At 29.1% G+C, this 57,671-nt stretch carries 55 protein-coding genes (2 of these 55 running past the window's edge); 47 read left to right on the top strand and 8 right to left on the bottom strand.

The genetic code is table 4. The features are described from left to right. Positions 1-85: the 3' portion of a TatD family hydrolase gene (locus STIUS_RS03640; protein WP_162650022.1), read on the top strand. The gene continues 716 nt to the left of window position 1, outside the view; 85 of the gene's 801 nt are visible here — the last part of the coding sequence; its start codon lies beyond the left edge, outside the window; it ends in the stop codon at positions 83-85. Positions 86-173: 88 nt separating this feature from the next. On the opposite strand, the gene STIUS_RS03635 is transcribed toward STIUS_RS03640, so the two are convergent. The 5 genes from STIUS_RS03635 to STIUS_RS03615 form a co-directional block, all read right to left on the bottom strand. Next, entirely contained in the window at positions 174-1,235 is a 1,062-nt protein-coding gene (locus STIUS_RS03635) for a rod shape-determining protein (RefSeq protein ID WP_162650021.1), read from the bottom strand. 17 nt (positions 1,236-1,252) lie between these two features. Then, a complete protein-coding gene (locus STIUS_RS03630) occupies positions 1,253-2,299 on the bottom strand; it encodes a rod shape-determining protein (RefSeq protein WP_162650020.1) in 1,047 nt (348 codons plus the stop codon). 253 nt (positions 2,300-2,552) lie between these two features. Then, positions 2,553-3,614 (bottom strand): rod shape-determining protein, encoded by a 1,062-nt coding sequence (locus tag STIUS_RS03625; protein ID WP_162650019.1) that lies wholly within the window; start codon positions 3,612-3,614, stop codon positions 2,553-2,555. 18 nt (positions 3,615-3,632) lie between these two features. After that, positions 3,633-4,682 (bottom strand): rod shape-determining protein, encoded by a 1,050-nt coding sequence (locus STIUS_RS03620; RefSeq protein WP_162650018.1) that lies wholly within the window; start codon positions 4,680-4,682, stop codon positions 3,633-3,635. 196 nt (positions 4,683-4,878) lie between these two features. After that, a complete protein-coding gene (locus STIUS_RS03615; protein ID WP_162650017.1) occupies positions 4,879-5,934 on the bottom strand; it encodes a rod shape-determining protein in 1,056 nt (351 codons plus the stop codon). A gap of 81 nt (positions 5,935-6,015) precedes the next feature. On the opposite strand from STIUS_RS03615, the gene rnmV reads away from it, so the two are divergent. From rnmV to STIUS_RS03590, 5 genes are all read left to right on the top strand, one after another. Next, entirely contained in the window at positions 6,016-6,501 is a 486-nt protein-coding gene (rnmV, locus tag STIUS_RS03610) for a ribonuclease M5 (protein ID WP_162650016.1), read from the top strand. A 115-nt stretch (positions 6,502-6,616) separates the two neighbouring features. Continuing rightward, a complete protein-coding gene (locus tag STIUS_RS03605) occupies positions 6,617-7,579 on the top strand; it encodes a hypothetical protein (protein ID WP_162650015.1) in 963 nt (320 codons plus the stop codon). After that, complete coding sequence (locus STIUS_RS03600) at positions 7,563-8,996, top strand: SGNH/GDSL hydrolase family protein (RefSeq protein ID WP_162650014.1); 1,434 nt, start codon at positions 7,563-7,565, stop codon at positions 8,994-8,996. The genes STIUS_RS03605 and STIUS_RS03600 overlap by 17 nt, the downstream gene beginning before the upstream one ends. A 55-nt stretch (positions 8,997-9,051) precedes the next feature. Beyond that, complete coding sequence (rsmA, locus tag STIUS_RS03595; RefSeq protein WP_162650051.1) at positions 9,052-9,837, top strand: 16S rRNA (adenine(1518)-N(6)/adenine(1519)-N(6))-dimethyltransferase RsmA; 786 nt, start codon at positions 9,052-9,054, stop codon at positions 9,835-9,837. Between the two features lie 80 nt (positions 9,838-9,917). Further along, positions 9,918-11,177, top strand: coding sequence for a hypothetical protein (locus STIUS_RS03590; protein WP_162650013.1), 1,260 nt, complete (start codon positions 9,918-9,920; stop codon positions 11,175-11,177). 464 nt (positions 11,178-11,641) lie between these two features. Here the strand turns inward: STIUS_RS03590 and STIUS_RS03585 are convergent, their stop codons facing one another. Beyond that, complete coding sequence (locus tag STIUS_RS03585; RefSeq protein ID WP_162650012.1) at positions 11,642-13,174, bottom strand: ABC-F family ATP-binding cassette domain-containing protein; 1,533 nt, start codon at positions 13,172-13,174, stop codon at positions 11,642-11,644. Positions 13,175-13,267: 93 nt separating this feature from the next. Between STIUS_RS03585 and STIUS_RS03580 the strand changes: the two genes are divergently transcribed. From STIUS_RS03580 to mnmG, 7 genes are read left to right on the top strand one after another with little or no spacing between them, the layout of a single operon-like run. Further along, positions 13,268-14,299: a ribose-phosphate pyrophosphokinase gene (locus STIUS_RS03580; RefSeq protein WP_162650050.1), complete on the top strand. Its 1,032-nt coding sequence runs from the start codon at positions 13,268-13,270 to the stop codon at positions 14,297-14,299. A gap of 1 nt (position 14,300) precedes the next feature. Then, a complete protein-coding gene (pth, locus tag STIUS_RS03575) occupies positions 14,301-14,873 on the top strand; it encodes an aminoacyl-tRNA hydrolase (protein ID WP_162650011.1) in 573 nt (190 codons plus the stop codon). Between the two features lie 8 nt (positions 14,874-14,881). Further along, a complete protein-coding gene (locus STIUS_RS03570) occupies positions 14,882-15,412 on the top strand; it encodes a phosphoribosyltransferase (protein ID WP_162650010.1) in 531 nt (176 codons plus the stop codon). After that, positions 15,402-16,925: a methionine--tRNA ligase gene (gene metG / locus STIUS_RS03565; protein ID WP_162650009.1), complete on the top strand. Its 1,524-nt coding sequence runs from the start codon at positions 15,402-15,404 to the stop codon at positions 16,923-16,925. The genes STIUS_RS03570 and metG overlap by 11 nt, the downstream gene beginning before the upstream one ends. A gap of 15 nt (positions 16,926-16,940) precedes the next feature. Beyond that, complete coding sequence (locus STIUS_RS03560; protein ID WP_162650008.1) at positions 16,941-17,426, top strand: hypothetical protein; 486 nt, start codon at positions 16,941-16,943, stop codon at positions 17,424-17,426. 37 nt (positions 17,427-17,463) lie between these two features. Further along, positions 17,464-17,943, top strand: a complete 480-nt coding sequence (locus tag STIUS_RS03555) for a hypothetical protein (RefSeq protein WP_162650007.1) — start codon at positions 17,464-17,466, stop codon at positions 17,941-17,943. Between the two features lie 57 nt (positions 17,944-18,000). Then, positions 18,001-19,893, top strand: coding sequence for a tRNA uridine-5-carboxymethylaminomethyl(34) synthesis enzyme MnmG (mnmG, locus tag STIUS_RS03550; RefSeq protein ID WP_162650006.1), 1,893 nt, complete (start codon positions 18,001-18,003; stop codon positions 19,891-19,893). Here mnmG and STIUS_RS03545 read toward each other — a convergent pair. After that, positions 19,886-20,203, bottom strand: coding sequence for a helix-turn-helix domain-containing protein (locus STIUS_RS03545; protein WP_162650005.1), 318 nt, complete (start codon positions 20,201-20,203; stop codon positions 19,886-19,888). The genes mnmG and STIUS_RS03545 overlap by 8 nt on opposite strands. 118 nt (positions 20,204-20,321) lie before the next feature. Between STIUS_RS03545 and STIUS_RS03540 the strand changes: the two genes are divergently transcribed. The 17 genes from STIUS_RS03540 (at position 20,322) to STIUS_RS03460 (ending at position 39,092) form a co-directional block, all read left to right on the top strand. Next, entirely contained in the window at positions 20,322-20,933 is a 612-nt protein-coding gene (locus STIUS_RS03540) for an FMN-dependent NADH-azoreductase (protein WP_162650004.1), read from the top strand. Positions 20,934-21,128: 195 nt separating this feature from the next. Then, entirely contained in the window at positions 21,129-22,559 is a 1,431-nt protein-coding gene (locus STIUS_RS03535) for a hypothetical protein (protein WP_162650003.1), read from the top strand. Between the two features lie 10 nt (positions 22,560-22,569). Then, positions 22,570-23,988 (top strand): hypothetical protein, encoded by a 1,419-nt coding sequence (locus STIUS_RS03530; RefSeq protein ID WP_162650002.1) that lies wholly within the window; start codon positions 22,570-22,572, stop codon positions 23,986-23,988. Between the two features lie 176 nt (positions 23,989-24,164). Further along, positions 24,165-25,721, top strand: coding sequence for a hypothetical protein (locus tag STIUS_RS03525; protein ID WP_162650001.1), 1,557 nt, complete (start codon positions 24,165-24,167; stop codon positions 25,719-25,721). Then, entirely contained in the window at positions 25,711-27,288 is a 1,578-nt protein-coding gene (locus STIUS_RS03520; protein WP_162650000.1) for an ABC transporter ATP-binding protein, read from the top strand. Before STIUS_RS03525 ends, STIUS_RS03520 begins: the two co-directional genes overlap by 11 nt. Next, on the top strand, positions 27,281-29,056 hold the full coding sequence (locus STIUS_RS03515) for an ABC transporter permease (protein WP_162649999.1): 1,776 nt from the start codon (positions 27,281-27,283) through the stop codon (positions 29,054-29,056). The genes STIUS_RS03520 and STIUS_RS03515 overlap by 8 nt, the downstream gene beginning before the upstream one ends. Continuing rightward, positions 29,046-29,960 (top strand): ABC transporter permease, encoded by a 915-nt coding sequence (locus STIUS_RS03510; RefSeq protein ID WP_162649998.1) that lies wholly within the window; start codon positions 29,046-29,048, stop codon positions 29,958-29,960. The genes STIUS_RS03515 and STIUS_RS03510 overlap by 11 nt, the downstream gene beginning before the upstream one ends. A gap of 94 nt (positions 29,961-30,054) precedes the next feature. Beyond that, the gene (gene rsmG, locus STIUS_RS03505) at positions 30,055-30,771 is read left to right on the top strand and encodes a 16S rRNA (guanine(527)-N(7))-methyltransferase RsmG (protein WP_162649997.1); all 717 of its coding nucleotides are present in this window, start codon (positions 30,055-30,057) and stop codon (positions 30,769-30,771) included. Positions 30,772-30,812: 41 nt separating this feature from the next. Beyond that, positions 30,813-31,580, top strand: a complete 768-nt coding sequence (locus STIUS_RS03500; RefSeq protein ID WP_162649996.1) for a ParA family protein — start codon at positions 30,813-30,815, stop codon at positions 31,578-31,580. Beyond that, positions 31,573-32,457 (top strand): ParB/RepB/Spo0J family partition protein, encoded by an 885-nt coding sequence (locus STIUS_RS03495; RefSeq protein WP_162649995.1) that lies wholly within the window; start codon positions 31,573-31,575, stop codon positions 32,455-32,457. Before STIUS_RS03500 ends, STIUS_RS03495 begins: the two co-directional genes overlap by 8 nt. 48 nt (positions 32,458-32,505) lie before the next feature. Then, positions 32,506-33,603: a redox-regulated ATPase YchF gene (gene ychF / locus STIUS_RS03490; protein ID WP_162649994.1), complete on the top strand. Its 1,098-nt coding sequence runs from the start codon at positions 32,506-32,508 to the stop codon at positions 33,601-33,603. Between the two features lie 59 nt (positions 33,604-33,662). After that, positions 33,663-35,093, top strand: coding sequence for a glutamate--tRNA ligase (gltX, locus tag STIUS_RS03485; protein ID WP_162649993.1), 1,431 nt, complete (start codon positions 33,663-33,665; stop codon positions 35,091-35,093). A gap of 1 nt (position 35,094) precedes the next feature. After that, entirely contained in the window at positions 35,095-36,276 is a 1,182-nt protein-coding gene (locus STIUS_RS03480; protein ID WP_162649992.1) for an HD domain-containing protein, read from the top strand. Positions 36,277-36,316: 40 nt separating this feature from the next. Next, a complete protein-coding gene (gene rpoE / locus STIUS_RS03475; protein WP_162649991.1) occupies positions 36,317-36,703 on the top strand; it encodes a DNA-directed RNA polymerase subunit delta in 387 nt (128 codons plus the stop codon). 211 nt (positions 36,704-36,914) lie between these two features. Then, positions 36,915-37,706: a hypothetical protein gene (locus STIUS_RS03470; RefSeq protein ID WP_162649990.1), complete on the top strand. Its 792-nt coding sequence runs from the start codon at positions 36,915-36,917 to the stop codon at positions 37,704-37,706. Between the two features lie 294 nt (positions 37,707-38,000). Continuing rightward, positions 38,001-38,891 (top strand): class II fructose-1,6-bisphosphate aldolase, encoded by an 891-nt coding sequence (gene fba / locus STIUS_RS03465; RefSeq protein WP_162649989.1) that lies wholly within the window; start codon positions 38,001-38,003, stop codon positions 38,889-38,891. A gap of 21 nt (positions 38,892-38,912) precedes the next feature. Further along, a complete protein-coding gene (locus STIUS_RS03460) occupies positions 38,913-39,092 on the top strand; it encodes a helix-turn-helix domain-containing protein (RefSeq protein WP_162649988.1) in 180 nt (59 codons plus the stop codon). Positions 39,093-39,158: 66 nt separating this feature from the next. On the opposite strand, the gene rpmE is transcribed toward STIUS_RS03460, so the two are convergent. After that, on the bottom strand, positions 39,159-39,650 hold the full coding sequence (gene rpmE / locus STIUS_RS03785) for a 50S ribosomal protein L31 (RefSeq protein ID WP_162649987.1): 492 nt from the start codon (positions 39,648-39,650) through the stop codon (positions 39,159-39,161). Between the two features lie 106 nt (positions 39,651-39,756). Between rpmE and STIUS_RS03450 the strand changes: the two genes are divergently transcribed. The 17 genes from STIUS_RS03450 to fusA all read left to right on the top strand — a co-directional run. After that, the gene (locus STIUS_RS03450) at positions 39,757-41,598 is read left to right on the top strand and encodes a hypothetical protein (RefSeq protein ID WP_162649986.1); all 1,842 of its coding nucleotides are present in this window, start codon (positions 39,757-39,759) and stop codon (positions 41,596-41,598) included. Between the two features lie 14 nt (positions 41,599-41,612). Continuing rightward, the gene (locus STIUS_RS03445) at positions 41,613-42,551 is read left to right on the top strand and encodes a bifunctional oligoribonuclease/PAP phosphatase NrnA (RefSeq protein ID WP_162649985.1); all 939 of its coding nucleotides are present in this window, start codon (positions 41,613-41,615) and stop codon (positions 42,549-42,551) included. A gap of 4 nt (positions 42,552-42,555) precedes the next feature. Further along, positions 42,556-43,197, top strand: coding sequence for a thymidine kinase (locus STIUS_RS03440; RefSeq protein ID WP_162649984.1), 642 nt, complete (start codon positions 42,556-42,558; stop codon positions 43,195-43,197). A gap of 9 nt (positions 43,198-43,206) precedes the next feature. After that, positions 43,207-44,289 carry a peptide chain release factor 1 gene (prfA, locus tag STIUS_RS03435; protein ID WP_162649983.1) on the top strand — a complete coding sequence of 361 codons (1,083 nt, stop codon included), beginning with the start codon at positions 43,207-43,209 and terminating at the stop codon, positions 44,287-44,289. After that, entirely contained in the window at positions 44,282-45,034 is a 753-nt protein-coding gene (gene prmC, locus STIUS_RS03430) for a peptide chain release factor N(5)-glutamine methyltransferase (protein WP_162649982.1), read from the top strand. Before prfA ends, prmC begins: the two co-directional genes overlap by 8 nt. Positions 45,035-45,060: 26 nt before the next feature. Beyond that, positions 45,061-46,503, top strand: a complete 1,443-nt coding sequence (locus tag STIUS_RS03425) for a hypothetical protein (protein WP_162649981.1) — start codon at positions 45,061-45,063, stop codon at positions 46,501-46,503. Then, entirely contained in the window at positions 46,503-46,997 is a 495-nt protein-coding gene (locus STIUS_RS03420) for a Sua5/YciO/YrdC/YwlC family protein (protein ID WP_162649980.1), read from the top strand. Before STIUS_RS03425 ends, STIUS_RS03420 begins: the two co-directional genes overlap by 1 nt. Before the next feature lie 33 nt (positions 46,998-47,030). Then, positions 47,031-48,608: a hypothetical protein gene (locus STIUS_RS03415; RefSeq protein WP_162649979.1), complete on the top strand. Its 1,578-nt coding sequence runs from the start codon at positions 47,031-47,033 to the stop codon at positions 48,606-48,608. Between the two features lie 11 nt (positions 48,609-48,619). Continuing rightward, on the top strand, positions 48,620-48,811 hold the full coding sequence (locus tag STIUS_RS03410; RefSeq protein ID WP_162649978.1) for a hypothetical protein: 192 nt from the start codon (positions 48,620-48,622) through the stop codon (positions 48,809-48,811). Positions 48,812-48,892: 81 nt separating this feature from the next. Beyond that, a complete protein-coding gene (locus STIUS_RS03405) occupies positions 48,893-49,705 on the top strand; it encodes a Cof-type HAD-IIB family hydrolase (protein ID WP_162649977.1) in 813 nt (270 codons plus the stop codon). A gap of 92 nt (positions 49,706-49,797) precedes the next feature. Beyond that, the gene (locus STIUS_RS03400) at positions 49,798-51,411 is read left to right on the top strand and encodes a Vmc-like lipoprotein signal peptide domain-containing protein (protein ID WP_162649976.1); all 1,614 of its coding nucleotides are present in this window, start codon (positions 49,798-49,800) and stop codon (positions 51,409-51,411) included. 8 nt (positions 51,412-51,419) lie between these two features. Beyond that, the gene (phnC, locus tag STIUS_RS03395) at positions 51,420-52,205 is read left to right on the top strand and encodes a phosphonate ABC transporter ATP-binding protein (RefSeq protein ID WP_162649975.1); all 786 of its coding nucleotides are present in this window, start codon (positions 51,420-51,422) and stop codon (positions 52,203-52,205) included. After that, positions 52,205-54,634 (top strand): ABC transporter permease, encoded by a 2,430-nt coding sequence (locus STIUS_RS03390; protein WP_162649974.1) that lies wholly within the window; start codon positions 52,205-52,207, stop codon positions 54,632-54,634. The genes phnC and STIUS_RS03390 overlap by 1 nt, the downstream gene beginning before the upstream one ends. A gap of 81 nt (positions 54,635-54,715) precedes the next feature. After that, positions 54,716-56,014, top strand: a complete 1,299-nt coding sequence (gene trmFO, locus STIUS_RS03385; RefSeq protein ID WP_238988689.1) for a methylenetetrahydrofolate--tRNA-(uracil(54)-C(5))-methyltransferase (FADH(2)-oxidizing) TrmFO — start codon at positions 54,716-54,718, stop codon at positions 56,012-56,014. 75 nt (positions 56,015-56,089) lie between these two features. Further along, positions 56,090-56,500: a 30S ribosomal protein S12 gene (gene rpsL / locus STIUS_RS03380; RefSeq protein ID WP_162649973.1), complete on the top strand. Its 411-nt coding sequence runs from the start codon at positions 56,090-56,092 to the stop codon at positions 56,498-56,500. A 13-nt stretch (positions 56,501-56,513) separates the two neighbouring features. Beyond that, positions 56,514-56,981 (top strand): 30S ribosomal protein S7, encoded by a 468-nt coding sequence (gene rpsG, locus STIUS_RS03375; RefSeq protein ID WP_162649972.1) that lies wholly within the window; start codon positions 56,514-56,516, stop codon positions 56,979-56,981. Between the two features lie 15 nt (positions 56,982-56,996). Beyond that, a protein-coding gene (gene fusA / locus STIUS_RS03370; protein WP_162649971.1) for an elongation factor G crosses the window boundary here: on the top strand, positions 56,997-57,671 show its 5' portion. Its footprint extends 1,404 nt past the window's final position; 675 of the gene's 2,079 nt are visible here — the first part of the coding sequence; it begins with the start codon at positions 56,997-56,999; its stop codon lies beyond the right edge, outside the window.

Here is a 57,671-nt window from a genome sequence, read left to right as displayed (position 1 = left end):
GATGGCTGAGTTAAAGAAAATAAGTACTGAGGAAATGGCTGAAGTGACTTATAGTAATGCTAAAAACTTGTTTGGGTTAGTCTAATATTTAATATTAAAAAAGAAGCAAATTGCTTCTTTTTTTGTGAAATTTAGATAAAAAAAACCTACTCGAAAGTAAGTTTAATTATTTACTAAAGGTATTTTGATGAGTTGTGTTTTGCTTTAGCAAATTCACCATTTTTACCGTAGTATCCTGATTCCAATCTTTGAAGAATATTTTTCTCATAGATTTTTGCTCCCTCAGCAACACCTGTTAGGGCGTTAGCTGAGATTACAACTGGAACTGAGAATATTTGGTTAAAGTATTCTTGAACACCTTTAATAAGTGCTCCACCACCACAAATTGTGAATCCATTTTTAACAATGTCTCCAGCTAATTCAGGAGGTGTATTTTCCATTAATTCAATAATTAAGTCAGTAATTTTTGAGAACGCGTTAATTAAAACATTTCTAATTTCTTCTGATTCAACAACTGCTTCTTTAGGTAATCCTGAGATAATATCTCTACCGAAGATTGACATTGATGATTCAGCTTTATGTTTAGCTAATGAACCAATATCTTTTTTAACATTTTCAGCTGTTTTATCACCGATTGTAATGTTGTATTCTGAACGAATGTATTTTTTGATTTCATCATCGAAGTAGTTACCTGCAACTTTGATTGATCTTGATAAGATGATGTCACCTGAAGCAATAATAGCAATATCTGTTGTACCACCACCAATGTCAAGAACAACGTGTCCTTTTGGTAATTCAATGTTAATACCTGCACCAATAGCTGCCATTTTTACTTCTTCTTCAACGAATACTAATTCAGCACCCATATCGTAAGCAACTTGTTTTAGAGCATCACGTTCTAATTCAGTAACTTCTGAAGGACAAGCTAATAAGATGATTGAATTTTTTCAGTCACCAACCATTTTCAATTTCTCGAAAATGTTTTGTAACATTTCTTGAGCCGCTTCTAAGTCAGTAATAACTCCGTCTTTAATTGGAACAACCATTCTAATGTTATCGTGTGTTTTTCCAATCATATCGTAAGCATCTTGTCCAAGAGCAACTAATGAGTTTGATATGTTATCGTAAGCCATGATTGAAGGTTCATTGTAAACAATTCCTTGTTTAGCAACATACGCTAATATGTTTGATGTACCTAAATCTAGCGCGATATATGTGCGATCTTCTCTGTTCATATTTTATTCCCTTTATCCTATAAGTTTTCTAAAGCATCTTGGTGAGTTCTTTCAGCTTTTAAGATTTCAAAAATTTCATTTTCGAATTTTTTTGTACCGTTAATAACGGCTAAAAGAGGTTGTTCACCAATTCTTGTTGGTAATTGTAATGTATCTGCGAAGTATTTGTCCATACCTTTAATTAAGGCACCACCACCACAAAGTGTGATTCCATTTCTGTAGATATCCCCAGCTAATTCAGGTGGAGTTTCTTCTAATACTTGAACTGTTAAGTCAATAATTCTTGAAACTGGTACTTTTAATAAATCACGAATTTCTTCAGGAGTAATTTCGATTTCTCTTGGTAATCCTGAAACAACGTCTCTACCGTATACTTTCATTTTTCTTTCGTCAGCAAATTTAGCTAATGATCCAATTGTTACTTTAATTGATTCAGCTGATTTTGCTCCAATTTCTAATCCGTATTGTGAACGAATGAATTTTTGACATTCATCGTTTAGGTAGTTACCTGCAACTTTGATTGATTTTGAAAGAACAATATCTCCTGATGCCATAACAGCAATATCAGTAGTTCCACCACCCATATCAACAATTAGGTTACCTGTTGGAGCATAAATATTTACACCTCCACCTAAAGCAGCCATTTTTACTTCTTCTTCTACGAATACTCTGTCAGCACCTAAGTTACCAGCAATTTTTTGTAGAGCAGCTTTTTCTAATTCAGTAATAACTGAAGGACAAGCTAATAATACGATTGAGTGTTTTAAAGATTTCTCTAAACGTAATTTTTTGAAGATGTATTTTAATTGTGCTTCTGTAGCACGAATATCTGTAATAACACCGTCAACCATTGGTCTAACTACTCTGATTGATTTGTTTCCTTTACCAATCATTTTGTAAGCTTCTGTACCAACGGCAATAATTTTGTTTTCTTTAATTTTATATGCAACAATTGAAGGTTCGTTGTAAACAACTCCTTGTCCTGAAACATAAACTAAAGTATTGGCTGTACCTAAATCCATTGAAACGAATGTTGGTTTAGCATTTGATTTTTTTAACGCCATGCGTATATTCTCCTTACGAATTTGATATCTTAAAGATATCTAATATATTTTAGTGTGTTTTTGATCAATACCTTCAAAAGTTATATTGCCTTTAAAAGTATAGTCTTAAATATTATACATTTTTTAGTTATTAATTGCAAATTTTAAAAGTCTATTTAGCATAGATTTATTTATTATTAAATCTAGTAGTTAAATAAATTATACATGTCAATTTGGCAAATAAAAAACTGAAATTAATCAGTTTTTTATTTTTTTAAATATATTTTGATGAGTTGTGTTTTGCTTTAGCAAATTCACCATTTTTACCGTAGTATCCTGATTCTAATCTTTTAAGAATCATTTTTTCAAATATTTTGGCTCCTTCAACAACACCTGTTAGGGCGTTAGCTGAAATTACAACTGGAACTGAGAATATTTGGTTAAAGTATTCTTGAATACCGTTAATAAGTGCACCACCACCACAAATTGTGAATCCATTTTTAACAATGTCTCCAGCTAATTCAGGAGGTGTATTTTCCATTAATTCAATAATTAAGTCAGTGATTTTTGAGAAAGAGTTTATTAGAACATTTCTAATTTCTTCTGATTCAACAACTGCTTCTTTAGGCAATCCTGAAATTATATCTCTACCAAAAACAGACATTGATGAATCACCTTTATTTTTTGCTAAAGATCCTAAATCTTTTTTAACATTTTCAGCTGTTTTATCACCGATTGTAATGTTGTATTCTGAACGAATATATTTTTTGATTTCTTCATCGAAGTAGTTACCTGCAACTTTGATTGATCTTGATAAGATAATGTCTCCTGAAGCAATAATAGCAATATCTGTTGTTCCACCACCAATGTCAAGAACAACGTATCCTTTTGGTAATTCAATGTTAATACCTGCACCAATAGCTGCCATTTTTACTTCTTCTTCAACGAATACTAATTCAGCACCCATATCGTAAGCAACTTGCTTTAGAGCATCACGTTCTAATTCAGTAACTTCTGAAGGACAAGCTAATAAGATGATTGAATTTTTTCAGTCACCAACCATTTTCAATTTTTCGAAAATGTTTTGTAACATTTCTTGAGCTGCGTCTAAGTCAGTAATAACTCCGTCTTTAATTGGAACAACCATTCTGATGTTATCGTGTGTTTTTCCAATCATATCGTAAGCATCTTGTCCAAGAGCAACTAATGAGTTTGATATGTTATCGTAAGCCATGATTGAAGGTTCATTGTAAACAATTCCTTGTTTAGAAACATATGCTAATATGTTTGATGTACCTAAATCTAGCGCGATATATGTGCGATCTTCTCTGTTCATATTTTATTTCCTTTTATCCTATAAGTTTTCTAAAGCATCTTGGTGAGTTCTTTCAGCTTTTAAGATTTCAAAAATTTCATTTTCAAATTTTTTTGTACCGTTAATAACAGCTAGAAGAGGTTGTTCACCAATTCTTGTTGGTAATTGTAATGTATCTGCGAAGTATTTGTCCATACCTTTAATTAATGCACCACCACCACAAAGTGTGATTCCATTTCTGTAGATATCCCCAGCTAATTCAGGTGGAGTATCTTCTAATACTTGAACTGTTAAGTCAATAATTCTTGAAACTGGTACTTTTAATAAGTCACGAATTTCTTCAGGAGTAATTTCGATTTCTCTTGGTAATCCTGAAACAACGTCTCTACCGTATACTTTCATTTTTCTTTCGTCAGAAAATTTAGATAGAGATCCAATTGTTATTTTAATTGACTCAGCTGATTTAGTACCAATTTCTAATCCATATTGTGAACGAATGAATTTTTGACATTCATCGTTTAGGTAGTTACCTGCAACTTTGATTGATTTTGAAAGAACAATATCTCCTGATGCCATAACAGCAATATCAGTAGTTCCACCACCCATATCAACAATTAGGTTACCCGTTGGAGCATAAATATTTACTCCTCCACCTAAAGCAGCCATTTTTACTTCTTCTTCTACGAATACTCTGTCAGCACCAAGATTTGTAGCAATTTTTTTAAGAGCTGTTTTTTCTAATTCAGTAATAACTGAAGGACAAGCTAATAGCACAATTGAATGTTTTAATGACTTCTCTAAACGTAATTTTTTAAATATATATTTTAATTGTGACTCTGTAGCGCGGATATCTGTAATAACTCCGTCAACCATTGGTTTTACAATACGAATTGATTTGTTACCTTTACCGATCATTTTATAAGCTTCGGCTCCGATTGCAATAATTTTATTTTCTTTAATTTTATAAGCAATGATTGAAGGTTCGTTATAAACAACTCCTTGCCCTGAAACATAAACTAATGTATTAGATGTTCCTAAGTCCATTGAAATAAAAGTGGGTTTGTTATTTGCCTTATTAATAATTGACATATGTGTAATCTCCATTTTTAAATGATTATTTATAAAAATAATTAATAATTAATATTTTAATAAACAACAATGTTAATGAGGTAATCGTTAAACATGTAGTTATTAATATTATACATACATAAAAATTTATTAATATATTTTAAAAACTATTAATATTTCCATTTTTTACAAAAAAATATGGCTCAACCATATTTTTCTAAATTTTGTATTCTCTTTCTTTTCTACTTTGCGCAACTGCTACTCACTTCATCATGTTTTTTTCATACTCACGAGCTCCATCAATAACTGTCATAAGTGGATCGTGTGCTAAATGAACATTGAATTGGAAAATTGATTTTAAATAATCTTCAAATCCCTTAATAAGTGCTCCACCACCACAAACGGTAATACCATTTACTATAATGTCACTTGATAATTCAGGAGGTGTGTTTTCCATAATATCAACAATTAAATCAATGATTCTTGAAAAAGGTCCTAGGAGACAGTTTTTAATTTCCTGTTGAGACACAACAACTTCACGAGGTAAACCAGAAATAATATCACGTCCATATACACGGTAGTTTCTTCCACTCTCTACTTTTGAAAGTGTACCAACTTCTTTTTTTATTCTTTCGGCTGTTCTTGGACCAATAACTACATTATATTCTGAACGGATGTATTTTTTAATTTCATCGTTTAGAACATTACCAGCAATTTTAATTGATCTTGAAATAACAATTTCACCAGAAGCTATAACAGCAATATCAGTAGTTCCACCACCAATATCAATTACTAAGTTTCCAAATGGAGATCAAATATTAACTCCAGCCCCAACAGCTGAAAGTTTAACCTCTTCTTCTATTAAAATATCGGAAGCGCCTAATTCTGAAACAACTTCACGCAAAGCATTTCTTTCTAATTCAGTAACTGAACTTGGACATGCAAGTACAACCAACGAATCTTTCAAATCTTTTTTTGTGATTCGTGCAAAGATAACTCTAATTAAATCTTTTGCAGCATCAAGATCTGCAATAACTCCATCAACCAATGGTGTAACAATTCTAATATTACTATTTGTTTTACCAACCATATCATATGCTTCCATACCTACAGCGATTATTTCATCATGTAATATGTTATAAGCCATTGTTGATGGCTCGTTATAAATAATTCCTTGACCGCCTAAATACGCAACTACGTTTGCAGTACCTAAATCCAAAGCAACGAACGTTTTGTTTGCAGCTGCGTCCTCTCATTTTTTGTATGAGGTCATATATATTCTTTCTCCCTTGATAATCTTTTTAACTAAACTAAATTATAATATAATTAAGTATATAAAAGCAAATGGTATCTCATGATTATTATAGTAGAAGGTAAAACAGACATAGAAAAATTGAAATCAGTATATGGAAATAATATAAATGTCATCTCTACTAATGGAATGGGTATTAATCTTGCTATATTGAATCAATTAAAAGAACTGTCTAAAAATAACAAAATAGTAATTTTCACAGATCCAGACGGACCAGGATTAAAGATCCGCGAAAAAATAAGTGACTTTTTGGATAATAAATGTTTTCATGCGTTTATTGATAAAAAAAATATCAAAGGAAACAAAATTGGTGTTGCTGAAGCTAATAAAGAAGATATAAAAAAAGCCTTAGATAACTTAATAGAATTCAACAATGAGAATCAAACTATTACTTGAGATGAATATATAGAAAATGAGTTTTTTTTAAAAGAAAATAGAATAAAAATTTGTAAAAAATATGGGTGGCCTCAAGAAATAAGTTCTAAAAAATTATTCAAATGAATGAACCTTTATGGAGTAAAAAATTAACTAAAACAAATAAAAATGATTACAAAATATGGAGGACATATTTTTACTTTTTTTGCAAGAGTTATTTTTTTTTTTTTTTGTTTTATAGTGTAGAATTATCAAAATAGAGGATTATATGTTCAAAAAGTTAAGTAACAAAAAGAGACGAATAATCGGTTTTTCAGTAATGGGGGCCACTGTCGCATTTGGATTAACAACTACATTAATGATTGCTCCTGGTATGGGAATGGAATCTTTAATGTTCATTAAAAGCGTAGAACGTGAATTAAAACAAATTACCCCTAAAGGTAAATTTGTTTTGGACAGTACAAGTCCAACTTATCCGCTTGTTAAAAATGTAATTAAAAAATCATTCATAGCAGATGCTGTTTCAACAATAGATTTTAGAGATCCAAGTCAGCTAGCATTAAAAGGTGTTTATGAAGAATATGCTGCATATTGATTTGAAGATCATTTTGGAGAAAATGTTGACATCGATTTATATGACATTGGAAATAGTTTAATCGAATTTGATAAAAGTGTTGCTGGCAAATTCCACAGTACAGGTTTTGTAAATACAGGTCCTGCTTGAATTTTCACTCAAGGAGGGCTTAGTGAAATTTATGGTAGTGATGTTTATAATCTTGGACTAAATCAACAAACTATATTAGATCAAAACTTATATACAGCATACATACATGATAATGGATCTTTGGGTAATATAAACGGTGTAGAAGTAGAATATAGCATTGGTGCACACATTGTTAATAATAAGGTTTGGTTTTTAAATAAACAAATTGAATCAATAAGATCAGCACTAACATTGCATGTTATTGGTGGAGCAATGGGTATAAATGTTTTTAAAGATGATAATAATCAACTGTCTCTAAATGATGATATTTTTAACAAGTATGTAATTGTTGATGATTTATACCATCCAAACTTTACAGCAACTTTACAATTATTACGAGTTGCAATTGTATTATTTGCGCTTAATTTTGCAGTCATTCCAGCAGGAGTAACTGTTACAGTGTTAACTTTAAAAGGTACAAAAAAACCTAAAAATACTGAAGAGGTTGAAAATGAAGAAATTAATTAGTATATTAACGTCATCAGTTTTAGTTATGAGCACTTCAATTTTACTTGTTTCTTGTATAGCGCAAGGGGCAAAACCTAGTCCACTTACAATAGGTAATGAAATTAAGAAAGTTGATGGAGCAGCTAATTATAAAAATGGAACAAATCACCCAAATAAAGATTCTAAATTCACAAATTACTTTATCATTGGAGATAGTTTAAGCGATGTTGATGGTCTTTCAAAAATGTTAAATGAGAAAACTAAATTTGATATTTCTGGATTAAATGTGGATTTTTCATCTTTATCACCATTAATGCCAGTTCCAAATAAGGTTTTAAATATAAAGACAGATATTAATCTTTCTTTAGGAAATGATGAAATAGGAGATGAAGGTTATGGTTTTAAATCTAAAGACGGCAAATGACATAGTTCTTTCTCTAATGGTGAAACAGCAGGTTATTTATTAAATGAGAAATTGGGTTTTGGAGAAATGGAATCGTCAAATCCATTTTCTAAAGGGACAATTAAAAAAAATAATAGAAATTATTCAATTGGTGGTGCAACTGCATCTAATGCTTTAAATACAACTTCATCTTTAATTTTAGATGACGTTACTGTTGATAAACAAGCTAGAGCTTTGATATCTCAACATCACGTTGAGCAAACAAATAATGATTTGGTTTTCTTTGAAATAGGTGGTAATGACTTGTTTGCTTTAGGCGGTTTAGATCCAAATGACACTAAGACACAAAATAAAGTTATTGAAGAATCTATGCAAAAAATAAGGTTAACATTATTCACACTGCTTAATAATGGTATTGAAAATATTATAGTAGGTACTCCTCCTGATGTTAGTACAGTTCCAAGATATGGAAATGCAAATGATAAAACACTAAAATATTTAGCTAAGACATCAGCCAGATATCATTCAGAGATGTTAAAAGTTATTGAAGAAGTACAAAAATATTATCCTAATCAAATTCAAATATATGATATTTATGAAGAATTTGAAGGATTAAAAGATAGACATGAAATTGAGTACAACAAGGATAAGTCTAAAGAAGAATTCGTGACTACAAACAAAGATAAAGCTTTCACAGATTCAATGAAATTTAAAGGTAATGGTGAGATTGAACTTACAGCTAAAACAATAGTAACAACAACAAAAATTAAATTATTAACTTTTGATTCTGAAAAAGGTGGCTTGATAATTACAAAACCAAGTGTACCAGAGCTGCTGGCTTTCGGTCTTGCTAAGACAATTGATGTTTCTCTTTCAGCAAATATGGCAATGATTCCTTTTAGAAATCAAGACGGAGTAGAAAAACCGATTGATATTGATTCATATTTCTTTACTGACATTGTTCATCCAACTAGATTAGTTCATAAGTTAGTATCTGAAGATCTATTTGAATTATCAAAAAAATTTGAAAATTAAAATCAAATCCATTATATGGATTTTTTTATTGTCTAAATACAATAGAATAGTATTAATGCAAGCAAAAAAACATTTTGGACAAAATTTTATAACTGACAAGAATCTTATAAACAAAATAATAAATTGTTTAGATGAAGATTCTGATTTAATTATTGAAATTGGACCAGGTATGGGAGCACTTACTGGGGAGCTAGTAAATAAATTTAAAAAAGTTATAGCTATTGAAATAGATAAAGATTTAGAACCAATATTACGAGAAAAATTTAATGTACCTAATTTTGAATTAGTAATAGGAGATGTTTTAGAAAAAGATTTTAAATCATTAATAGATTTTTCTAAATATAATAAAATACAAATTATATCTAATATTCCTTATTACATTACAAGTCCTATAATGTTTAAAGTATTTGAAGATTCAAAAATATTTTCTAAAGCCGTATTTATGGTACAAAAGGAAGTAGCACAAAGGATTTGTGCTAATGTTGGTGAAAAATCATATAACAATTTATCCATAACTTCTCAGTTTTATTCAAAACCAAAATATGAATTTACTGTTGGAAAACAAATGTTCAAACCAGTGCCTGCGGTTGATAGTGCAATCATTAGTTTGGATTTTAAAGACAGTCATATAAGTGAAATTTCAAATCCAGAAAAGTTTGTTTCATTTGTAAGACAAATCTTTAATAATAGAAGAAAAACAATTTTAAACAACTTATCTTCTACTATTGGAGATAAACCAAAATCACAATCTATATTAAATGAATTGAATATTAAATTAACTCATCGTCCAGAGAATCTTTCATTAGATGATCTAATGAGAATTTATAAAAACTTAAAATAAAAAATAATAAAAATTAACTAACCATTGATTTTTTTTTTTTTTTGTTAATCTATGTTGGATGGTGGGAGTTAAAAATTTAAATGACATTAAAAAATAAAAAAGCAAACAACCTATTGATGCCGTTTTCTGGAGTGTTGATGGGTATCTCAATTATAATGTTGACGATATTATTATTTGATTCACTTGGGGCTTTTCCTAAAAATTGAGACATATATTCTTTGGCTGCAAACGAATCGGAGCTAAACTATCTTTTAGAAGAATTCAACAATATCAATAATCTTAATAGTATAGATGAGATTACACAACTATTAAACTTCATAATATCAGAATATAAGTATAGTTCTGTTGGAGAAGCAATTACACAACTTGATTCAGATATATGAAATAGACTTGAACAACTAGCTGAAGCTAATTCTTCAACTAATTTGGATGATTTAAAAAATAATGTTAGGGAAGTATATGCAGAAATATTATCACTAGATATTATGAGTCACATTAAATACATATGAAAATCGTCAATAGTTTTATATGTTATTTCTATCTTGATGATGATATTAGCAATTACGAACTTTTCGATGATAAAAAAATCAAATAGTTCAATAACTACTTCAAATAATATGTGAATGATAAATGTAGCAGGGTTCTTTATTATATTTTTAATATCAGTTTGTGACACTATATTTGCATTTATGGAAATGATTAATTCAATTTCAATATTTGATGAAAGATCGGATTTTGTATTTTTAATTATGATTATTGCCTTAGCATGAACAATAGTTTGTATGTTAACTCTATGGGTATCATATATAGTTATTTATAAACAAAAATCTATATTAGCTATCACTGAAATAAACAAAAGCATTGATACTGCAAGTGATCAAGCAAAACCAAAATTAACACCATTAGAAGCTAAAATTGAAAAATTAAAAATGAAAATGGAACATAATGAAAACAAGGTTTTTGAGTCAAATGAAATAGATTTTGTGATAGGTAGAAAATTATTGCTTATTGGATCAATAACAAGTATTGTAATAACAAGTTTAGCTATATTAATGATTTCAGCAATTACTTTGCCATTGATTATTATTTATATAATTCCTGGTTTAGTCATGTATCCACTATTGATAGCTACATTAACTCTTTCAATAATGACATTAACACGAGCTAAAAGTAATATAAGATCAAAAATATTATTTTTGGCATCAAGTATTGTGTCTTGCGTAACAGCATTTATTGGTTTCATATTTATGATTATGTTTTATTCATTATTTGGTTTCTTCTTACCTTTTGTAGCAGTTGGCGGAGTCCTTATTCTAGTTGGTTCATTAATAAAAAAATAGTTCTGAGTAACTATTTTTTTATTTTGGTTTAACATCATTCATAGAAATTTTATACAAAATAAAATAATTATTATAAATTAGTTGAGGCAATAATAATTGTTGGAACTATAAGGGTTGTTATTGAGTGTAGTAATAAAATATTGCTCACTACAGTCAACTATTAAATAATCAAGTTGTAAAAAAACTTTGATAAATTTTATCGGCATATGAGACTTAAATTCATTAAAAAAGTTTATAAATAACAGCTAATTTAGTTATTACTAATCTTGAATTAAGTAAAGTAATTAAGCAAAAGATAAAATTGAAATTGTAACTTTATTCACAATAGACTTAACACAATATTTTGATGTTGAAGTTTATACATAAGTCATAAAAATATAGAAAGAAGAAAAACACTTTTACTTCCAAATTAGAATGTGAAGATTCTAAAATAACTTTAAGTATTAAAAAAATAGAACAAAGTTCTATTTTTTATTTTCAAAATCAATAACACTATCTGCTCAATTAGTTGAGAAGTTAATATCATGTGTTGTAAGTAATACAGTTCCTTCAAAAGCTTGTATAGCTTCTAATAAAGATTCTTTGGCAAGAACATCAATATGGTTGGTTGGCTCATCGAGTAATAGAAGTGCACATTTTTCTAAGCTTAATGCTGATAGTCTAACTTTGGCTTGTTCCCCCCCTGAAAGGGTTGTAAGTGATTGAAACATCAGTCCAGTTTTAATACCAAATTGAGAAAGTTTAACTCGAGCCTCTTGCTCAGTGATGTTAGGGAATTTTCTTAATAAATATTGAATTGGAGTTATATCTTCAAACTTTTCGATTTGTTTAAAGTATTGGAAAGTCAAGTGAGGAGCATAAATTATCTCTCCATCAAATGGTTTAATAACTCCAGCAATAGTGTTTAGTAATGTTGTCTTACCAACACCATTCTTTCCAGAAACAATATGTTTTTCGCCTTCGCGAATTACAAAGTTTAGATCTTTAATTAAAGCATGATCGTATCCAAGTGAAAGATTTTTAAAGTCTAAAATAATACTTGACCCTGGTTTTTTATAAGCAAACTTAAAGTTAGGTTTAACTAAATCTTGACGTTTACCCATTACATCCATTTTTTCTAATTGCTTAACACGTGATTGCGCTGATTTAGCAGTAGAGGCACGAGCAGCATTTTTTGCAACATATGTCTTTAATTTATCAATTTGTTTTTGTTGTGATACAAAAGCATTATCATATTGAAGTTTTCTCATTTCTGATTCTTCTAAATATTTATCGTAATTTCCAACATATCTATTTAAACCTAAGTTTTCAATAGCATAAATGATTCCACAAGTTTTGTTAATGAAATCCACATCATGAGAAATTAATACAAATGGCTTTTCAAAGTTTGCTAAATATTTTGCAAGTCATTCAACTTGTGAAATATCTAAGAAGTTAGTAGGTTCGTCAAGCATGAAAAAGTCAAAATCACTTACAAGTAATTTAGCCAACATTATTTTTGCCTTTTGACCACCTGACATTTCTTCTAGTTTAAGGGGAAGTTTATCAATACCAATACCAAGACCATTGATTAAATTTCCAATTCTTTTTTCAACTTGATTAAAACCCTTAATGTCTAATTCATTTTGAATATCCAAAGCTTTAACTAAATCTTCTTCTTTGTATTCAATTGCCATACCCTCATATAACTTATTCATCTTTCCTTCTAAATAGTAAAGATCTGCAAATGCATCTTTTAGATAAGCATCAACAGTAGTACCTGTTGGAACTTCTAAGTGTTGGTCTAGGTATCCAATTTTTGTTTTAGGATGTATTTCAATTGTTCCTTTATCAGGAACCATTTTACCAATTAATAAATTGAACAAAGTAGTTTTACCAGCTCCATTAGCTCCAATTAGAGCTATGTGTTCTTTTCTATTAAATCTGAAAGTAACATTCTCATATAGTTTTTTCCCACCATTAGCGTGAGTCATATCTTTTACATAAATTAATCCCATATAGGTCTCCTTTGTTCATTTAATATTAAGTATATAATAATAAGTAATTATTAGATAATATTAATACATATAGGAATACAAATTATGGCAAAAATAAATAAAGATGAAATAATGATTTTTGGTTTGACTTCAAATCAACCACTTACAGAGAAAATTTGTAAAATTATTGGGGTTAAGCAATCAAAAATGATTACAACTAAATTCTTAGATGGAGAAATGTTAGTTCAATCAATGGATAGTGTAAGAAATAAAGAAGTATATATTATTCAATCAACATCACAACCAGTTAATGAAAATTTGATGGAATTATTGATTGCATGTGATGCCCTTAAAAGAGCAAGTGTTAAAAAAATTAACGTAGTTATACCTTATTTTGGGTACGCAAGGCAAGATAGAAAAGCAAAAGGTAGACAACCAATATCAGCTAAGTTAGTTTCAACATTAATTGAAACAGCTGGGGCACATCGAGTAATAGTTGTTGACCTTCATTCATCACAAACAATGGGTTTTTTTGATATTCCAGTTGATAATTTTTCAACAGCTCAAACATTGGCAAATGAGGTTATTAACACAATAATTACAGATAAATTAGATCCTGAGAAATGTATTTTAGTTTCACCAGATCACGGTGGATTAAAACGTGTACATGACATTGAAAAATATACAGTCGGTATGACAAAAGGAATTGCTGTTGTTGCTAAGAGAAGGCCAGAACCTAATAAAGCAGAAGTGGAATTTGTTTTAGGAGATATAAAAGATAAAGTTTGTTTCATTGTTGATGACATGATTGATACAGGTGGAACAATCTTAAACGCTGCTAAAGCACTTAAAGAATATGGTGCAACCAAAGTTTACATCTTAGCTTGTCATGGTTTATTTAACGGAACAGCTCCTGCAAAAATGGCAGATTTTGTTAAGCGAGGAATTGTTGAAGGTGTAATTGTTACGGATACAATTAAAATTGAAGAAGAAAGATTATTTGAAGGATTAAAAGTTATCTCTGTTGATCAACTGATCGCAGATATGATTATTGCTTCATACAATAGTGAATCACTTTCTGGGGTTTATGCAAGTAAACAAGAACAAATAACTGAACGTATCCAAAATTATTTAAAAAAAGGTTAGTATGGAAAAGTTAATTGTTGGCCTTGGCAATCCTGGTAAGGATTACCAAAATACAAGGCACAATTTCGGTTGAATAATTATTGATTTTTTATTAGAAAAATATGGTTTTGATAAAAAACAAGAAACATTAAAATCTGAACTATACTTTACAAAAATAAACGGAAAAAAAGTTATATTACAAAAACCACTTACCTATATGAATTTAAGTGGTGAAGCAGTTGTTTCTGTTATGAATTTTTATAAAATTAATAAAAATGATTTATTAATAATTCATGATGATAAAGATCTCGATTTTGCAAAACCAAGATTTAAAAATAACGGAAGTGCTGGTGGGCAGAATGGAGTTAAAAACATTATTCAACACCTAGGAACACAGGATTTTAATAGATTACGCGTTGGTATAGGTAAGGTTGACCCCAATTATAAAATTATAGATTGAGTTATGAAAGATATAACTCAAAGTCAAAAAGAAGATTTAAAAAAGGAATTTATAAAATTTTGTGAAGGTATTGATATGTTTATCGAAGGCCAAAGTTTTTTAAAAATTATGAATAAATTCAATCAAAAATCTTAAGGAGATATATGACAGAAAATAAATTATTAACAGTTATAACATGACAAGAAATTAAGGCTGCAATAGTCAAAAAAGCTGACGAATATACAAAAATATATGATGGTGTCCAGTTGACAATTGTTGCTGAATTAGAATCTACATTTATGTTTGTTTCAGATTTTATCCGTGAATTGCCACTTGATGTACAAATCAGATTTGTTTCGTATCCCAAGGATAAAGAGAAAAATTTTGATATTGAATTAGGAAAATATGAAGCTTTAAAAGGAAGACACGTGTTAATCATAAACGACATGCTTTACAAAGGTAAAGGTTTAAAAATGATTTATGACAAAATTAAATTAGAAGAACCACAAGATATACGAGTGTTAACATTATTAGAAAAACCTTCAGCAAAACGTTTAACTACATTTCCTGTTGAATCGTTATTTCAAGTTCACAATGATCATGTTTTAGGATATGGTTTAACTTACAATGGAAGTTACCGTGGACTAAAATCAATTTATAAAGTTGTTGAAGAGAAATCGGGTAATGTCAAATAAAAATTTTTATGTAACAACACCAATTTATTATCCAAGTGGTAATTTACATATTGGTCATGCTTACACAACTGTATTGGCTGATGTAATTGCAAGATATAAAAAGGAAAACGGATACAACGTTTTTTTCTTAACTGGTTCTGATGAACATGGTCAAAAAATTGAAACAAAAGCTAAAGAAGCTAATTTAGATCCTAAAAAATATGTAGATGGAATGATTGTTGGGTTCAAAGAATTATGAAAAAAACTTGATATAAATTTTGATAGATTTATACGTACAACTGATGAAGATCATGTTGAAGGTGTTAAAAAAATATTTACTAAGTTGTTAAAACAAGACGACATATATTTAGGTGAATATGTTGGTAAATATTGTACAAGTTGTGAAGAGTTTTTAACAAAAGAGCAGATGGATGAAAATTTTAGACACTCTGTATGTAAAAACATTGCTAAAGATTTATCAGAAGAAACATATATGTTACGTGTTTCAAAGTATCATAAATTTCTAGTGAAATTATTTGAAACAAATTTCCTGATTCCTGAAAATAGAAAATCAGAAATGTTAAATAATTTCATTAATAATAATCTAGAAGATTTATCAGTAACTAGAGTTACTTTTGATTGGGGTATAAAAATTAACGAAAGTGACAAACACATTATATATGTTTGATTGGATGCTCTTTCAAATTACATCACCGCTTTAGGGTGGGGTAGTGATAATGATAAGCTGCTGAAGCAATTTTGATCAAAAGATAGTGAAGTACTTCAGATTGTTGGTAAAGAAATAACAAGATTTCACTCAATTTATTGACCAGTAATGTTAGAAGGACTTGGATTAAAAATGCCAGATAAACTTCTGTCTCATGGATGGATTCTTGTTAAAAATGAGAAAATGTCTAAGTCTTTAGGAAATGTAGTAGATCCAAATTATATAATTAATACATATGGTTCAGACGCAGTTAGGTTTTACATTTCGTATAACTTACCAACTGAAAATGATGGTTCTTATTCAGATGAATTAATGATTGAATCTTTTAATACAAATCTAGCTAATAATATTGGAAATTTAATTTCACGTGTATCAAATATGATAATTAAATATTCAGATGGATTATTAAATAAAGTTGATATTTCTAAAACTGAATTATTTAAAGAATCACAGGTTACTATTAAAAATTTTGGAATATTGATGGATGAATATAAATACTCAAAAGCTATTGAAACAGTTCTTGGACTAGGTAATCTGGCTAATAAACTAATTGAAGATTCAAAACCATGAGATTTAGACAAACAAGGTAAGAAAAAAGAATTAAATTTACTATTATCACAATTGCAGTATGCTATTGTTACAATTAACTTTTTACTTAAACCAATATTAGTTAAATCATATGAAACTATGATGATTCAAATGGGTGTTGATGGGTCACAATTATCATTGTCGTCATTGGTAAAAAATGAAATTTCATTTTCTAAAATTAAAGAAAAATTGATAATCTTTAAAAGACTGGCTATATAATATTGAGGTATAAGTATGAAAAATCAAAATAAAATCTCTTTTAGTAAAGTAGAACAAAAGTATAAAAAAGATATTTATTCTTTATTCCACCCAAGTGAGGAAATGGTAATTGAAAAGTCAGCATATTCTATGCTTGGTTTAGAAGAAATGGATGAAGATCAATTATTTGAAAGAATGATTAGTTCAAAAACGGAATTAATTTTAAAAGATAATAGTCAATTTGTTGGATTAATTGAAACAATTCCTTATAAAGAGGATGCTTTAGAAATTAGAATTGCAAGTATTATTTATGAAGATGCTAATGTTAAAGAAACTGAAGCTGCAACTCAAAAATATATAATTAAAGCACTAAAAAAACATGGCGCAAAAAGAATGATTTTAGAAGTTAGCAAAGATAACAATCTAATGATTGAACATCTATTAGGTTCTGGATACAAAGTAATATCGACAATAAATAATTCAATTACCTTTGAATTTGATTTTTCGAAATTTAATAAATAAGGAATTTAGTAATTAATTTAATATTTTGAGGAATTATATGCGTAAAGTTAACATTAGAAAAATTGAGCAAAAAGACAAGAAATTTATTTATGAAATATTTAAAATGTCTGAAGACAAAGTTGAAAAAGCATCTTATCAAATGCTAGGATTAGAACTCCTAAATGAAGATGATATTTTTTCAAGGATGGTTCAATCGGATGCAAGAATACTTGAATTAGATGAAAAAAAGCCATTTGCAATTATTGAGTCAGCACCTTATGAGTCAGATGCATTAGAAATTAGAATGGTAGTTTTAAAAAGTAATCAAGATGATGAATTTGTTCCTAAACAGGCTACTGAAAAACTTATTATTGAAGTTTTAAAACAGTATGGTACAAAAAGAGTTATTATGGAAATATCTTTAAAAAGTGATTTAATAATAAATAGTTTAATTAAATCAGGATTCAGAGCTATATTTGTTATCAATGATACAATTACTTTGGAGTTTGACTATAATCATTTCAATAATTTTGAATAGTAACTTAAAAAGACGAGTTTGTTCTCGCTTTTTTATTTCAAGGAGTATTATAAAAACATGTTAAAAGAAATTAAAAAAGTTGATATTGTAGTTATTGGTGCTGGACACGCAGGTGTTGAAGCTGCTCTAGCAAGTGCGAGAATGGGATGTAAGACCATTCTTTTAAACTTATATAAAGATAGGATTGCAGCAATGCCTTGTAATCCTTCAATCGGTGGACCTGCTAAGGGAGTTGTTGTTAGAGAGATTGATGCTATTGGTGGTGAAATGGGTAAAGCTGCAGATGCAACATCTCTACAAATGAAGCTATTAAATTCATCAAGAGGTCCCGGTGTTTGGGCTTTACGTGCTCAATCAGATAAAGTGAAATACTCTAAATACATGCAAAATAAAGTTGAAAATCAAGAAAATTTAGAATTGGTAGTAGGAATTGCTAAAGATTTAATTTTGAAAGACTCAAAAATTGTTGGAGTACTATTAATGGATGGGAGAGTTATTGAATGTAACTCAGCAGTTTTAACCACTGGGACATACTTGTCTTCAATTTTGCACAGAGGGTCGGAAACTGAAAAATCAGGACCAGATGGTGAAATTACAACAAATTATTTAAGTGATACACTACGTAAAAAAGGTATCAAACTTTTAAGATTTAAAACTGGAACACCTCCACGTGTTAGAGCTGACTCAATTGACTTTTCAAAAGCAACTATGGAACCTGGAACAGACGCTAACTTGGCATTTTCCTTTTCAACAAAAACTTACACACCAGTTAAAAATCAAATCCCTTGTCATTTAATATATACAACAAAAGAAACTAAAAGTATTATTGAAGATAATCTAAAAAAATCAGCAATGTATGGGGGAACTATTGATGGAATCGGACCAAGATATTGCCCTTCGTTTGAAGACAAGGTTGTTAGATTTAGTTCTAAAGAGCAACATCAAATTTTCTTGGAACCAGAATCATTATCAATGGATACAATATATGTTCAAGGCTTTTCGACATCAATGCCAATAGATATTCAAGATAAAATGTTAAGAAGTTTACCTGGTTTTGAAAATGTGATAGTTGATAAATGGGCTTATGCAATTGAATATGATTGTATTGATCCAACGCAATTAAAACTTTCACTTGAGTTAAAAGGTATTGATAATTTATTCTTGGCTGGACAAATTAATGGAACAAGTGGATATGAAGAAGCAGCTGGACAAGGATTAATTGCTGGAATTAACGCAGTTAGAAAAATTCAAAATAAGGAACCTTTTATCCCAAAAAGAAGTGAATCTTATATTGGATTAATGATTGATGATTTAGTTAATAAAGGTGTAGTTGAACCATACAGACTTTTAACAAGTAGATCAGAATACAGACTTACTTTAAGAAATGATAATGCTGAATTCAGATTAAAAAAATATGGAAGAGACATTGGGTTAATAAAAGATCAAGAGTGAAATGAATTCTTAAAATTTGAAAAGGAAATTAATGAGGGTATTGAATTATTAAAATCAATTAGATTTACTCCAAAAATGGAAATAGCAGTTGAATTAAATAATTTAGGTCAGTCAAATATTACACAAGGCATTAGTGCTTATCAACTTTTAAAACAGCCAACTGTTGATTCAAAAATTGTTTTTAAATATATTCCCCAATTGAATAATCTATCTCACAATCAATTGCAATACATAGTTATCAACATTAGATTTGAAGGTTATATTAAAAAAGAATTAGAGACAATTCAAAGATTTGAAAAATCAGAATCTAAAATAATACCAGCTGATATTGTTTATAATGATGTGGAAAATCTTGCAACTGAGGCTAGACAATTATTTGAAAAGATTAGACCAACATCTGTTGGGCAAGCATCTAGAATTACAGGTATTAATCCTGCAGATATTCAAATGTTGTTATTTTATCTTAGAAAGAAATATGCGCAAAAAACAACTATTTAACAATAGTTGTTTTTCTTGATAATTCTCCAAAAATTTGCATTTCAATTAGTAATGGTTTCAGTGCCATTCCAAGGGCAGTTAACTCATATTCAACCATTGGTGGAACAACTGGATAAACTGTTCTTGTTATTATTCCTTTCTCCTCTAAAAATCTTAAGTTTGAAGTTAAAACTTTTTGTGAGATATCATTAATTGATTTTTTTAGCTCACTAAATCTTTTCTTTCCATTAATAAGGTCCCTCAATATTAAGAATGTTCATTTTGATTTAATAACATTTAGTGTATATTCAATTGCACATGTATTATCCATATTTCTCCCCATGGTATCTAAAAGTATACTATAGCACATAAATATATGTATTGACTTAATTGGATACATGTTTATTATATAAAAGAACAATAAAAAGTTCAATTATATAGGAGAAAATATGTCAAAAATACTAATTATCAACGCAAGCGTTGTACCAAAAGAAAATTCACGTTCATTTGCAATTACTGAATTATTCTTAGAAAAATATAAATTAAATAACCCTCAGGATGAAATCATTGTTTTAGATTTAAATAATGAAGAAATGGCTAAGCAGTCATTATGAAAAGGAAATATGAATGCATTCTGAACACCGGAACTTTCAGGAAAATATCAAGATCAAATTAAGTCAGTTGATAAATTAGTTATGGTTACACCAATGATTAACTGAAATATATCACCTTTACTAAAAAACTATATAGATAGAATAACACTAGCAAATGTAACATTTTCATATTCAAAGAGTACTCATCCAGAAGGAATTCCTGCTGGGTTATTAACAAATATTAAATCATTTCAGGCAATTACAACTAAAGGTTCACCAACTCATTGGTACTCAGAATTTATCAATATTGGGGAGTACTTAAACGGTTTATTTACACTATTGGGAGCAAAAGTAAAACCTGCGTTAGTATTAGGTGGAATGGATATGCCTCCACTAGTTGGCCAAAAACCTTCTGATGTTGCAAAAGTTTTTGAAAAAGAAATTACTGAAGCAGCAAACAAATTTTAGTAAATAATAAATTATTAAACTATCAAATGTTAATGATTAATTCTCAATGAATTAATCATTTTTTTATTTTTTTATTGATGAATTTGGTAAATAAAAAATATAAAATAAAAGTGTAATAGCAAAAAAATAGGTATTCTTAGTAGTGTAATTTATTAAGAAAAGTAAGGCCTTTTGAAAATTTGATAGGAGAACAAAGTGAAAAAGATAATTAGCTTGTTGTGTGTTTCTGCTATCGTAATATCAACACCATTAACACTTATATCGTGTAATTTTAATGTTGATAGATATTCTAAAATTTATGTAATAACAGATGGTGGGAAGCTACAAGACAGAGCTTTTAATCAATCTGGATTCTTAGGTGGAAATAAATTCATTAATAAAGCATTGGGTAAGAGTGAGGAAATAAATGTTTCATACGCTCAACCAACAACTTTAACAGATGTTCCTTGAATGTATAGTCAGGCTTTTAAACATGGTTCAAAAGCCTTGATATTACCTGGTTTTAAACACGCAAATTTTATTGATAAAGCAAATGAAGCGGCCAAAAAAAATGATGGATCTATTGTTTTTATTGACGGTGCATCTTCAGGTTTGAATAACACAATTGGTCTATCTTATAGATCAGATATTTCTGGTTTATGATCAGGCATAGCATCAATAATGTATTTATTGAAGACTGGAAAACCACCTGTTTTAGCTACGTTTGGTGGTATTCCACATGCATTTGCTGTTGACTCATTTATGGTAGGCTTTTTAGCTTCGGTTGCTGTCTATAATGAAATGCTTAAAGACAAATCAGAAGACTCGAATATAATGAAAATAGCAAAAAAATTTGATCTTAAATCAGAAAATATGATTGAAGCTAAAATAAATAATGCACAAGCAGATGGATATTCAAGTTCTAAACATGGTCAGTGATTTACTGATTCATTTGATCCAGGCAAGGGTTCTGATCTTTCTGAAACTCTGTTAATTAAAAACGGGGCAAACATAATAATGCCAGTTGCTGGCCCACAAACTGCAGACACGTTGAAAGTATTGGAAGAGAATAAATTTAGCGGAAACAAATTTATTGTTGGTGTAGACACTAACCAAGTTGAAATGTACGATACATACTCACAATATTTTATAACATCAGCTGAAAAAGATATAGTTGGTTCTTCTGCTTTAGCATTGGCACATTCAAATGTATTTTTATCTGAAATGATTGAAACCAAAGATAGTTTTGGAATTGATCAAGATAAATATAATGAAATAATTGATGACATGGGAAATAACTTAAGTGTAACAACAAAAACAGATGAAGGTTACAAGAATGTATTTACAGGAATTGATGATGGCTTAATTACACAACAAGAAGACTTTTTATATAAAAATGATTGAAGAGGAATGGACCTTTGATTAGGGGGTTCTATTTCTAAAGACGGAAATAATAAAATCAATTTAAGTCAATTAGAAGTAATAAAAGATGTGTTTAAAAGTGCTTCTTTGGAGGCATCAAAAAATTATTTTGATTATGTATCTATACCCGGAAATGGTGTTCCTTCAAAAACTTTATCCAAGATAAGGATTACGGAATATTCTAACAAAGTATTAGAAATATTGAATTTAGAAAAAAAACTATAAAGGAGGTAATATGAAAAAACTAATAAGCATTATGTCGATTTCAACAATTATTGTAGCATCAGTAACAACACTTGTTTCTTGTTCTAATATGGGCGTTTATTCTGAAATTTATGTGATTACTGATGCTGGAAAAGTTGCTGATAAATCATTTAACCAATCAGGTTATGAAGCAGGTAATAGGTTTATTAATGAAGCCTTATTAATGGAAAATACTAACGTTTCATATGCTCAACCAACAACTATGACTGATGTCCCTTGAATGTATAATCAAGCCTTTAAGCATGGAGCAAAAACATTAATACTACCCGGCTATAAGCATGGAGCCTTTATAAGTGAAGCAGATAAGGCAGCTAAAAAATATGATGGTTCAGTTATATTTATTGATGGATCATCTAACCAAATGGAGAATACAATTGGTCTATCTTATAGATCTGATATTTCAGGTTTATGAGCTGGAATATCTTCAATAATGCATGTTCTTACTACAAAACAAACCCCTGTGTTAGCAACATTCGGTGGTATGCAAAATTCCGCAGCAGTTGATCCTTTTATGGCTGGTTTCTTAGCATCTGTTGGTGTTTATAATGAAATGATTAAAGATAAATCAGAAGATTCAAAGATAATGAAAATAGCAAATTCATTTAATCTTGAGCAAAAAGATTTGGTTGAGGCTCGAATTAATGATGCACAAGCTGAAGGTTATTCCAGTTCGAAACATGGTCAATGATTTACTGATTCATTTGATCCAGGAAAAGGATCAGATTTATCTGAGACTTTATTAATTCAACAAGGAGCAAATGCTATTTTGCCAGTTGCTGGACCCCAAACTGCCGACGTATTAAAAATTTTGTCTGAAAATAATTTAAAAGGTAAATCTTTTGTTGTAGGTGTTGATACCGATCAAGTAGAAATGTATAAAACTTATTCAGAATATTTTATTACTTCTGCTGAAAAAGATATAGTTGGTTCATCATCTTTAGCATTGGCTCATTCTGGCATGTTTGATTTTGAAATGAAGAGTGCAAAGGAAAAAATGAACTTTGAAGCAGAAGAATATAATGATATTTTAAAAAATATGGGAAATAACTTAAGTATCACGACAAAAGTTAATGACACTTTTGAGTTGGTTGAAACAGGATTGACTACATCAGAAGACGACGATTGAAATGGAAGAGATTTTTGAGTAGGAGGTTCTATTTCAGTCTCAAACTTTAATAAAATTAATAATAAACAACTTGCGATTTTAAAGGATGTTTTTGAAGAAGCAGCTACTCAGGCGTCTATTAAATATTTTGCTTATACTTCTCAACCATCAAATAGCGTTGCATCAGAAACTTTATCTATAAAAACAATTAATGAATATACAAAAGATATAATACAACACATGAATGATCAAGAAACTAATTCCGGAGATTTTTTAGCTATGTAAGTAAAAAATCGGAGAAATTAGTTTTTTTCAATATAAAAGTAATAATGGAATTATTTCCAAAAAATATAAAATATTTGGTAAATTTCATTGACATTATATTGTTTAAAAATAATAATAATAATATAGTAATTATCAAAATATTTATATTTGGAAATCAAAATAAAATAGGAGGTTACGTGAAAAAGTTATTAAGTTTTTTAGGCATATCTACAATTGTAACCGCATCTGCAATGACAATAGTGTCTTGTGGATTCAAAGGTGATAGATATTCTGGAATATATGTGGTGACTGACACTGGAAAGATTGCGGATAGATCTTTTAATCAGTCAGGATATGTATCTGGTAATAGATTTGTTAAAGATGCCTTATTAATAGAAAATGCTGAAGTTGGATATATACAACCTACAGTTATGACTGATGCTCCATGAATGTACAGTCAATCTTATAAAAATGGTGCTAAAGCATTAGTGTTACCAGGATTTAAACATCTAAACTATTTAGAATCAGCAGATCAAAGTTCGGAATTAGCTGGTGGAGCAGCTATTATTGTTGATGCTTCTGCTGGTAAAGGTAATGATGGATTTTTTGAAAATACAATTGGTCTATTATATAGGGCTGATATGTCGGGGTTTTGAGCAGGTTTAGCAGGAATAATGCATGTCTTTAAAGTAACAAATGATGTTCCAAAACTTGCAACTTATGGAGGTATGCAAAATGGTACAGCAGGAGATCCATTTATGGCTGGATTCTTGGCTTCAGTAAAAGTCTTTAATGACTCATATGAAGCATATCTAAAAAATCCTGTTACAAGAACGAGTCAAGAAAATAACCAAGCTCTTGGAATAGCAAAAATTGCTGAATCATTTCTTGGTGAAAAATTTGTAGACAAAATTGGAGATAGAAGAGCTGAAATTGTTGAAGCTCAAAGAGAAGGTTATAATGGAAAGGGAACTGGTCATGCTCAATGATTTACAGATTCTTATGATGCTGGTAAAGGTGCTGACATTTCTCAAATGTTAATAAATGCTCAGGGAGCAAATGTAATCATGCCAGTTGCTGGACCTCAAACAGCAGATACATTAAACATTCTTGCTGAAAATAAATATCAAAATAAAAGATTTGTTATTGGTGTAGATACAAATCAAGTTGAAATGTATGATACATTTTCAGACTTCTTTATCACATCAGCTGAAAAAGATATAGTTGGTTCAACAGCACTAGCATTGGCACATTCTGGTTCATTCAGTGATGAAATGGAAGATGCTAAAGTTAAAATTGAATCAGGTTCTGAAGGTAAAGACTATAATGATGTTCTACATGAAATGGGTAATAGTCTATCTGTTACAACCAAAATTGATGGTAAATTTGAAAAAGTATACACAGGTTTAGTTGAAGATGACAAAGATGAAACTGAAATTCAAGTAGATGGAAATACTTTAATAGCGTTCAACAATTGAAAAGAAAAAGATCTTTGGTTGGGTGGTTCAATTTCAACAGGTGGTGAAAATAAAGTGGAACTAGGACATTTTGAAGATATCAAATCAGTATTTAGTTCAGCTACAGAATTAGCGTCATTAGAATATTTTGAGTATGTGACTACACCTGGTCAAAGTATAGCTAAATACACATTAAGTATTGAAGCAATTAATCAATATGCAGATACAATATTAGGAAATATGAGTTCCGGTGGAACTGAAACAAATTATGGAGATTTTATAAATTATGGAAAGTAGTCAAAATAAATTAAATTCAGAATACGCCGTTGAAATGGAAGGTGTAACAATGATCTTTAACGGAACAATTGTTGCAAATGAAAATATAAATTTGAAAGTTAAAAAAGGAGAAATACATGCTCTGGTTGGAGAAAATGGAGCAGGTAAATCAACATTAATGTCGGTATTGTTTGGTCTATATGAGCCAACAAGGGGCTCAATCAAAATCAACGGTAAAACTGAATATATAACAAACCCAATTAAGGCTAATAAGTTAGGTTTAGGTATGGTTCATCAACACTTTAAATTAGTTGATATTTTTAGTCTTTGAGAAAACATTGCTATGGGAGATGAAAAACTCAAATACAAGGAATTTATTGATAAGAAATCTATTGTTGATAAGATTACTGAAATTATGAATAAATATAAATTAGAAGTTGAGTTAGAAGATAAGGTTAGCAACTCAACAGTTGGTGTTCAACAAAGAACAGAGATTTTAAAAATATTATATAGAGATGCTGAAATCTTAATCTTTGATGAACCAACAGCTGTTTTAACACCTCAAGAAATTGACGGATTATTAGATGTCATGAAAGTACTCCAAGCAGATGGTAAGACTATAATATTCATTACTCATAAAATGGCAGAAATTGAAAAAGTCGCAGATTCAGCAACTGTTATTCGTAGGGGTAAAATGATTGGTACCTATGATATGAAAAAAACAACTGTTGATGAATTATCAGAAGCCATGGTTGGTAGAAAACTTGTGGAAGTAAAAAATACATATTTACCTCCACGAGAAAATGTTGTTTTAAAAATGGAAAATGTTTCAATGAATAGGGCAACAAATAAAAAAATTCAAGGTCTTAAGGATTTCTCTTTAGAAATAAAAGCTGGAGAAATAGTAGCTATTGCAGGAGTTGAAGGTAACGGTCAACAAGAAATTGCCAATGCTATTACTGGATTAGAAAAAGTAGATCAAGGAAAGGTTTATTTAAATGGTGTTGATATAACTAATGCATCAATTGCAGATAGATATAGAAAACATAAGATAAGTCACATTCCTGAAGATAGACATAAACATGGTTTAGTTTTGGATATGAATGTAATTGATAACACTGTGATACAAGATATCTCATCTCATAAATTTTCAAAGTTTGGAATTGTTAATAGAAACTCAATTCAAACTTATGGTCAAACAATTATTTATAAATATGATGTAAGAGGAGCAAATAATGGCTTTGCAATTGCAAGACAATTATCTGGTGGTAACCAACAAAAAATTATTGTTGGTAGAGAACTTACAAGAGAACATAACTTGATTGTAATATTTCAACCTACACGTGGGTTAGATGTTGGTTCAATTGAATACATACATTCGGAAATATTAAAAGCAAAAGAAACAGGATCAGCAATATTATTAATATCATATGAATTAAATGAAGTAATGGCTCTTGCAGACAGAATTGTTGTTGTTAACTCAGGAGATATAATCAACACAATTCCAGGTAAAGGTGCAGTACGAGAATTAATTGGTAAAATGATGCTTGGTCATAAAGACGTCAATGTGGAGGTAACAAATGAATAATAACTTTAACATTGATAAGTGAATGAAGCGCAAAAAATTTGTAGCTCAAGTCACAAGTGAGGATACAAAAACAAAACTAAAATTTGCCAAGGCTTCAATTTATGCAATCATCTTTGGTTCAATAATTGGAATGATAATAGTAAGTTTAAATGGATTTAACGGAGTAGGTTATTTCTTTAAAATGTTAGCAACAGGATTTAGCTTTGATGGGGGAGCCACATCACCACTAATTAATATGACAATGGTATACTTTGCAGCGTATGCATTAATGGGTTTAGGATTAGCTCTTGGATTCAAGGTTGGATTATTTAATATGGGTGGTTCAGGACAAGCTGTATTAGGTATGGGTTTAAGTTATCTTTGCTTAAATAGTCTTCGTAAAACTGCTGAAGATGGAACTTTGTTAGGTTTTGATTCAGTTCCACAAGGAGCAGTAGTATTAATTATATTAATGTTTATCCTATCAGGTGTGATTATTTCTACACTTGCAGGTATATTAAAAACTAAACTAAATATTCATGAAGTTGTTACAACAATTATGTTGAACTGAGTTGCATGATATGTAGTTAAATGATTTGTTGGAAATGATGTACTAGCAGCAAACGTAGGTAATACACCATCTGTTGGATATGATTGGTTATCAATAAATGGTAATAACTGAATAGTTGGTGTTGTTGTCGCACTATTTTGTATAGTTGCAGTTTGGTTAGTTCTAACTTTTACAACTGTAGGATTCAAATTTAATATGGTTGGTAAACAATCAACAGCAGCTAAATATGCTGGAGTTAAAAATCAACAATATTTCATATTAACAACTTCAGTTCAAGGATTATTTATTGGACTTGGGGGAATGTTCTTCTATTTACAACGTGAAGGTGGGGCAATTATTATGACAAATGACACAATACCTACAATTGGTTTTGATGTTATTGCGGTAGCGCTTGTATCTTTCAACAATGTATTAGGTGTTATCCCGATTGCTCTTCTGTGAGCTGCATTAAAAGTTGGATCAACATTTGGTTCATTTGGAGATTATGTTGGTGTTTCTAAAGAAACTGCATCAATGGTTTTTGGAGCAATTGTATATGGAGCAGCAGTTTATTCTTTATTCTATAGATTTGAGATAACAACAAATATTAAGCGAATGATTCATCACTTTAAAGATGTTGTTCTAAAAATAGAATTGAATGAACAAAAAGAAAATATAAGAGATCTTAAAATAAAGTTAAAAGAAACTGAATTAGAAGAAGACCAAGCTTTAATCAGAGGTCAAATTAAGGCAATTAAAAACTCAATTAAAATTTCAAAAGAAGAGTCTTACAAGAAATTCTCTAACAGTGGAATCAGAGGATTTAGAAAAAAATACAATGAAAATAAAGTAGCTAGAGGATTCTCTGTATTAGATGAAGTAATGAATGTTACAAATTCACGTAATTCAAAAATCGAATTATATATTCATGAAGCCAAGGAAAAAATCAAAATTGATCCAGAAAATGCACAAAAGATTAATGCTGAATTGCATGACAAAATTGAATCATTAAAAGAAATGGTAAATGAGGCAGGTTTCTCTACAGTTGATAGTTACAACATTTGAAAACGTCAAGAAAAAGATAAGTACAAAGCTGAGTTGAATGAGATTAAAGAAAAATTAGCAAATATTAAATATGATTATAAAGAAAAAATGAAACTAATTTCATCAGGTGATGATAAGTTGGAAATTAGAAAAGAGTACTTTTTGAAAGAAATGGAGGTTGTGAATGTTAAATAGTTTATTTGGAAACATATCAATATTCTTCGCCATTTTCCTTCTAGCATCATTGGCTGGTATGATTGCAGAAAGATCAGGAATGGTAAATATAGCTATTGAAGGTTATATGATTATTGGGGCATTAGTATTCTCAGTATTCGGGTTCTATACAAATAAAAGTGGTAACAACCAGGGTATGCAGATATTGGGAATGATATTTGCAATGTTAGCAGCAGCAGCATTCTCACTATTGCACTCCTTTGCTTCCATTAAGATGAAGTCCAATCATATTGTTTCAGGTGTAGCAATTAATATCTTGGCTTCAGGACTAGGACTATTCTTTATTACAGTAATTAATGGTTCAGACTTTGTCGCTTCTAACTTTACAAGGATTTGATTCATAGATGCTAAGTTCTTCAACCTTTATATTGTTATTGCTGTAGCTATTGCAGTTATTGTTGGAGTATACTTTGCATTTACAAAAACTGGTATGAGACATGCAGCTTGTGGTGAGAACCCTCACTCCGTTGCAGCAGCAGGTATTAGTGTTATTAAATATAGATTTATAGCAATGACAGTTTCAGCAGCAATTGCTGGACTTGCAGGAGCTATGTTCGTAGTTGGTAGAACTGCGGGAATATTCCGTGGTGATACAGCAGGTTGAGGTTTCCTTGCTTTAGGAATCATGATTGTTGGTCAATGAAGAACTAAATTTATATTTTCAGCAGCACTAGTATTTGCAACATTATTTAGTTTTGGAGAAGCTATTGGTTCATCAATTGGAGTAGGTACATGATTTGCTGATAACAAAATGTTAATTCAAGCACTTCCATATATCATATCTCTAGCAGTTATGGTAGTTATGGCTAAATACTCTAAACCTCCAAAAGTCGCCGGTGAAACCTTCGACAAATCGCAAAGGTAGAAACATTAAGATACATTCGTATTCGAATGTATTTTTTTCTATTTGAGATTAAATAAAAATAGTCAAATATAATAATATGTAATGTGAGGTAAAAATGACTAGTCAAGCTTTTAAAAATTTAGTTAAAAGTGAGTTAAATATTGAGTTAACTAATAAACAACTAGAAATGTTAAGCATCTATTTTGATTTTCTTGTTGAAGAAAACAAAAAATATAACTTAACAACTATAGTTGATAAAGAAGAAGTTTATGTTAAACATTTTTTTGATTCTCTAATTGTGGCAAAAGGTTTTAAACTAAACAATAAAAAAATATTTGATATTGGATCAGGTGCCGGTTTTCCAGGTCTAGTATTGGCAATTGTATTTGAAAATTCTGAATTTGTATTAATAGATTCAAATAATAAAAAAACAACATTTTTGACAATGTTAATTAATAAACTAGGTTTGACAAACGTGCAAGCTTTAAATGCTCGTGCTGAAGATTTATCAAAAATTCATAAACATGAAGCAGATATTGTAATGGCTAGAGCAGTTGCACGTTTAACAATTTTATTAGAGATATCATCACAAATAATTAAAGTTGGTGGTTCATTCATTGGACTTAAAGCTCGTACGGTTAAAGAAGAAATTGAAGAACTAGGTACAAAACCTCATAAGTTAGGATTTCAACAATCAGAAATTCAGATTTATGAAAATGAATTAATAGGAATTAGAAATAATATTGAATTTAAAAAGATATCTGAGACGGCGCCTAAGTATCCAAGGCATTACTCTCAGATCAAAAAAGATGTAATTGTTAATAAAAAGTAACATTTTAGGTATGTAATGTAAAATTAAATAGTGAGGAATATATGGGAAAAATTATTGCTATCACCAACCAAAAGGGTGGTGTTGGAAAAACAACAACTTCAATTAACCTAGCTTGCGGTCTAGCAATCGAAGGTAAAAAAGTTTTATTAATGGATGTTGATTCACAATACAACGCTTCATCTGGTGTTGGATTTAGAGTTAGTAATTCAACTAAATCTATTTTTCATATGTTTACTGAAAATCTAAAATACATTGATGTAATTCAAAAAGAAGTAAAAGAAAACTTAGATTTAATAGCAAGTACTTCAAACATATCTTCACTTGATTTTGTTCTTGGTGAAAAAAAAGAACAATATGTAAATGTTTTAAAAAATGACATTAAACAACTTAAAGATATTTATGATTTTATAATCATTGACTGTCCGCCTAGTTTAGGAATAATTAATATTTGCGTATTGGAAATATCTGATTCAATTATTATTCCTATTCAAGCAGAACACTACGCACTACATGGTGTAGCTCAATTATTAAAAACAGTAAAAGCAATCAAGGCATCTAAAAATCAAAAACTACAAATCGAAGGTGTTCTTGTAACAATGTATGATAGTAGAACAAAATTATGTAGAGATGTTTATGGTGAAATTAAAAAAACATTTGGTGATAAAACTTATAGTGCACTAATCCCTAGAAGTATAAAAATTGCCGAAGCTCCAATGATGGGTGAATCAATTTATGAATATGATAAATCAAACAAAGCTGCTAAATCTTATGCAGAGTTTACAAGAGAGGTATTAAAAAATAATGGCTAAGAAAAAATATACATTTCAATCTCTAAACGATATCCTTGGTGATGACGTTGATGATGTTGTTGGAGTCCTTGGGGATAACAAAGAAGAAATACTAAGGACAGCTGAAAGTAATACTGTTCCTTTATCTTCAATGATTACAAACCCATTCCAACCTAGAAAAAACTTTAACCAAGAAGAATTAGAAAATCTTGCTGAATCAATTAAAGAACATGGATTGATTCAACCAATTGTTGTAACAAAAATTGACAATAGCAACTTTCAGATAGTTGCTGGTGAAAGGAGATTTAGGGCATCAAAAATAGCTGGACTCACAGAAGTTCCTGTAGTAGTTTTAAAACTTAATTCGTTACAAATTGAAGAGTTAGCTATTATTGAAAATATTCAGCGTGTTGATTTAACAGATATTGAAGAAGCTATTGCTTATAATCAAATGTCTAAAAAATTAAACTTAACTCAAGATCAAATAGCGACAAAAATTAAAAAATCTAGACCATATGTTGCAAACATTATGAGGTTATTAAAATTCCCAACTAATATCCAAAATGCTTTGCTAGAGGGTAAAGTAACAACTGGTCAAGTTAGACCATTATTAGTATTGATTGATAAACCAGAAGTGCTTAACTCATTATTTAAAAAAGTAATGGAAAAAAATATGACAGCTCGTGAAGTTGAGATGTTAATAAAATTTCAGTCAATGGATGGAACAGGTACAAAATCTGAAAAACCAAAATCATTTGAAATCAAACATTTAGAAGATGTAATCCAAAAAAAACTTGGAACACGTGTTTCAATCGAAAAGAAAAAATTAGTTATCAATTATTCAAATAATAAAGATTTAAATAGAATTTTAGAAATCTTAGATTTATTAGAAGATTAAAAGTTAATTACATTCGTAATTAACTTTTACATTAAGGAGAAATAAAACATGGCATTAAAAGTAGGAATTGTAGGTTTACCAAACGTAGGGAAATCTACTTTGTTTAACGCAATAACAAATTCAAAAGTCGAGGCAGCTAATTATCCTTTTGCTACAATTAATCCAAATGTTGGTGTCGTGGAAGTTCCTGATGTTAGATTAAATAATTTAGCTGAAGTATTTAATTCAAAAAAAATAATTTCAACAACAATTGAATTTGTAGATATTGCAGGATTAATTGCTGGAGCCTCAAGAGGTGAAGGTTTAGGAAATGCTTTCTTAGCAAACATTCGTGAAACTGATGCAATCTGTCAAGTAGTAAGATGTTTTGAATCAAAAGATATTACACACGTTGATGGAAGTGTTAACCCAATTAGAGATATTGAAACAATTCAACTTGAATTAATTTATGCTGATGAAGGATCTGTTGATAAAAGAATTGCTCGTATAGCCCCCAAAGCACGAGGTGGAAAAGATAAAGAAGCAATAGTTGAACATGACTTGCTGCTTAAACTTAAAAAAGGTTTATCTGAAGCATTGATGATAAGTCAAATTAAATTAACTGATGATGAATTTGAAATGGCTAAGTCATTCCAACTGCTTACTTCTAAAAAAATGATTTATGTTGGAAATGTTAATGATGATAAACTTGCTGAAGATTCAGATAACTATAAAAAATTAAGTGATTACGCTAAAGCTAATGGAAATGAATGCATAAAAATTTGTGCACGTTTAGAAGAAGAATTATCTGAATTAGATCATGATGAAAAAATGGTTTTTCTAAGTGAACTAGGAGTTGAAGAAACTGGATTAGAGTTACTAATCAAAAGTGCTTATAAATTATTAGATCTAAAAACTTATTTTACTTGTGGACCACAAGAAGCTCGTGGTTGACAATTTAAAACTGGATCAACAGCACCAGTTTGCGCAGGTATCATTCATACAGATTTTGAAAAAGGATTTATTAAAGCTGAAGTGTATTCATATGAAGATATGATGAATTTCAAGAATGAATCAGAATTAAAAGCTGCAGGAAAAATGAGATTAGAAGGTAAAACATACATCGTTCAAGATGGTGATGTTTGTCACTTTAAATTCAATAGATAAAAAATTGGAGCCATTGGGTTCTTTTTTATTTGTTAAAATAAACATACATTGAGGTTTAAATGAAAAACATTAGATTGCGTTACGCACCATCTCCAACAGGATATTTACATATAGGAAACACAAGAACTGCTTTAATGAATTTCTTATTTGCCAAGCATTATAAAGGTGACTTCATTGTTAGAATTGAAGACACAGATTTTGAAAGAAATGTAGATGATGCTATTGAATCACAATTTGATAACTTAGCTTGATTATCCATTGAACCGGATGAGTCATTTTTGAAACCCATTAAAAAATATGGAGCTTACAAACAAACTGAAAAATTAGAAATTTACAAAGATTATGCAAACAAACTAATTGGAAAAGGTTATGCGTATAAATGTTTTTGTACACAAGCAGAATTAGAAAAAGAACGAGAAGCACAAAATGCCAGAGGTATTGTTGCTACTAAATATGCAGGAACATGTGCTAACTTAACAAAAGAACAAATTCATACTAAAGACGGCATGGAATTTAATATTAGATTCAGAGTTCCTGAAAATAAAGAATACAACATTGCTGATATAGTTAGAGGAGATATTAAATTCGATTCAAATGAAATAGGTGATTGAGTAATCATTAAATCTAATGGTATTGCAACTTACAACTTTGCAGTTGTAGTTGACGATTTTGATATGGAAATCACTCATGTAGTTAGAGGAGAAGAGCACATTTCAAATACTCCAAAACAATTAATGGTATTTGAAGCTTTAGGGTGAACTGCTCCAACATATGGTCACATGACTTTAATAGTTGATGAAAACAGAAAAAAATTATCTAAGCGAAGTGGTAACCAAACATTCTTCATTTCACAATATAAATCATTAGGTTACTTGCCTGAAGCTATGTTTAACTACATTGCTTTGCTTGGATGATCTCCAGGTGGAGAAGATGAAATCTTTACTAAAGAAGAATTGGTTAAAAAATTCGATGAAAAAAGATTTTCTAAATCACCTTCAACATTTGACGTTAATAAATTAAAATGAGTTAACTCAGTTTGAATGAAAAAAATTGATGACGAAAAATATTTAAGTTTTATTAAAGAATTCATCGATCCAAAATTTGAAGTATCTAAATTAAAAGAAGATGAGTTAAATGGAATATTAATGTTATTTAAAAAAGAAATTGAATACGGAGTTCAAATAAACGATCACATTGGAATGTTTTTTACAGAAGTAAAAGTTTCAAAAGAAGATTTGGAATTATTAAAATCATTTGAATACAAAAAATTAAATGAAACTTTAATTGAGCAAATTTCTTCAATTAAATTTGATGAGCAAAGCATCAAAGATATGATCAAATTAATTGGTCTATCTCTTGGAATAAAGGGAAAGGATTTGTTCATGCCAATAAGAATTATGACAACTACTCAGTCACATGGACCAGAACTTGCTAAAACAATTATGTATTTAGGAAAAGAAAAAGTTTTAAATAACTTAAAAGGAATTTAAGATGCTAAAAATCATACGAGACAATATTTATAAATCAATAATTGTTGATGAACAAATTTATTTAGATTTAATAAATACAAAAGAATTTCAAAGATTAAGAAGAATAAAACAGTTATCTTCAACTGAGTTTGTTTTTCCGACAGCTACACATACAAGATTTAATCATTGTGTTGGTACATTTTATGTTGTAGATAGGTTTGTAAGTTCAGAAGGATTGAAAAATATTCTTAAAGATGATGAAAAAAAACTTTTAAAAATTGCGGGATTATTGCACGATATTGGTCATGGACCATTTTCACATAACTTTGAAAGTATTTCTACTAAAGCTCATGAACTTTATACAGTAGATATCATTAAAGGTAATACACAAATTAACAAAGTATTAAAAAATTATAGTATTGATATTGAATCAGTGTGTTCATTAGTAATGGGTAAACATGCAAATCAAATTATGAATTCAATAATTTCTTCTCAAATTGATGCAGATAGATTTGATTATATGATGAGAGATGCTTTTAATGTTGGAGTGCCATATTCTAATTTTGATATTGACTACATCTTGTCTAACATGTATGTAAAAGATAATAGAATTGTTTTTTCAATAAAAGCTATCCATGCTATTGAAGATTATTTTGTTGGAAGATATCATATGTACGAGCAAGTTTATAGACACAAAACGTCATTAGGTTTTAAATATACAACAATGTTTTGATTAGAAAGAATTAGAGATTTAGTTAAGGAGAATTATAATTTTAAAAATTCACACTCAGTTGAATTTTTAAAAGAATTAATTAATAATGAAGAAATCTCAGTTGAGAAATTTCAATTATTAGATGATCACAAACTAACAAATATTATGTCAGAAATGATTAGTGAAGAAGATGAAATATTATCTGATCTAAGTGATAGATTAATTAATAGACGTTTTCATAAAGTGTCGTTCAAACTGTCTAAAAAAGAATTTGCAGAATTAAAATTTAAATCAACACTAGATACAAAATACTATTTCAAAGTGATGCCGTATAAAGAAGTTGCAATATATTCAGATCTTCCAAAAAATGATCCAAAAAGTGTTGTATTCGTTGAAAATGGGAAATTATCTACACTAAGTGAAAAAAGTAGAATTATCAATTCGTCAATTAATAGAAAGAATTCTATTAAAGAAGTATATATATACGCTTAACATTTGATAGAATAACATTAATTGTAAAAGGAGTATCATTATGAACCATTCAATAATAGAACAAGTATTTAACTTACTTGATAAATCAAAAGAAGAAACAGTATCTTTTGAAAAAATATGAACAGAAATTTCAAAAGACATGAAGTTAAGTAAATCAGATAAAAATGATTTATTAGCAGATTTATATTCAGATCTAGTATTAGATAACAGATTTGCACTTACAGCTGATGGAAACTGAGCATTAAGAAAAAACTTAAAATTAGATGAAATTAAAAAACAATATGACTATTTAGATAATTTTGAAACTACAGAATTCTTTGATGAAGCAGAAATGGCTGAAGAAACAATGGATTTTGAAGTTGATGCAAATGAAACTGAATTAGATGTTAAGACAGAAGATTTAGAAGACGAAGAAGACGAATATTAAAATAAATACTCCCAAATTAATGGGGGTATTTTTATTTAAATGAAGTAAACAAAGTACAAAATGAACTAAACTTAAATAAATTATTTAATACTGTTCTTTTAAATATTAATAAAAATCGAGTACTGAATTACATTGCTAGTTTTTATCAAATATTTAAATAATTTGGAATAATTTCCAAATTAATGTTATATTATACATAGGGAGAATATATATGAAAATTTTACTAAGTTTAATTGGAATCTCAGCTGTAGGTATCTCAGCTGCTACGCCAATAGTTATTAACAGCGAAACTATTAATCAAAAATTAACAAGAAATGATGATAGAGAAATTATCCAAGATTTATCTCAATTCGAATATATGCCTTTAAATTTAAATGAAATTGGTTATGGAGGAGTAATTTTTGGAAATACAATTGAAAAATTTGAAAGAAGTATAATTAGACAATTAGAATCAAGAACAGGTTTGATATTTGAACATTACACAGAAATCGAAAGTATGGTAAGTGCTGTAACAGGCGAACCAATTACAGTAGAAGATATTTTAGGTTTCAATTCATCAATGCAACAATATTATTTTGTTAAAATTGTTCCAACTAAATTAGGTGTTGAAAATGGAGTACATGGTGAAGGATTTTTAAAATTGTATTTCAAATTTAATTCCTTTAATTTAATTGATATGGGGCATGGACCGCTTGAATTGAATTGAGATTATAACAAAGATCAAAAATCAATAATTAAATTTTTTGAAGTAATGGTTATTCAAACTTTTGCATTTGATCCGGGTAATCCATTGTCATTAGTTGTAGGAAATTATGCAAGATTTTTAAATTATAGTGTTATGACAAATAATAATACTCAAAGACCAATTACAGATGAAGATATTGCAAATATGAAAGAAGGCGAAACATTATCATTATTCTTTTACATTAGTCCTACAGAAGAAGGAGTTAAAGCAAGTGTTCGAGGTAATACTGCTTACGTAATAGATGTAAAAAGAGATTAATATTAAATAGAAGCTAGCTTCTATTTTTTTATTTAAGTTGTACAAACTCTTTAACAATATAATGTGCTCTAAACTTAAAATTAAAAGTTCAAAAAGAAAGACTTGAAGTAGGTTGATATATAAACGATATTAGTTATGAAAGAGCAGCAACAAATATGGTGAATTTAAATTTAAAAGAACAAGGTTGATACATTAATCTTTTCAAAATTTTATTCAACTCTATTTTTATTTATAGATAGACATTTTAGTATAAAGAGGTAAAATATATGCAGACACATATAAGGAAAAAAACAAATGGCAAAGATTTATCACAAACAATTAGTTAGTTCTAAAGCTATGGTTGATGCAGCGCATAAAAATAAATATGCAGTTGGTCACTTCAACATAAACAATTTAGAATGAACTAAAGCAATTTTAGAAGCTGCTCAAGCTTCTAACACACCAGTTATTTTAGGAACATCAGAAGGTGCAATTAAATACATGGGTGGAGTAAAAGTAGTAGTAGGAATGGTTAATGGTTTACTAGATGAATTAAAAATAACTGTACCAGTGGCTTTACACTTAGACCACGGTCAATCACTTGAAATGGCTAAAAAATGTATCGAAGCAGGTTACTCATCAGTAATGTTCGATGGTTCACATTTACCATATGAGGAAAACATTGCGAAGACAAAAGAAATTGTTGCATTCGCTAAAAAATATGAAGTATCAGTTGAAGCAGAAATTGGTTCAATTGGTGGTGAAGAAGACGGAGTTGTAGGACAAGGTGAACTTGGAGATCCAAAACAAGCATCAGAAATGGCTGGTTTAGGAATAACAATGTTGGCTGCAGGAATTGGGAACATTCATGGTAAATATCCAGAATGATGAAAAACATTATCATTTGAAACTTTAGAATCTCTACAAGATGCAGCTAAGTTGCCAATGGTACTACATGGTGGTTCAGGAATACCTACAGAACAAGTTCAAAAAGCTATTTCTTTAGGAATTTCAAAAATCAATGTAAATACAGAATTACAATTGTCTTTTAGAGATGCTACTCGTACATACATCGAAGCTAGAAAAGACTTAGATGATGAAGCTAAAGGATTTGATCCTCGTAAATTATTAAACCCAGGATTTAAAGCAATTCAAAACACATTTAACGAACTGACAGCAATCTTTGGATGTAAAGGAAAAGCTTAATAAGCTTAACTTATATTTTTCTTGATTCATTGAACTGATAAAGAAAAAATAATCAAAGATTACAAAAAGTCTGGAGCAACAGTTGAAAACTTTGCACCAACAAGAAATATTAGTTCATCGTCATTAAGGAACTGGTTAAAAACCTATAACTTACATGGCGTTGAAGGATTAAAAAACAAGAAAGAAAAAACAACTGCATAGTAGTTGTTTTTTCTTTTAAAAGAAGTTTTTTTTAAATTATTTTTAAAATAAAAAATAGCATTTAAACTATTTTTTTTCTTTTGGTTTTTCACTTTTAACTTCAGTTTTCTTTGCTGCTGTAGTTGTTGTTGCTTTAACTTCAGTTTTCTTTGCTGCTGTAGTTGTTGTTGCTTTAACTTCAGTTTTCTTTGCTGCTGTAGTAGCTGTTGCAGTTTTGGCTTCAACTTTTTTCTCAACTGTTGCTGATTTGTTGTAATCTTTAAGATCACTTAAATCCATAACAACTGCCTTTGCTTTTTTCTCAGGTACTTTTGCAACTGTAGTTTTTGGTGCAGTTGCCATTGCATCTTTCTTAGCAAATTTTTCTTTGAATTTTTCAACACGACCTTCTGCATTGGCAAACGTTTGTTTACCAGTATAGAATGGATGACACTTAGAACAAGTATCAACTCTTACTTCTTCTGACAATGTTGTACCCATGTCGAATTTTGAATTACATGTAACACAAATAAATTGAGCTTCATCGAAATATTTAGGATGAATGTTTTGTTTTGGCATGATAAATCTCCTTTTACAATAAAATTATTATATGCTAATTTATATTACATTACATATATTTTTTATTTAAATAAGCAATGTAAGAGTAATGGATTAAAATCATTATATGAGTTTAAAGATTGTTGATTTAAAATACAGTAATAAAAAATTTAGCCCTCAAAAGCTAAATTTTAGTGTTAACCCAAATGAAGTCAAATATTTGATTTCAACAAACCACAAGGAATCAAAATACATTTTAAATGCATTGAATGGTAAATATGATATTGCAGAAGGTATATTTGAAATTGATGGTGAGGAAAGACTAAGTAAATCATGAACAAAGCGCCGCGTAGTTAGCGCAAGAACTGATGGCTTTTGAACTAGATTTGTTCCAAAGGAATTAGTTTATTATTTCTCTGTTAGATCTAATTTACGAGCTTACAAATTATTGAAATCTAGATATTATGAAAATAAATATACATTTTTAAGTTATAAAAAATCTAATAGAAATATTAATGAAACTTTATTAAAAGAGCAAATTGACTCAAGTATTACAGATTGAATAAAAACTGCGATTAATGTTGAGTTAGAAGCTTTAGAAAAATTCACTAATTCAATTAATGAAAGAAACTTATCAATGATTAAAAATGATCTGTTGTTAAATAAAAACCCTTTACTAACTAACTGATTAAAAGAATATTGAAAAACACACGAAAGAATTAAATTAAATCGTTTGGCAATCATTTATTATCAAAGTCTTTGAGATAAGATACGTTCTATTAATGATATGAGATTCTCATGTTCTTGCGAGTTTCAGGCTAAGGAAAATAAGACATCAAAATCAATGGGAAGATTTTTTCAATACAAAGAACCATTTTGAATTGTTATGAGAGAACTTAAAAAAATTGACTTAGAAGTCAATTTCTTAAGAAGCACAATAGCAAATGAAACGAAAATTATAGAAACTCTTAAATCTAAAATAATTCAGTCTTTTGGAAAGAAAAAATCAAAAAGAAATAAGATTAAAAAAGTCGAAGAACTATGCCCTTGAGTGGTTATTAATGATAAAGAAAGAAAAGACTTTGTTTCTAAACAAGAGAAGGTTATTTTTGAATTTTTAGCCGATGATATTGTGGGATTAAAATCTAAAATTCAAGAATGAATTCATAGTTATCATTACAAAGTTAAAAACAATGAGATTACTTTTGGTACACAAGAAAACTATAATAATTATAAAGATATCCTATTAAGTAAAGTTGGTAGTGTATTTAGTCAAGTCCAAAAGCAAGTTAATGCAATTTCAATAAAATTAGAAATTGATACAAAGAAGATTTTAATTAATCCAAACTTATATTCAATTTATATAAAAATAGTTTCAATGTATTTATTGGGAGCTAATAATATTGTTATCTATAATATGGTCTCTCATTTAAATGAAAATGACAAAAATGCTTTAAATACTGTTCTTAAAAATATGATTAATAGAGAGACTGATAAATCAATAATTATAATTGATGATAATTTTACATTAGCTGAGTTCATTCCAAATACGTTGTATGAAAATTCAAGAAATGAATTGAGAGAAATAACTCTACGCGAATACCTAATAAATAGATACAAAACAGTTGAAAAATCACTAGGAAATTATAATAAGATTCCTTACATAAAAAAAGATAAAGAAATTTTAATGTTGGGAAATAAGTTTGAAGATAACGATAGTATGAAATTTAAAAACAGTGGTTTTGTTTATTTAGATCCTCATTCAATAAGTGAAGAAAAGAAAAAAGCTAATGATGAAATTTTACGAGTTAACTTAACAGTAGTTGAAGAACCACAACCAGGGGACATATATTACAAGTGTGTCACTGAAGATGGAATAAAATTAATTGTTCCTTTAGAAAAAAAATATGAAGTTGGATATATATTTAAAGCCTATATATCATTGTCAGGTCTAATTAAATTAATATAAAAGGAGTTAATAATATGGAAAATATATTCTACGAAGAATATAAAACACTTCTTCAAAAGATAGAAGAATATAAAACAATTATCATTGCAAAGCATGTAATGCCAGACTGAGATGCTCAAGGAAGTGCTGAAGGTTTAAAAAGAATTATTGAAGATAATTTCAAAAATAAAAACGTATATATTGTGGGAAGTAAGATTGAAGACAAACCATATAAATTTAAATTATCAGATGAACAAATTAAAAAATCAATACTTTTAACTGTAGATGTTGCAAATCAATCACGCATTGATTTTGATAAAAAAATGAATGTAAAGGAAATATTTAAAATTGATCACCATAAGTTTGAATCTCATGACTTTGGAGATAATTTTTTAGTAGATCCAACTGCAATTGCGTGCACACAAGTAATTACAATATTTGCCATGACAATGAATTTAAAAATTTCAAAAGAAGCAGCCAAATTTTTATACAAAGGTTTATTGACAGATTCAGGAAGATTTTTATTCAAAAATACAAATGCTCAAACTTTTGAGGCAGCAAAAGTTTTGGTATCAACAGGAATTGATGTAGCTGAAATAGCAAATGAAATTTATTTAACTGATTTAAATTTAAAGAAATGGTTATTTAAAATGTCAGAAAAAATCGTTTTTAATGAAAAAAAATATTACGCCTATTTATGTGTGAAAAAAAGTGATTATTATGGAATAATAGATATTGAAGCAGCCAAGAGTGCATTGGGAATTATGTCAGGAATTAATGAAATTTCAACATGATTTCTTGCATACGAAAAAGAAGATGGAATAGTTAAAATTTCATTTAGAAGTAGAAACAAAGATGTTTCTCTTATTGCAAAAAAATACGGTGGTGGTGGTCACACACTTGCTGCAGCCTGCGAAGTTGGTACTTGAGACAATTTTGAAAATGAGCTAAATAATATTTTGAAAGGAATTTAATAATATGGGAAGTGGACCAGAAAGAATGAATAAAATGGGTTGAATAGAATTAATTGTTGGATGTATGTTTGCTGGTAAAACAGAAGAATTCATCAGAAGATTGATTAGGTATAAATTTGGTAAAAAAAGAATTATCGTATTTAAACCAGAAATCGACAAAAGATATAGTGAAGACAATGTCCAAACACATCATGGTATTCGCCATGAAGCAAATCCAGTCAAGGATTCAAAAGCTTTGTTGAAACTTTTAAAAAATAAAGAATTTGAGTTAGACGCAAACAAAAAATTTGATGTTATTGGAATTGATGAAATTCAATTTTTTGATAAGGGAATTGTTAAGGTTGTTGAGGACTTGGCAAACGAAGGATATATTATCGTTGCCAATGGATTGGATAAAGATTACAAATCTGATCCGTTTAAAAATGTTTTTGAATTATTACCATTAGCAGAATATGTAGAAAAATTATCAGCTCTATGTTCACAATGTGGTGGACATGCCAATAGAACTCAACGTCTTGTTAAAGGATTACCAGTAAGAGATACAGATGGACCATTGGTTCTAATATCTGGAGAAGATAGTTATGAAGCAAGATGTAGACATTGCTATGTAAAACCAAATGTTAACAAAAAAAGAAAAACTAAATAAGGAAGTTTTATGGATAAAAGAACGATTGAAGTATTGGAATTAATGCTTCAAAAATTAAATAAAATTGATGAGGATTTAAGTGATCCTCAAATTTTAAGTAACGTTGAAAACATAAAAAAACTTAACAAAGATCGTGGAGCAATTATCGATGTTTGTGAAATGTATATTGAGTATAAAAAAGTTGATCAGTCGTTGTCTGAAGCTAAGTCAATGTTAAAGTCAGAAAAAGATCCTGAAATGAAAGAAATGGCTCAAATGGAAATCATCGAATGTTCTGAAAAAATTGATAATTTAGTTTTGGAAATAAATTCTGCTCTTTTACCAAAAGATCCTAATGATGAAAAGAACTCAATAATTGAGATTCGTGGAGCAGCTGGTGGAGATGAAGCAAATATTTTTGCCGGTGATCTTTATAGAATGTATACTCGCTATGGCGAAAAGCAAGGTTGAAAATTTACAGTGTTAGATCAATATGAATCAGCAGCTGGAGGATTTACACAAATATCTGCTATGGTTAAGGGTAAAAAAGTATATTCAAAATTAAAATATGAATCAGGTTCACACCGTGTCCAAAGGATTCCTAAAACAGAATCAAAAGGTAGAGTACAAACATCAACAGCGACAGTTGCTGTTCTTCCTGAAATGTCAGCAGTTGAAATTGATATAAAACCAAGTGATTTAAGAATTGATACATATAGATCTGGAGGAGCAGGGGGTCAACATGTTAACACTACAGACTCAGCTGTGCGTGTTACTCATATACCTACAGGTATCGTATCGGCCTCTCAAGATGGACGTAGTCAACATGATAACAAAGAAATTGCTATGACAATGTTGAGATCTCGTATTTATGATGCTATGCAATTAGAAGCTCAAACAAAAGCTGACACATTGAGAAAAAATGCAGTTGGTTCTGGAGATAGAAGTGAGAAAATTAGAACTTACAATTATGGTCAAAACCGTGTTACTGATCATAGAATAAATTTAACACTCCAAAAACTTGACCAAATCATGGAAGGTAACTTAGAAGAAATTATAGAAGCACTTATTAAAGATGAGCAAAAAAGGTTGATTGAATTAAATAATGACTAAAATTGATTTAAAAAGTAAATTAAAAGTTGATATAGAAGAAAACGATTTAAATACATTGTTTTCTTTTTTGTTAGATACTAATGATTTAGAAGCAGTTGATAAAGTAAATGCTAATTATGGAAAAAAGCCTTTTAGTTACATTTTGGGTAGTCGTTTTTTTTACAAAAATTGGTTCAAAGTAAATAGTAGTGTTTTGATTCCAAGATTTGAAACAGAACTTATTGTTGATTATGTTTGTAAATTAAATTTAAAAAACAAAGTTATTGTTGATGTATGTACTGGTAGTGGTTGTATAGGTATTTCTATTTCAAATGAAACCAACAATAAAGTTTATTGCTCAGATATATCAGCTAAAGCACTTGAAGTTGCAAAAATTAATTCAAATAAAATTAATTCAGATGTAGAAATTATTCAATCTAATTATTTAGATTGAATAATTGAAAGAAACTTAATAGTTGATGTATTAGTAATAAACCCTCCCTATATAAATAAAGCTGATTCTAATGTTGAATTAAGTGTAAAAAATCATGAACCAAATATTGCATTATTTGCTGAAGATAACGGTTTATATTTTTACAAAAAATTAGAAGAGACTATTTTTCAAATAACTAAAAAAGGTTCAATTATAATATGTGAATTTGGGTTTGAACAAAAACCACAACTTGAAAATATATTTAAAAATTATAATATTCAATTTAATAAGGATTATTCAAACAACTATAGATATTTTGTTATTCAGATATAAAAATATATAATAGTCTAAAGGTCAAAATGAAAAGTTTATTTCAAAAAAATTCAATTAACACACAGGCAATAAAGGTTTTTAACAAAACCGTTTTTTATAGTGTCGCAATTATTATTGCGTTATTCGTAACTAACTTAATATTTATTGGAATTGTATATTCAAGTAAGACACTTCAAATCTATATGGATCACAACGATATATTTGTTGAAAGTTTTGGTAAAAATGTGAATATAAGTCCAATGGAAATTGATGTTTCAATTTGGTTGGGATTTACAATGTTAATTGTCGGTTTAACCATTTTTTTATTGGTTCCATTCACTTTAACAAAATCTAAGAAACTATTGAAATACACATTTCCAACATTAATGTTTACTTTGATTTTAGTGGTAGGCTCATTAATTTCGTTTACAGCAGGTGAAACATCATATGATAAATTGACAAAATTAATTAACTATATAACAGCTGAAGGGGTACTCGAAGAAATAAAATCTAATAGTAAAAACTTGGAGTTAAATAACGCAGTTCAAGCATTATTTGATGAACATGATAATTCATTTCATTTAGCTTGAAGTGCAAAGTCTTTAGCTTGAACGATATCAATTATTAAAATTGTAGTTGTCTCTGTTGTATATACAAAAACATTTTATGATCATGCAACATTGTCAAATGAAAATTCAAATATTACTGAAAAAATGAATATCAAAACCAAAAAAGGATATATTGGAAAAAATAAACTTTATAACGTTTTTACAAAAATTACAGTACTTAACCAAAAAAACATTTGTCTTTGAGTATTTATTTTGATATTAGTAATTTCAATGCCTCAAATTATATATATAGGTTCAGTCCTAAACACAAAATCATCGCTCGGGTCAATGTTTGCTTGAAATTTATATTTAAGTGATTTATTAAGTTGAAATGTTGATGATTCAGATATCTGAGCTATTATTAATGTTATTTCTGATGATAAAATTAATAACTTAAATGTTATTTCTGTACAAGCAGCTATGGTTATGGGTGTGATATCTATGTTATTGGTTATGCCAATTTATTTCATTAGAAATTGAAATGTTGAAGATAAAGTAATTGCTACTCAATCTTTTTCATTGATTTTACTTTCTGCACTATTAGTTATGGTTAACTTTTATTCAATGGAACTTTTGTCAAAAGCCAGTGTAACTTGAAACAATAATCATGAAATGATTAAAAATTTGATGGAATATAAATATCCAGATTTAGATTCTAGTTTAGCACATATAAAAGAGTTATGTGGTACAAGTAATGTTGCAAGTGATGGTACTTTTAATTTCCGATGACCAATAGGAGTTGAATTAATTTCATTATTAGTCTTAAGTTTATTAGCATTAATAGTTATTACAATTGTATTAATTCATGTGTTTTATTCACATAAAATTTTAATAAGAGCAAATACTTCAACACATTACTTTGAAGATGAGGAATGATACTAATGAACATTGAAAATATAGTTGGTAAGCTAAGAAAGAACGAAATATTAATATTGCCCACAGATACAATATATGGATTAACTTCTATTGTTAGCGAAGAAAATAAAATAAAAATTAATAAATTAAAAAACAGACCAGAGGATCAAGAAATAATCATTCTAGTTTCAAGTTTAAAAATGGCCAGAAAATGAATACATACTGATGAAGAAAGTAGTGAATTATTAGTTTCAAATGAACCAACTACAGTAATAGGCGTTTCACAAAAAGGTGATCCTTTTCAAGCTGTAAGAGTTGTAAGAGATAAAAACCTTATTTCTATAATAGAAAAAACTGGAGCATTATATTCAACTAGTGCAAATATTCATGGAAGTCCTTATATTGATGATCTGGAAATATTTAAGACAATAGTGAACGAAGATGACGTGTACTATACAAAGAAATTAAAAGGTGAACCATCTAGAATATTTAATTCTCTATTGGGTACATTTTTAAGGTAATATTAAATATATATACAAATTTATGGAGAAATTATGCGTAAAATACTTATTATTCCTTTTCTTCTGTTATTTACTGTAACAGTTGCATTTGGTTTATTTAATTTTGGTACAACAGAAATATTTACAGGTAGTTGATTTAAAACTGGTCAAGAATGATTTAGTGTTTGATTTTCAAAGGGATTTAATGCTAAATCACCAATTGCAGAAGTTGAACAGTTATTTAATAATTGAAAGTATGTTGTTATGGTTTTGTTATCACTTTCAACAATCACAACAATGCTATATGCTTTTGGATCATTTAAGAAAAAAAAGAAAATTAACAAAAAAGGAAATGTCACAAAAATTAATGCATTGGCAATTGCAATATATTTGTTAACAATACTTGTTTCAACAATAACATTATCTTATGTCTTAGTTACTTCTGGACTTCTTGTTTTCGTAACTTTATTTTTAGTAGCTATTATTCCTAATAAAAGTGAAATTATTTCAACACCAGCTTACATTGATATTGAAGATAATTCACAGAACCTTATGGAAGAAATTTCAAATGAATTAAGTGAAATTGAGAATATGGATTCAAATAATTATATTCAACCTCAACCAATTATTAAATCTGGAGAAAATGAAATAAATATTTCTGAAGATGTTACTGTAGAACCAATAGCACCTGTAGAACAATTAGAAGAATCTAATATTTTTGAAGAGCCAATTAGTTTTGAAGAATTAGTAACTGAACAAGAAAAAGAGCCAGAACCATTATTGGATGAACCAATTAGTTTTGAAGAATTAGTAACTGAACAAGAGAAAGAACCTGAAGTTGTAGAACCATTTGATTTTGAAAAATTATTAAATAATGCTAGATCGCATTATCAGCCATATCAGCCAATTCCAGAAACAAAAGCTGTACCATTTGATGAATTGATTAATCAAGCTAGATCGCATTATCAGCCATATCAGCCAATTCCGGAAACAAAAGCTGTACCATTTGATGAATTGATTAATCAAGCTAGATCGCATTATCAGCCATATCAGCCAATTCCAGAACCTGTGATGCCTCAAGTGCAGCAACAAGTGCAACCTCAACCAGAACCTGTGATGCCTCAAGTGCAGCAACAAGTGCAACCTCAACCAGAACCTGTGGTACCTCAAGTGCAGCAACAAGTGCAACCTCAGACAATTTTTATTCCGTCACCAGAACCCATTTTTGTTAAGCAACAACAACCAGTTATTGTTCAACAATCTGAATTAGTATTTATGCCTGTTGAGCCAGCACCAATTAGTATTACTAAACCTTCTAAAACAGATGAGGTATCTAAATCAACTGCCGAGCGAGTTGAATTATTAAGACAAATAACTGCAGCACCAAATTATTCAGAAGAAGAATTATATTACCACCCAAATCCAAAACAGGTCGTTAAAAATAATAGACAACCATTTATCAAAAAAAATCAACCCGTTTCACAAGTTGAACAAATTAAAGTGGCGAAGCCAGTTTCGCAACAATCAGCTAAACCAGCACCTGCTATACCAAAACAACAACAAAGTGGAATGACTGACGCCCAAGCTTACAGAGAAGAGTTAAAAAGGAAGTTACTTTTAAAAAGTAATTAATAGGAGAACACATGATAGATAAAGACTTATTTCTTGACGAGAAAAAAATTATAAAAGAAAAACAAATTAATAAAAAAAATGAGATTAGTTCAGCACATGAAGAATTAAAGCAAATTAAAATAGTACTAAAACAAAAAAAGAATGAATTGAAAGTTATAAATACAGAAATGAAATTATTAAAAAGAAAATATAATTCAAAATAAATATAAACAAAAACACCGAAAGGTGTTTTTTAAATCTATATAATCATTATTGTAAACAAACCTAATAGGAGCTAAGTTATTATGAATAAAATTTATTTTTCAGATCTTGATGGAACTTTATTAAAAGATGATCATCATTTTTCACAAAAAACAAAAGCAGTAATTAAACAAATTTATGAAGAAGGTAACATGCTAATTCCAGTTACAGCTCGAGGAATGAACAATTTATTTAGATTAGCAAAAGATTTAGAACTAGATAAATTAGGTGGAATCATTTGTGGAAACAATGGTGCTACTGTTTATTCATTTAAAGAAGAAAAGTACTTAATCAAAAAAGAATTATCAAGGGATTTAATTAAACAAATTTGAGATAGATATTACAATAAGAAAAAGTTGAAAGTGACATTCAATGGAGAAAGTGAAATCTATGGATTTGGTCCATCTAAGCAACCAGAATTTTGAGCTAAAGTTATGGGTAATAAATATATTGTTGCTAATTCAGTTGAAGATATTAAAGAATCAATTACACATTTGGTTATTGTTATCAAAAAAAATGATGCACACAAAATTCAAGAAGAATTTGATGAGCTTGTTGAGTTATTTGGAGATATTGCAAATCTAGTTATTTATGATGGTAGAGCAATTGAAGTGGCTGTTAAAGATGTTGATAAGGGTCAAACAGTGAAAGAAATTGTAAAAATTTTAGATCCAGAAAGTAAATGTGTAACATTTGGTTTTGGAGACGGACCTAATGATTTTTCTCTATTAAAGGCAGTAGATATTTCTGTTGCAATGAAGCAAGGAAATGAAGATCTTAAAAAATTATCAAAATTTGTTACTGATGAAAATTACAATGATGGAGTTGCAAACTTTATTGCAAATTACAAAAAATAATAGCATTTTGCTATTATTTTTTTATTAACTAAATTAGTAATAACCGGGCAATTTGTTATACTTAAATTATACAAATAAAAGGAAAAAATTGAATGAAAAAACTATTCGCAGCACTAGCAACAGTGTTAATGATAGGTACAACATCGACAACAATTGTTGCTTGTAGAAAACCTATTTACGACATAGAAATTTTATTAGTACCATCAAAAGACCCTTTGGAAATTGAGTCACAACTATATACATTAAATAAACAATTTCAAAAAGTATTTAGTGAAGTATCTGGATCTAACAAAAAAGTTGGATTTAAAGTTTCACCTGACTATAACATAGCAGCCTACGTATTAAGATCTGGTCAAGCAGCATTGGGGATGATTCCTGTAACTACTTATTACCAAAAAGATATCAAAGAATCAAAATCAGAAAGTGATAGAAAAATGGGAACATTATTTCTTTCAACAAGAACAGCTGTTAAGACTGAACTACGAGCATACGGAAACATAGCAGCAGATCAACCTGCTTCATTAGAAGAATTAAACAGCTTAAGTAAACCAATGAACGACGGTGGTTTAGAACAAGATTTAAGCATAGATATTAAAAATGAATTTAACATAGCCCAGGAAGCTAATAAAGTTTATGCTCAAGATGCAAACAATATTTACTATACTGAAGCAGATAAAAAATCTGGTGAACCAATAGCAAATGCAACTCACTATAGGTCTACAATTTTTGCAAATAGAAAATATGTAGAAAAAAGAAAAAATGAAGTTTCTAATTTATCTGAGGGTGGTAAGTATAATTCAAGATTTGAAAGTTACTTTAAACCTGGAACTTTTGATAACAATATAATTAAAGAAGCCTATTCAAAATTAGATGAAAATCTAAATTATGATGATTCAATAACTACAAAATCAGGAATAACTTCACAAGAAGCACACACAATAATTACTTTGGATTTATTTTGTAATTCTATGGAGAATGCTAACACTGGAGTTCTAGGAGGAGCTAAAGTAGGGTTGGCTTCATCTGCAACTTCGGGTGCAGGTATGGTTAAACCAGTTGAATCATTAGTTAATAATTATATAATTCAACAAAAACTGGATTATGGTAAAGACGGAACTCAAACTCCTGAACAAGAAGCAAATTTAAAAAAAGCAAATGATTTTGCAACTGAAGTCTTGACTGGTTATTCAAAAGCTGGAGGATATGCAACTGAGTTACCTTTGAAAGTTAAAGAAGGTAATTTGAATATTGGAGTTGCGTTTAATGACGGTAGAGCAGAGTTACAATTAAAAAATCCAAATGAAACTTATTTAAAAGATACTTGAATGGTAACTACTTCATCAGGAATTATGAATGATGGAATGCTATATTCAAAATCTTTCTTTAGAAGAAATGAAATTTCAGATCCAGGTGAGGAAGTTTTAGAATATCCAATTAAAGAAGGGTCAATCGAAGTGGCAAAAGAAAATATGGAAACAACTGGAAATCATTTGTTAGATTCAATGAGAAAGTCATTTCTTGAATTAATGAATACTGAAGAAGGTTTAAGTGTTATGAGAAAAATTTATTCTCATGAGGGTTATACACCTGTAAAGATTGATAACTATCTTAAAGGTACTCCTGAATATGATGAGCAAGTTAAAAAAGCTCAAGAATCAGCATTAAATAAAGTGGCTTCAGAAGTAGCATTAGCAATAAACAAATAGGAGAAGTCATGATTAAATTCAAAAATGTAAATAAAATATGACCAAATGGAAACATAGCTCTTCAAGATATTAATGTTGAAATTTCAGATGGTGAATTTGTAGGTATTATTGGTTTATCAGGAGCTGGTAAAACTACTCTAATCAAAACAGTTAATAAAATGCATCCTATTTCAGATGGTGACTTAATAGTTACAATGAAAGATGATAAAGGAGAAGATGTTGAATACAACGTTTCTAATTTAAGTGGTAGCAAGTTAAGAAAATTTAAATCAAGAATTGGATTAATTACACAAGAATATAACAACGTTCAAGGTGAAACAGTATTAAATAATGTACTATGTGCAAGACTTACAAGAATGCCTTGGTATAGAAAAATATTTACAATTTATACAAAAGAAGACAAAAGAATTGCATTGGATGCCTTATACAAGTTAGGTATCTTAGATAAAGCTTATACTCGCGCAGGATCACTTTCAGGTGGACAACAACAACGTGTAGCTTTAGCTCGTGCAATTTCTCAAGAAGCGCCAATTATAATTGCTGATGAACCTGTGTCAGCTCTTGATCCAATATTCGCTGCACAAGTAATGTCAGACTTTGAAAAAATTAATAAAGAACAAAACATAACAATTTTAATTAATATTCATCATGTTGAATTAGCCTTAAAATACACTACAAGAATTATTGGTGTTAGAGAAGGTAAAGTTGTATATGATGGGCCAACAAGTAAAGTAGATAAAAATGTATTGATCCAAATTTATGGTGAAAACTATAATGAGGAAGACATTGCATAATGTTTACTAAGTTAAGAGGTAATTCTTATAAGCTTGATAAAGTTGGCAGTCAAGTAATTTATAAGCCAAGAAAAATATTTTGATGAAGTTTAGCTATTATCGTAGCTGTATTATTAATATTTTCTTTTATTATCATTCCAGTAAATAAAGCAGTTGGTTTATTTGTTTGAGATGACGAAACAACAAATATTATTGGTTCACTATTTAAGTGAAATGAAATTGGATGAGAAGACGGTTTTTTCAAAGAGGTTATGAAATCTATTTGAGAGACATTCTCACTTGCATTAACTGGAACAGTAATCGGAGTTATTATAACCATTCCGTTAGCTGTTTTAGCATCAAGTAATATTATTAGAAATAAATTCATTAATGGAATTGTGAAAGTATTCTTTATATTCTTTAGAACAATGCCATTATTCTTCTTTGTGACAGTACTAATGTTTTTTATGGCTACAGGTAGTTATGGATCAAAAGTATTGATTACAGTTCTAGCTTCTACTTGTTTTACTATTTCAATTGCTTCAAAAATGTTTATTGATAAAATTGAACAAGCAAGAATGAACACATTCAATTTGTTAGTAAGCATGGGTGTAGATAAAACTACAGCATTCAAGAAAACAGTATTTCCTGAAATTGCTCACTTTACTGTGTCAGCAATTTTATATTCATTAGAAACAAATATTAGATATTTATCTATTATTGCAATGGGTCTTGGAATAGGATTAGGTCACATTATTCAATTCAACATGATTGAATTAAATAAAGTTCCAGAAGCTGGATTTTGTATCTTTGTACTAATTGTATTAGTACTATTAATCGAACTTGTTTCATATATTATAAGAAATTTTATAATTGTTAAAAAAGACAAGCCAATTCATTTTGATAATGTGGAAAAAGGAAATGAAGTTAATTATGTTTTAGAAAAACCTCAATATGGATTTTTAAAACCTTTAGCTCTTGCATTATTAGTGTTTGGAGTTATATTCTATGTTTTCTCACAATTTGATTTTGTTAAACAAGATGCAAAAAATATTGAAACTGGTTGAAAAAATCTTGGTGATATTTTCAACCCAGCATGAAGTTTAATCTTTGGTCATGTAGATCAAGACGGACACATAATGGTTTATTCATCATTTGAAATAGTGACAGAGGCAGTTATGATTGCTGCTATGGGTACCTTGTTTGGAATGATTATTGCAATCATCCTTGGTGCATTAAGTAGTAACACAGTTAGTGGTAAATACTTTTCAAAACCGTTTTGATTCCTAACAACAATAATGAGACCAACACCAGGTTACATCATTGCAATATTCTTGGTTACTCTAGTAGGATTAAGTCCATTTACTGGAGTAATTGCCATTGCGTTTGCAACATCAGCTATGCTGTCTAAATATATTAGAGAAACATTTGATCAAATTGATATGAAAATAGTTGATAACTTACGAGCAATGGGATTAAACAAATGAGATGTATTTAAATTTGGAATATTAACACAAGTTAGATCTGAAGTTGTTTCTTGAACACTATATAGATTTGATATTAACATTCGTGAGGTATCTTCATTTGCTACAGTTGGAGCTGGCCAAATGGGAATTGCTATGAGTACATTTATTAGTAATAGTACATTTAGAAATTTATCTTCAATTCTATTAACGTTAATGATTACATGTGTTGTTATGGAATATATCGTGACAGCACTAAGAAAGAAAATTTTATTAGATCAAAATCACTGAATCTATAATAAATTAGCTTCACTATATCGTACGCATGTTGTAAATAAATTTATTGCCAACTATGTAGTTAAAAATAATGGAACAGCTTATGACAAATCATGGTATATTCTTAAATCAGAATTCCTATATGACAAAAAAGTAATTTGTGATTATATGGTTGATGGTGAGTTAAGTTTTGAAGATAAAGAAGTTAGTGTTGATTTAGAAAAATTAAATCAACAAGTTATTAAGCTAACTAAAGAATATGAAAACTATACGAATGCTATGATTAAAAAAATTAATCCAGAATTCCATACTGTTGTAGAACCTTGATTGTTTGATGAAAAATATATTACCGATAAAAAATTAATTGAACTAAAAGGTGTTGGTTATAGATTTGGAATCATTGAAAAAGATGAGCAATTAACTTCTGATAGTTTAATGTCAATTTTAGTACTCGTAAAACGTATTCACTTAGAAAGAACTCATATTGAGACAGAATTAAAATTCAAACAAAAGCAAAGATTAATTGATAGAAAAGATTCAATTATCAGAATTAAAAAAGTATATAAAGAAACTAAGATTTTCAATAAAGAAAAACTAAAAGATAAAGAAATTAACTTTATCGAATATCTATCAAAAAATATTTTAGCTAACAGAGAAAAATCTGACGCTATTCATAAAATTGGTAGAAAAAGACAAAAAAATAGATATTAAAAAACCATAAACAGTATTTGTATATTTATACAAATACTGTTTTTTAAATATACAATTAAACATACAAGAGGAACACGAGTTGTGAAAATAATTAAAGTTATAGGTGCGGGTTTAGCAGGATGTGAAGCGGCTTGACAATTGTCAAAGGCAGGATACAAAGTTAAACTATATGAATCAAAAACAATTCAAAAAAATGAGATTCAAAAAATTGAAACAATTGCTGAACTTGTTTGTTCAAATACACTTCGTAGTAAATCAATTAAAAACGCTGTGGGTATATTAAAAAAAGAAATGGAACTGTTTGATTCATTAATTATTGAAGCAGCTATAGCAACTCAAATACCTTCTGATGATGCTTTAGCTGTTGATAGAATAAATTTTTCAAAATATATTCAAGATAAAATAATGAAAAATGAAAATATAGAATTAATAAATGAAGTAGTAGAAACTATTGATGATGAAAATGAAATTACAATAGTGGCTGTAGGACCATTGTTGAGTGATTCTTTTAATAAAGAAATTCAACGAGTTATTGGAAATCAAAAACTATACTTCATGGATGCTTCAGCTCCCATTGTAGAAAAGTCATCAATTGATTTTGAAAAAGTTTATTTTTCAACAAGACATAAGGGAGAGGGTAAATATATTTGTATTCCATTAAATGAAGATCAATTTAACAATTTTAGAAATGAGTTAATTAATGGACAAGTTGTTCAAACACAGGAATTTGAAAACGAAGTATTTTTTAAAGGTTGCCAACCAATTGAACATATGGCCAAAAGTGGAAAAAATGTTTTATTAAATGGAACAATGTCTCCGAGCCAGTTAGAAGATGAAAATGGTAATTTACCTTTTGCAGTTGTTCAATTAAGACAAGATGATGCAATTGATACTCTATATAATTTTGTGGGATTTCAAACTAATCTTAAATGACCAGAACAAACTAGAATACTTAGAACATTGCCAGGAATGGAAAAAATTAATATTGTTCGTTTCGGAGTTATGCACAAAAACAAGTATATAAATTCACCAAAAATTTTAAATCACAAATTACAGGTAAAAAGAAAACGTAATGTTTTCTTTGCAGGACAAATAACTGGAGTTGAAGGTTATGTTGAATCAGCAATGTGTGGAATAGTAGCTGCAATGGGTGTTGTTGGTTTGATTCAAAATAAAAAAGTTGAACCACTTCCTGTTGATACTGTAATGGGTGCGCTTATTAAATACATAACAAATGAAAATTTAAAAAAATTTAATCCCATGAAAGCCAATATGGGCATATTGCAACATCCCGGTATTAAGAAATCAGAAATGCCAGAAGATTGAACATATACAAACTCAATTGATAAATTGAAAAAATATATTAACAATAAGAAATAAATATATTAAGAAGTTAAATTTATTGATATAATATTTTAGACTTCAATACACACGGTATTGTGGAAGGAGAAATTAATGCCAACAATTAATCAATTAGTTAGAAAGCCTAGAGAGGCTAAAACTTGAAAATCTAAAGCGCCTGCTTTAGGTCGTGGTGTGAATACACTAAGAAAAAAAGCAACACTTTCAACATCTCCTCAAAAAAGAGGAGTTTGTACAAGGGTAGCAACAATGACACCTAAAAAACCTAACTCTGCGCTACGTAAGTACGCAAGGGTTAGATTAACAAATGGTATGGAAGTTACAGCTTACATTCCTGGTGAAGGACACAACCTGCAAGAACACTCAGTAGTACTTATCGAAGGTGGTCGTGTAAAAGACTTACCTGGGGTTAGATACCACATTATCAGGGGTACACTAGATACAACTGGAGTAAAAAATAGAAAACAATCTCGTTCAAGATACGGAACAAAAAGACCAAAATAGGAGACCATAGAATATGCGTAAAGGACAAGCAGAAAAAAGAGACGTTTTACCCGATCCAATTTATAATTCAAAATTAGTAACTAAAGTTATTAACTCAATTATGCTTGACGGTAAAAGAGGAACTGCACAAAACATCTTATATAAATCATTTGAACAGATTAAAGTAAAAACAGGAAAAGAGCCAATCGAAGTTTTCGAAAAAGCAATTGACAATATCAAACCTCAATTAGAACTTAAAGTTCGTCGTATTGGTGGGGCAAACTACCAAGTACCAATCGAAGTTTCAAGTACTAGACAAACAACATTAGCATTGAGATGATTAATTAACTATTCAAGACTACGTCATGAAAAAGATATGATTGATAGATTAGCTAATGAAGTTATTGATGCATCAAACGGGTCAGGTGCTTCAATTAAGAAAAAAGAAGATATCCACAGAATGGCAGAAGCAAACAAAGCGTTTGCTCACTACCGTTGATAATCAAAGGAACCATTTATGGCAAGAGATTACGATTTAAAAAATATTAGAAACTTCGGTATCATGGCCCACATTGATGCCGGAAAAACTACAACTACAGAAAGAATTTTATTACATACAGGTAAAATTCATAAAATTGGTGAAACACATGATGGTGGATCACAAATGGACTGAATGGCGCAAGAACAAGAACGTGGTATTACAATTACTTCTGCTGCAACAACTGCGTTTTGAAAAGAACACAGATTTAACATCATTGATACTCCAGGTCACGTAGACTTCACAGTTGAAGTTGAAAGATCACTAAGAGTACTTGATGGTGCTGTTGCTGTTCTTGACGGACAAAGTGGTGTTGAACCTCAAACAGAAACTGTTTGAAGACAAGCAACAAACTACAACGTTCCAAGAATTGTATTTGTTAACAAAATGGATAAAACAGGAGCTGACTTCATTTATTCATTAAAAACAATTGGAGACAGACTTGGAGCTAAAGCAGCCGCTATTCAATTACCAATTGGTGCAGAAGATGATTTCTCAGGAATCATTGATTTAATTGAAATGAAAGCATACCATTTTGATGGTAAGCCAGAAGAAATCGCTAAAGAAATTGAAATTCCCGCTGATCTTAAAGATCAAGCAGAAATGTTAAGAGCAGACTTAGTTGAGACAGCTGTTGAATATGATGAAGAATTA

The sequence above is a fragment of the Spiroplasma sp. TIUS-1 genome, from assembly GCF_010365785.1.
GTDB lineage: Bacteria > Bacillota_I > Bacilli_A > Mycoplasmatales > Mycoplasmataceae > TIUS-1.
This window is presented reverse-complemented; position numbering and strand designations above follow the sequence as displayed.